Source organism: Terrimonas ginsenosidimutans (genome assembly GCF_022012415.1).
GTDB lineage: Bacteria > Bacteroidota > Bacteroidia > Chitinophagales > Chitinophagaceae > Terrimonas_A > Terrimonas_A ginsenosidimutans.
In genome coordinates, this window is record NZ_JAKLTR010000019.1 from 57,672 (window position 1) to 115,342 (window position 57,671).

General features: G+C 46.5%; 48 protein-coding genes (2 of these 48 cut by a window edge). 24 read left to right on the plus strand and 24 right to left on the minus strand.

The genetic code is table 11. The annotated features are described in order from the left end of the window. From LZZ85_RS23445 to LZZ85_RS23455, 3 genes are all read right to left on the minus strand, one after another. Window positions 1–800, minus strand: partial view of an acyltransferase family protein gene (locus LZZ85_RS23445; protein WP_237875870.1) — the 5' portion only. The gene continues 301 nt to the left of window position 1, outside the view; the window shows 800 of its 1,101 coding nt (coding positions 1–800); the start codon lies at window positions 798–800; the stop codon falls past the left edge of the window. Between the two features lie 219 nt (window positions 801–1,019). Then, window positions 1,020–1,907 carry a 3-hydroxyacyl-CoA dehydrogenase family protein gene (locus LZZ85_RS23450; protein WP_237875871.1) on the minus strand — a complete coding sequence of 296 codons (888 nt, stop codon included), beginning with the start codon at window positions 1,905–1,907 and terminating at the stop codon, window positions 1,020–1,022. Window positions 1,908–2,191: 284 nt separating this feature from the next. After that, window positions 2,192–2,833 carry a carboxypeptidase-like regulatory domain-containing protein gene (locus LZZ85_RS23455; protein ID WP_237875873.1) on the minus strand — a complete coding sequence of 214 codons (642 nt, stop codon included), beginning with the start codon at window positions 2,831–2,833 and terminating at the stop codon, window positions 2,192–2,194. Between the two features lie 99 nt (window positions 2,834–2,932). Here LZZ85_RS23455 and LZZ85_RS23460 point away from each other — a divergent pair, with 99 nt between their 5' ends. The 5 genes from LZZ85_RS23460 (at window position 2,933) to pyrF (ending at window position 8,105) form a co-directional block, all read left to right on the plus strand. Then, complete coding sequence (locus tag LZZ85_RS23460; protein ID WP_237875876.1) at window positions 2,933–4,027, plus strand: Mrp/NBP35 family ATP-binding protein; 1,095 nt, start codon at window positions 2,933–2,935, stop codon at window positions 4,025–4,027. Between the two features lie 258 nt (window positions 4,028–4,285). Next, window positions 4,286–4,912: an FMN-binding negative transcriptional regulator gene (locus tag LZZ85_RS23465; protein WP_237875878.1), complete on the plus strand. Its 627-nt coding sequence runs from the start codon at window positions 4,286–4,288 to the stop codon at window positions 4,910–4,912. Between the two features lie 130 nt (window positions 4,913–5,042). Then, window positions 5,043–5,825: an SDR family oxidoreductase gene (locus LZZ85_RS23470; protein WP_237875880.1), complete on the plus strand. Its 783-nt coding sequence runs from the start codon at window positions 5,043–5,045 to the stop codon at window positions 5,823–5,825. A 23-nt stretch (window positions 5,826–5,848) separates the two neighbouring features. Next, window positions 5,849–7,138 (plus strand): kynureninase, encoded by a 1,290-nt coding sequence (gene kynU, locus LZZ85_RS23475; RefSeq protein WP_237875882.1) that lies wholly within the window; start codon window positions 5,849–5,851, stop codon window positions 7,136–7,138. 157 nt (window positions 7,139–7,295) lie between these two features. Then, the gene (pyrF, locus tag LZZ85_RS23480) at window positions 7,296–8,105 is read left to right on the plus strand and encodes an orotidine-5'-phosphate decarboxylase (protein WP_237875883.1); all 810 of its coding nucleotides are present in this window, start codon (window positions 7,296–7,298) and stop codon (window positions 8,103–8,105) included. Window positions 8,106–8,170: 65 nt separating this feature from the next. Here the strand turns inward: pyrF and LZZ85_RS23485 are convergent, their stop codons facing one another. The 3 genes from LZZ85_RS23485 to LZZ85_RS23495 form a co-directional block, all read right to left on the minus strand. After that, window positions 8,171–8,608 carry a YciI family protein gene (locus tag LZZ85_RS23485; RefSeq protein ID WP_237875885.1) on the minus strand — a complete coding sequence of 146 codons (438 nt, stop codon included), beginning with the start codon at window positions 8,606–8,608 and terminating at the stop codon, window positions 8,171–8,173. 300 nt (window positions 8,609–8,908) lie between these two features. Beyond that, the gene (locus LZZ85_RS23490; RefSeq protein WP_237875887.1) at window positions 8,909–9,415 is read right to left on the minus strand and encodes a hypothetical protein; all 507 of its coding nucleotides are present in this window, start codon (window positions 9,413–9,415) and stop codon (window positions 8,909–8,911) included. A 46-nt stretch (window positions 9,416–9,461) separates the two neighbouring features. After that, window positions 9,462–11,498, minus strand: coding sequence for a hypothetical protein (locus tag LZZ85_RS23495; protein WP_237875889.1), 2,037 nt, complete (start codon window positions 11,496–11,498; stop codon window positions 9,462–9,464). Between the two features lie 425 nt (window positions 11,499–11,923). Between LZZ85_RS23495 and LZZ85_RS23500 the strand changes: the two genes are divergently transcribed. The 6 genes from LZZ85_RS23500 to LZZ85_RS23525 all read left to right on the plus strand — a co-directional run bounded on the left by LZZ85_RS23500 (window position 11,924) and on the right by LZZ85_RS23525 (window position 17,198). After that, window positions 11,924–12,766 carry a hypothetical protein gene (locus LZZ85_RS23500; protein ID WP_237875892.1) on the plus strand — a complete coding sequence of 281 codons (843 nt, stop codon included), beginning with the start codon at window positions 11,924–11,926 and terminating at the stop codon, window positions 12,764–12,766. A gap of 281 nt (window positions 12,767–13,047) precedes the next feature. Further along, complete coding sequence (locus LZZ85_RS23505; RefSeq protein WP_237875894.1) at window positions 13,048–14,022, plus strand: sensor histidine kinase; 975 nt, start codon at window positions 13,048–13,050, stop codon at window positions 14,020–14,022. 1 nt (window position 14,023) lies between these two features. Further along, complete coding sequence (locus tag LZZ85_RS23510; protein ID WP_237875896.1) at window positions 14,024–14,788, plus strand: LytR/AlgR family response regulator transcription factor; 765 nt, start codon at window positions 14,024–14,026, stop codon at window positions 14,786–14,788. Window positions 14,789–14,994: 206 nt separating this feature from the next. Beyond that, window positions 14,995–16,179 carry an acyl-CoA dehydrogenase family protein gene (locus tag LZZ85_RS23515; RefSeq protein ID WP_237875898.1) on the plus strand — a complete coding sequence of 395 codons (1,185 nt, stop codon included), beginning with the start codon at window positions 14,995–14,997 and terminating at the stop codon, window positions 16,177–16,179. Window positions 16,180–16,300: 121 nt separating this feature from the next. Then, on the plus strand, window positions 16,301–16,810 hold the full coding sequence (locus tag LZZ85_RS23520) for a shikimate kinase (protein ID WP_237875900.1): 510 nt from the start codon (window positions 16,301–16,303) through the stop codon (window positions 16,808–16,810). Beyond that, window positions 16,803–17,198, plus strand: a complete 396-nt coding sequence (locus LZZ85_RS23525) for a DUF423 domain-containing protein (RefSeq protein WP_237875902.1) — start codon at window positions 16,803–16,805, stop codon at window positions 17,196–17,198. The genes LZZ85_RS23520 and LZZ85_RS23525 overlap by 8 nt, the downstream gene beginning before the upstream one ends. A gap of 387 nt (window positions 17,199–17,585) precedes the next feature. On the opposite strand, the gene LZZ85_RS23530 is transcribed toward LZZ85_RS23525, so the two are convergent. Continuing rightward, on the minus strand, window positions 17,586–19,505 hold the full coding sequence (locus tag LZZ85_RS23530) for a sensor histidine kinase (protein ID WP_237875904.1): 1,920 nt from the start codon (window positions 19,503–19,505) through the stop codon (window positions 17,586–17,588). Between the two features lie 251 nt (window positions 19,506–19,756). Here LZZ85_RS23530 and LZZ85_RS23535 point away from each other — a divergent pair, with 251 nt between their 5' ends. Both LZZ85_RS23535 and lolA1 read left to right on the plus strand, forming a co-directional pair. Next, window positions 19,757–22,381, plus strand: a complete 2,625-nt coding sequence (locus LZZ85_RS23535) for an FtsK/SpoIIIE family DNA translocase (protein WP_237875906.1) — start codon at window positions 19,757–19,759, stop codon at window positions 22,379–22,381. 200 nt (window positions 22,382–22,581) lie between these two features. Then, the gene (gene lolA1 / locus LZZ85_RS23540) at window positions 22,582–23,229 is read left to right on the plus strand and encodes an outer membrane lipoprotein periplasmic chaperone LolA1 (RefSeq protein WP_237875908.1); all 648 of its coding nucleotides are present in this window, start codon (window positions 22,582–22,584) and stop codon (window positions 23,227–23,229) included. A gap of 78 nt (window positions 23,230–23,307) precedes the next feature. Here the strand turns inward: lolA1 and LZZ85_RS23545 are convergent, their stop codons facing one another. Together LZZ85_RS23545 and kdsA are read right to left on the minus strand one after the other, a co-directional pair. Continuing rightward, window positions 23,308–23,763, minus strand: a complete 456-nt coding sequence (locus LZZ85_RS23545) for a hypothetical protein (protein WP_237875910.1) — start codon at window positions 23,761–23,763, stop codon at window positions 23,308–23,310. Window positions 23,764–23,778: 15 nt separating this feature from the next. After that, window positions 23,779–24,606 (minus strand): 3-deoxy-8-phosphooctulonate synthase, encoded by an 828-nt coding sequence (kdsA, locus tag LZZ85_RS23550; RefSeq protein ID WP_237875912.1) that lies wholly within the window; start codon window positions 24,604–24,606, stop codon window positions 23,779–23,781. Between the two features lie 172 nt (window positions 24,607–24,778). On the opposite strand from kdsA, the gene LZZ85_RS23555 reads away from it, so the two are divergent. Further along, window positions 24,779–25,735, plus strand: coding sequence for an NAD-dependent epimerase/dehydratase family protein (locus LZZ85_RS23555; RefSeq protein WP_237875914.1), 957 nt, complete (start codon window positions 24,779–24,781; stop codon window positions 25,733–25,735). Between the two features lie 1,052 nt (window positions 25,736–26,787). On the opposite strand, the gene LZZ85_RS23560 is transcribed toward LZZ85_RS23555, so the two are convergent. From LZZ85_RS23560 to ggt, 4 genes are read right to left on the minus strand one after another with little or no spacing between them, the layout of a single operon-like run. Further along, window positions 26,788–27,060, minus strand: coding sequence for an acylphosphatase (locus LZZ85_RS23560; RefSeq protein ID WP_237875916.1), 273 nt, complete (start codon window positions 27,058–27,060; stop codon window positions 26,788–26,790). Window positions 27,061–27,062: 2 nt separating this feature from the next. After that, window positions 27,063–27,536, minus strand: coding sequence for a GAF domain-containing protein (locus LZZ85_RS23565; RefSeq protein WP_237875919.1), 474 nt, complete (start codon window positions 27,534–27,536; stop codon window positions 27,063–27,065). A 56-nt stretch (window positions 27,537–27,592) separates the two neighbouring features. Continuing rightward, entirely contained in the window at window positions 27,593–28,144 is a 552-nt protein-coding gene (locus LZZ85_RS23570) for a DUF1572 family protein (RefSeq protein ID WP_237875921.1), read from the minus strand. A 35-nt stretch (window positions 28,145–28,179) separates the two neighbouring features. Further along, the gene (gene ggt, locus LZZ85_RS23575; protein WP_237875923.1) at window positions 28,180–29,895 is read right to left on the minus strand and encodes a gamma-glutamyltransferase; all 1,716 of its coding nucleotides are present in this window, start codon (window positions 29,893–29,895) and stop codon (window positions 28,180–28,182) included. Between the two features lie 175 nt (window positions 29,896–30,070). On the opposite strand from ggt, the gene LZZ85_RS23580 reads away from it, so the two are divergent. From LZZ85_RS23580 to LZZ85_RS23590, 3 genes are all read left to right on the plus strand, one after another. Then, entirely contained in the window at window positions 30,071–32,554 is a 2,484-nt protein-coding gene (locus LZZ85_RS23580) for a PIG-L family deacetylase (RefSeq protein WP_237875925.1), read from the plus strand. Window positions 32,555–32,741: 187 nt separating this feature from the next. After that, window positions 32,742–32,915, plus strand: a complete 174-nt coding sequence (locus LZZ85_RS23585) for a hypothetical protein (protein WP_237875927.1) — start codon at window positions 32,742–32,744, stop codon at window positions 32,913–32,915. A gap of 127 nt (window positions 32,916–33,042) precedes the next feature. Further along, the gene (locus LZZ85_RS23590; protein ID WP_237875929.1) at window positions 33,043–34,764 is read left to right on the plus strand and encodes a sodium:solute symporter family protein; all 1,722 of its coding nucleotides are present in this window, start codon (window positions 33,043–33,045) and stop codon (window positions 34,762–34,764) included. Window positions 34,765–34,855: 91 nt separating this feature from the next. Here the strand turns inward: LZZ85_RS23590 and LZZ85_RS23595 are convergent, their stop codons facing one another. From LZZ85_RS23595 to LZZ85_RS23605, 3 genes are all read right to left on the minus strand, one after another. Next, window positions 34,856–35,689: a DUF2911 domain-containing protein gene (locus LZZ85_RS23595; RefSeq protein WP_237875931.1), complete on the minus strand. Its 834-nt coding sequence runs from the start codon at window positions 35,687–35,689 to the stop codon at window positions 34,856–34,858. A gap of 200 nt (window positions 35,690–35,889) precedes the next feature. Then, the gene (locus tag LZZ85_RS23600; protein WP_237875933.1) at window positions 35,890–37,362 is read right to left on the minus strand and encodes a carboxypeptidase-like regulatory domain-containing protein; all 1,473 of its coding nucleotides are present in this window, start codon (window positions 37,360–37,362) and stop codon (window positions 35,890–35,892) included. 6 nt (window positions 37,363–37,368) lie between these two features. After that, a complete protein-coding gene (locus tag LZZ85_RS23605) occupies window positions 37,369–37,968 on the minus strand; it encodes an RNA polymerase sigma factor (RefSeq protein ID WP_237875935.1) in 600 nt (199 codons plus the stop codon). 244 nt (window positions 37,969–38,212) lie between these two features. Between LZZ85_RS23605 and LZZ85_RS23610 the strand changes: the two genes are divergently transcribed. The 4 genes from LZZ85_RS23610 to LZZ85_RS23625 all read left to right on the plus strand — a co-directional run bounded on the left by LZZ85_RS23610 (window position 38,213) and on the right by LZZ85_RS23625 (window position 43,365). Then, complete coding sequence (locus LZZ85_RS23610; protein ID WP_237875937.1) at window positions 38,213–40,150, plus strand: vWA domain-containing protein; 1,938 nt, start codon at window positions 38,213–38,215, stop codon at window positions 40,148–40,150. A gap of 172 nt (window positions 40,151–40,322) precedes the next feature. Further along, window positions 40,323–41,237, plus strand: coding sequence for a T9SS type A sorting domain-containing protein (locus LZZ85_RS28710; RefSeq protein WP_237875939.1), 915 nt, complete (start codon window positions 40,323–40,325; stop codon window positions 41,235–41,237). A 53-nt stretch (window positions 41,238–41,290) separates the two neighbouring features. Continuing rightward, window positions 41,291–42,373, plus strand: a complete 1,083-nt coding sequence (locus LZZ85_RS23620; protein ID WP_237875941.1) for a T9SS type A sorting domain-containing protein — start codon at window positions 41,291–41,293, stop codon at window positions 42,371–42,373. A gap of 2 nt (window positions 42,374–42,375) precedes the next feature. Continuing rightward, complete coding sequence (locus LZZ85_RS23625) at window positions 42,376–43,365, plus strand: carboxypeptidase-like regulatory domain-containing protein (RefSeq protein ID WP_237875943.1); 990 nt, start codon at window positions 42,376–42,378, stop codon at window positions 43,363–43,365. A gap of 96 nt (window positions 43,366–43,461) precedes the next feature. Here LZZ85_RS23625 and xerD read toward each other — a convergent pair whose 3' ends face one another. The 4 genes from xerD to LZZ85_RS23645 form a co-directional block, all read right to left on the minus strand. Then, window positions 43,462–44,364, minus strand: a complete 903-nt coding sequence (gene xerD / locus LZZ85_RS23630; RefSeq protein WP_237875945.1) for a site-specific tyrosine recombinase XerD — start codon at window positions 44,362–44,364, stop codon at window positions 43,462–43,464. A 135-nt stretch (window positions 44,365–44,499) separates the two neighbouring features. Further along, complete coding sequence (locus tag LZZ85_RS23635) at window positions 44,500–45,156, minus strand: hypothetical protein (protein ID WP_237875947.1); 657 nt, start codon at window positions 45,154–45,156, stop codon at window positions 44,500–44,502. Window positions 45,157–45,384: 228 nt separating this feature from the next. Continuing rightward, window positions 45,385–45,900, minus strand: a complete 516-nt coding sequence (locus LZZ85_RS23640) for a YkgJ family cysteine cluster protein (RefSeq protein ID WP_237875950.1) — start codon at window positions 45,898–45,900, stop codon at window positions 45,385–45,387. Between the two features lie 97 nt (window positions 45,901–45,997). Further along, entirely contained in the window at window positions 45,998–46,354 is a 357-nt protein-coding gene (locus tag LZZ85_RS23645) for a YraN family protein (protein ID WP_237875952.1), read from the minus strand. Window positions 46,355–46,393: 39 nt separating this feature from the next. On the opposite strand from LZZ85_RS23645, the gene manA reads away from it, so the two are divergent. Together manA and LZZ85_RS23655 are read left to right on the plus strand one after the other, a co-directional pair. Further along, entirely contained in the window at window positions 46,394–47,605 is a 1,212-nt protein-coding gene (manA, locus tag LZZ85_RS23650) for a mannose-6-phosphate isomerase, class I (protein ID WP_237875954.1), read from the plus strand. A 235-nt stretch (window positions 47,606–47,840) separates the two neighbouring features. After that, window positions 47,841–48,437 carry a DUF6580 family putative transport protein gene (locus LZZ85_RS23655; RefSeq protein ID WP_237875956.1) on the plus strand — a complete coding sequence of 199 codons (597 nt, stop codon included), beginning with the start codon at window positions 47,841–47,843 and terminating at the stop codon, window positions 48,435–48,437. A 293-nt stretch (window positions 48,438–48,730) separates the two neighbouring features. Here the strand turns inward: LZZ85_RS23655 and rnhA are convergent, their stop codons facing one another. The 3 genes from rnhA to LZZ85_RS23670 form a co-directional block, all read right to left on the minus strand. After that, window positions 48,731–49,201, minus strand: a complete 471-nt coding sequence (gene rnhA, locus LZZ85_RS23660; RefSeq protein WP_237875958.1) for a ribonuclease HI — start codon at window positions 49,199–49,201, stop codon at window positions 48,731–48,733. 207 nt (window positions 49,202–49,408) lie between these two features. Further along, window positions 49,409–51,034 (minus strand): acyl-CoA carboxylase subunit beta, encoded by a 1,626-nt coding sequence (locus tag LZZ85_RS23665; RefSeq protein ID WP_237875960.1) that lies wholly within the window; start codon window positions 51,032–51,034, stop codon window positions 49,409–49,411. Window positions 51,035–51,290: 256 nt separating this feature from the next. After that, complete coding sequence (locus LZZ85_RS23670) at window positions 51,291–54,548, minus strand: TonB-dependent receptor (protein WP_237875962.1); 3,258 nt, start codon at window positions 54,546–54,548, stop codon at window positions 51,291–51,293. Between the two features lie 390 nt (window positions 54,549–54,938). Here LZZ85_RS23670 and LZZ85_RS23675 point away from each other — a divergent pair, with 390 nt between their 5' ends. Next, a complete protein-coding gene (locus LZZ85_RS23675; RefSeq protein ID WP_237875964.1) occupies window positions 54,939–56,150 on the plus strand; it encodes a bifunctional 3,4-dihydroxy-2-butanone-4-phosphate synthase/GTP cyclohydrolase II in 1,212 nt (403 codons plus the stop codon). 84 nt (window positions 56,151–56,234) lie between these two features. Here LZZ85_RS23675 and LZZ85_RS23680 read toward each other — a convergent pair whose 3' ends face one another. Further along, on the minus strand, window positions 56,235–57,671 hold the 3' portion of the coding sequence (locus tag LZZ85_RS23680) for a translocation/assembly module TamB domain-containing protein (protein ID WP_237875966.1). It continues 3,408 nt past the right edge of the window; only the last 1,437 of its 4,845 coding nucleotides appear in the window; its start codon lies off the right edge, out of view; it ends in the stop codon at window positions 56,235–56,237.

Genomic DNA, 57,671 nt, shown 5'->3' on the forward strand with positions numbered 1-57,671 from the left:
AATATCAACAGGAAGAAGCAATTCTTAAAGTGAGCCGCCGCAAGGGTAAGCAACAGGAGTAGAGGTAGCCATATGATTTTTTTATGGCTTTGGAAATCTATGTTGAGGTGAAACAATAATCCGGCATTGACAAACATCAGCGAGTAGAAGGCGGCGTTCCCGTTAATGATGATCGAGTCTGAGAAGTGCCAAAGATTTGTATTGATGATGTAAATGAGGTTGTAAGCAATGGCAAGAAAGATATAGGCTTTCCGTTTGCCGGTAGATCCGGCGAAGAAGATGATCATGCAGGCAATGTATAAGCGTTCCTCGATCACAAGTGTCCATAATGATCCGTTGACGCTAGTTTCAACACTATTAGCCTGGAATACACCGGGCAGGTTGTACTGGATCCCGGTAGGTGGAAAGATATTGCGAAGATGTGTCCAGGTTTGAAGCTGTTTGAAGTAGGTGGCTATGTCGAGAGACGAGAATAATGGTCCAATGATAAATATGCTTACCAAAGTAACAACAATCAGTAGTGGTTGTATCCTTAATAATCTTCGCCAGGCGAAATCTCCCAGGCCAGTGGACCTCATTGCGCTTTGCATAACGAGATAGCCGCTGATACAGAAAAATAGGCTAAGTCTTACAAAAGAGAAATTGAAAGTAGTGGAGCCCCAGGAGCGGAGAGGCTCATTATCCAGTTGGCCGGTTAACCCGTAGGAGTGCAACATCACCACATAGACCGCTGTGAACAGCCGGAGGAAGTCAAAATTGTTCCGGAAGCGCGGATGAGTGTGATAGAGTTCTGTAGACAACTGTTACTTCTTTATTGGCTATAAACATAAAGTAAAAAGGTTAACCGGAGAAATGGGGGCGGCTTTATGTTGGAGGCGTAGGAGTATCGCAAAGTACGCCAGGGGAGTATCGCAAAGTACGCTAAGGAGTCGCGAAGCGCGCTAAGAAGTCTTTGCGTTCTCTGCGACTCCTTTTCGTCCTCTGCGATACTCCTACGCCCCCCCACTGCTACCTATCTGCTAAGAAAATCTTCTACTCACCACCAGGTCTTTACTGCCCGGTGTATATGTATAAAATCCTTCTCCCGATTTTGCGCCAAGTTTACCTGCTGTGACCATGTTTACCAGCAGCGGGCAGGGAGCATATTTGGGATTACCGAAACCTTTATGCAATACCTCAAGAATAGAGAGGCAAACATCTAGGCCGATAAAGTCGGCCAGTTGTAATGGTCCCATCGGATGCGCCATTCCCAATTTCATCACCGTATCGATCTCTTCAACGCCCGCGACACCTTCATATAAGCTGTAAATGGCTTCATTGATCATTGGCATCAGTATCCGGTTAGCGATGAACCCCGGGTAATCATTCACCACGCAGGGGATCTTATTGAGTTTTCTGCTTAATTCGGTTATAGTGTCCGTTACTTCTTTTGTTGTAGCATAGCCATTGATGATCTCCACCAGTTTCATTACAGGGACGGGGTTCATAAAGTGCATGCCGATCACCTGTTCCGGACGTTTCGTCGCTGCAGCTATTTTTGTGATCGAGATGGAGGAAGTATTGGTTGCCAGTATGCAGCCAGCCGGTGCCACTTCATCGATCTGTTTGAAGATGGACAACTTCAGCTCAATATTCTCCGTGGCAGCTTCCACTACCAGTTGAGCATCTTTCAAACCCTCAAAGCTGGTCATAGTCGTAAGATTCGCCAGCGTTTGTGCTTTTGCTTCTTCCGTGATGCCACCCTTCGCCAACTGCCTGTCGAGGTTTTTAGTGATCGTTCCGATCGCTTTGTCCAACTGAGGTTGCGAGACATCGATCAGGTTCACGCGGAACCCATGTTGCGCAAATACATGGGCAATTCCATTTCCCATTGTGCCGGCTCCGATAACTGAGACAGTATTGATCATATAGCAATTTGATTTTCGCAAAAATAATGTCTTTGGGAGGAAAAGCGAGTGGAAGGTTTGATGACCGATGGCCGATGGCCGATGACCGATGACCGATGGCCGATGACCGATGGCCGATGAAAGATGGCCGGTGAACGATGGCCGGTGGCCGGACCTCGGAATGTATTCTTACTAAAAAGTCGAAGCCCTCCGATGTGGGAGGGCTTCTGTATAATTTTTTATGATTCTGGAGAAACTCGGCCATCGGCCATCGTTCATCGGCCATCGAACCTCTCCGAATGACCTTACTTATTCTTAAAATCTCCTCTTTTCCAGCTCTGAATAAAATCCGCCCAGGCGGCAGGATTGAAGATATTCATCGGAGGAACCTGTCCCTGGTAAACGGCGCGGTTGGCAACGTTGCGGAACTGGATGCTGGTAGCTTCGCGGCCATCTCCCGGAACGGTTCTCAGGAGTACGCGACGCTTGGCTTCGCTTGTATTCTGTCGGGCGATCTCAATATCGTCATCCGGCACTTTGGTGCCGACAAAGTCACGCGCAAACTGCTCGGGTGTCGGGCGGGGTTTGATGATCGTCGCGGGAAGATAAACGGTATCGGCTACCATCAGCTGGATCACACTATGCTGATTTCCTTCCAGAGATTTTGGGATCGTGATCAGCTTAGGCTTATAACTCACGTGGGAGAATTCGATCTCATCGCCTTTTAATACGACGATCGAGAATACACCCTGGTCATTGGTCAGTGTACCACGGTTCTGGCCTTTGATCGTTACACTCACTGCCGGGATGCCCACCAGGCTGTCTGCGGTCATGACTACTCCATATAATTGAACCACAGAGTCTCTGGCTGTTTCGAACTGAGCTTTTGCGGTGGCGGGTACTGTAAAAAAGGCAGCAATTGCCAGGTATTGTATAAGTTTCTTCACGGCCTAAAAATAAGGACTAGTTATGTAAATCTGTCAACAAATTAGCTTTACAAGTGTTTACCTTTGCAGCTCGATTCCATTTTAACATAAGCTTTGAAAATGACGCAAGAAAAAGTACTGGAAGCCCTTTCAAATGTTCAGGAACCCGACCTGGGAAAGGATATTGTGACCCTGAATATGGTGAAGGACATACAGATAGAGGGAAATTTCGTTTCCTTCACCGTGGTGTTGACCACTCCTGCCTGTCCGATGAAGGACATGATCAAGAATGCCTGTATCAATGCAGTGAAATTACTGGTCAATAAGGATGCAGCCGTTAATGTTAAGTTTACAGCTAATACGACCTCCAAAAGGAATGACCCCGGCACGGTGTTGCCAAAAGTGAAAAATATTATTGCCGTAGTAAGTGGAAAAGGGGGAGTGGGCAAGTCGACCGTTTCATCCAACCTGGCACTGGCGCTTGCTTCAGGCGGTGCGAAAGTGGGGTTGATGGATGCGGATATTTATGGACCGAGTGTGCCGATCATGTTTGGTGTACGTGGCGATCGTCCGATGATGGTGGAAGTGGAAGGAAAGGGAATGATCGTTCCGCTGGAGAAATTCGGCATAAAACTGATGAGTATCGGTTTGCTGGTGGATGAAAAGAATGCCGTGGTATGGCGTGGCCCGATGGCCAGCAGTGCGATCCGACAGTTTGTGACGGATGTTTACTGGGGCGAGCTTGACTATCTCGTTGTGGATATGCCTCCCGGCACCGGCGATATCCACCTCACGCTGATGCAGACCGTTCCGGTAACCGGTTCAGTGATCGTGACCACGCCGCAGGATGTGGCACTCGCGGATGCGAAAAAAGGTATCGCGATGTTCAGCCAGGCACAGATGAACGTGCCGGTGATCGGATTGGTAGAAAACATGAGCTATTTCACTCCGGCCGAATTGCCGGATCATAAATATTATATATTCGGAAAGGAAGGCGGGAAACGTCTTGCTGATGAATATGATCTCCCGTTCCTGGGACAGATCCCACTCGTGCAAAGCATCCGTGAAGGTGGCGACCAGGGGGTGCCGATCATGGTGAGTGATGACGAGATCACAAAACAGGCTTTTAAAGAATTTGCAGCGCATGTGGTGAGAGGGGTTTCGATGAGAAATGCGAACATGTCGACGGAAAAGCTCGTTGAGGTAGTTGGGTAGGTTTTTCTATCCGATTGGCGTAAGAGTATCGCAAAGGACGCAAAGGAATCGCAAAGGACGCAAAGGAATCGCAAAAGACGCAAAGGAATCGCAAAGGACGTAAGGAACTGCAAAGGACGCAAAGGGGTCTCAGAGCACGCAAAGATATCTTAGCGCCCTTTGCGTTCCCTTTGCGTCCTTTGCGATACTCCTACGCCAGTCAACTACGATTCATATTACGAACCCCATCGTCCGCAGTCCATTTCTTATCTTCGTCTCATGTACAACCTATCCTACTTCAAAGAACAGGACCCCGCTGAAGTGATCGCCTTTGCAAAGGCCCATCCTTTTGTTTTCTTATCCGGCTGTGATGCAGAGAATAAACCCGTAGCCACACAAGTGCCGGTGTTTATTGATGAAAAAGAAGGGAAACTCTTCCTGTCCGGTCACATCATGAAGAAAACAGACCATCATCTCGCTTTTGAACAGAATCCGAACGTACTGGCTGTTTTTACAGGCGCCCATACTTATGTAAGCGCAAGCTGGTATGAAGATAAACGGCAGGGATCCACCTGGAACTACACCAGTGTGCATGCGAAAGGATTGATCCGCTTCCTCGATCACCAGGCTTTGCTGGATGTGCTGCAACGGACAACAGATCATTTTGAGAATAATCCTTACTCCGGGGCGAATTTTAAAGACCTGAGTGAGGAGTACGTAGAGAAAATGGCAAAAGCGATCGTGGCATTTGAGATCGAAGTGACGGCGGTTGATCATGTATTCAAGCTGAGTCAGAACAGGGATGAAAAGAGTTATGATAATATTACAGGGAAATTGAAAGAGCAGGGTGGCGACGCGGAAGTGATCGGGAAAATGATGCAGGCACGAAAAGGAAAAGTATTCTGATAGTCGCAGGGTTTATATCGTCTTGCGTAGATATCGCCAAGCTCTCCAGGTAAACGCAGAGGGCGCTAAGATCATAATATCCTTAGCGCCCTCTGCGTTTCCTTTGGGTCCTTTGCGATACTTTTACAACATGAATATTTCACTCCAAGGAAAAACCGCCGTGATCTGCGGTAGTACACAGGGTATTGGTCTCGCCATTGCCAAAGCATTCGCACAGGCTGGTGCGCAATGTATCTTATTCGCCAGGAATGAAGACGCGCTCAAAGAAGCGGTTGCTTCTCTGGAAGGCGGTGAGAAAGCGCATGAGTACCGCGTAGTGGATTTTTCCAGCAACCAGGCAGTGAAAGAAGCGATTGAAGAAGTTACGCAAAAAAATACCGTCCATATCCTGGTGAATAATACAGGTGGCCCTGCTCCCGGGCCGATCACAGAAGCTTCTGCTGACGCGTTTGCGAATGCATTCAGTCAGCATATCATCAATTACCAGCAACTGGCGCAAGCTGTATTGCCGGGAATGAAAGAATCCGGATATGGCCGCGTGATCAATATTGTTTCCACTTCAGTAAAGATCCCGATCGCGAATCTTGGTGTGTCAAACACGATCCGCGCGGCAACGGCAGGCTGGGCAAAGACACTGGCTAATGAAGTAGCTGCCTGGGGTATAACGGTCAATAATATTTTGCCGGGATTTACCAAAACAAAAAGACTGGAAAGCCTGATCACGAGTAATGCAGCAAAGCAGGGCCTGAGTGAAGAAGAATTGTCCAAAAAAATGCAACAGCAGATTCCGGCGAAACGGTTTGGTGAGCCGGAAGAGATCGCTTCGGTAGCCGCCTTTCTTGCCTCACCCGCTGCGTCATATGTAAATGGTGTTAACCTCCCTGTTGATGGCGGTAATACCGGTGCCTTTTAAAATATCTTCTCAAAATAATAGCTATGCCATTTCAAACAGATCTTGATTTTGCCCGTTCGCTGGATCAGCAGGATGCGCTGAAAGGTTTTCGTGATCAGTTCATCATTCCGGAAAAAGACGGGAAGCAATTGGTTTATTTCCTGGGAAATTCATTGGGATTGCAACCAAAGGCTGCAAAAGAATACATGCAGAAAGTGCTGGATGACTGGGCAAGTCTGGGTGTAGAGTCATTCTTCCATGCGGAAGAACCGTGGATGGATTATCATGATAAATTGACCGGTACACTATCAAAGGTGGTAGGTGCAAAGCCTTCGGAAGTCGTAGTAATGAATCAACTGACGGTGAACCTTCACCTGATGCTGGTGAGTTTCTATCGCCCTACCCAAAAACGTTTCCGGATCATTTGCGAAGCAAAAGCATTTCCGAGTGATCAGTATGCATTTGAAACACATGTAAAGCACCATGGCTTTGATGCACAGGATGCGGTGGTAGAAGTAGCGCCGCGTGAGGGGGAGTTTACTTTGCGGACGGAAGACATTATTGCAACAATAGAGAAATATGCGGATGAAACGGCACTGGTTTTATTCGGTGGTATCAATTATTACACAGGACAGGTATTCGATATGAAAGCCATTGCTGCTGCGGCGAAAAAAGCGGGGGCGAAAGTGGGCTTTGATCTCGCTCATGCCGCTGGTAATATTGAATTGCAACTGCACGACTGGAATGTTGATTTTGCCTGCTGGTGTTGCTATAAGTATCTGAATGGCGGCCCCGGTGCAATTGGTGGTGTGTTCATTCACGAAAAGAATTTTGCTGAAGAGCTGCCACGCTTTGCGGGATGGTGGGGCTATGATAAAGCGACCCGTTTTAAAATGGAGAAAGGCTTTGTGCCGATGTCTGGTGCGGAAGGCTGGCAGTTGAGTACACCGCCGTTCCTGATGTATGCAACCCTTCGTTCTTCACTGGATCTCATAGAAGCTGCGGGGTGGGAGAAGATCCAGGCGAAGCGGAAACAGTTGAATAACTATCTCTGGTTTATGTTGAACCGGATCAATAATGCCGTAGAGCCTGCAGTGATACAGTTCATCACGCCTGAAGCGGAGCGTGAGCATGGTTGCCAGGTATCAATGCTGATGAAAACGCGTGGGCGGGAGATCTATGATCAACTGATCAAACAGGGCTTTATGGTGGATTGGCGGGAACCCGATGTGATCCGTCTGGCGCCGGTGGCATTGTATAATACGTTTGAAGAGGTCTGGAGATTTGCGGATGCGCTGGATAGGGCGATCTCGTTTGATGGGCGCATTGCTTAGTTCGAATGGCGTAGGAGGAGTATCGCAAAGAACGCAGAGGAATCGCAAAGTGCGCAAAGATATCTTAGCGCCCTTTGCGGTCTCTTTGCGTCCTTCGCGATACTATTACGCCATTCATATTTCCAGATCTCTCTGAATCACTTATTTTTGCCGAATTATGAACCGTCAGCAGCTTATAGAACAGATCCGTCTCAAGAAATCATACTTGTGTGTTGGTCTGGATACAGATATTGAGAAGATCCCGCAACATCTTTTATCAGAAAAAGATCCTGTATTTGCTTTCAACAAAGCGATCATTGATGCCACCCGTGATCATTGTGTTTCCTACAAGATCAACACGGCTTTCTATGAAGCGCTGGGCCTGAAAGGCTGGGAGGCAATGGAGAAAACGGTTCATTACATTGGTAAAGATCATTTCACTATCGCCGATGCAAAACGCGGTGATATAGGAAATACTTCCGATCAATATGCAAAAGCATTCTTCTCTGCACTGCCATTCGATTCTGTAACCGTTGCTCCTTACATGGGAGAAGATAGTGTAAAGCCATTTTTACAATATGAAGGCAAATGGGCAATCGTACTTGGGTTAACTTCCAATAAAGGTGCTGCTGATTTTGAATTGCAACAAGCCGGTGGTGAGTTACTTTATGAGAAAGTATTGAAGACCGTAAGCGGTTGGGGCAGTCCCGATAACCTGATGTTTGTAGTGGGTGCCACGCAAGCTGATGAGTTTATCAATATCCGCAAACATACACCTGATCATTTCTACCTTGTTCCCGGAGTTGGTGCGCAGGGTGGAAGCTTGAAAGAGATATCTGAAAAAGCAATGAATCAGGATGTTGGGATACTGGTGAATGCCAGCCGTGCGGTGATCTATGCATCTTCGAAAGAAGATTTTGCGGAGGCGGCGAAGGCGGTGGCGAAAGGGTACCAGGAGGAGATGGCAGGGTATCTGGGAAAGAAATGACTTGTTTAAAAATTTGATCGCTACGGATGCAATATGTCTATATCCGTAGCGATTTTTATTTAGTATTATTTGAAAATGAATTTACCTTTCTCACTCCACCACGGATAATATTCCATTTTTAATCTCCCGGTGATCACTGCAGTATCGGTATTCACGAGTGCCTCAATTTCCGTTGAATCTTTTGCATCCATAATGAAGATGCCACGAAGATCGGCTTCTGCACCGATAGGCCCGGCCATAATGAGTTTCCCTTCTTTTGCGAGACGGTTGATATTGGCCATATGCGCCGACTGGATCTTTGCCGCGCTGGCGCTGTCCTGGGATCGGTTGTTTCCTGATTTCAAAAGCACGAGCCAGTATCGTTTCATTTCACCGCTGTATACCGAGGTATCTGCATTGAGATCATATTTGGGAGAGCCTGTGGCGACGGGTGCATTTTCTGTAGTACTGTTACAGGCAAACAGGGTGGTGATGCTTAAAAGAAAGAGGAAGAACTTTCGCATGTTAGGTAGGTTTGGTTACTACAAGTTAAATGTTTTTTTACTGGTAGTTGTTGTTTTTTTAGTTATTAGATTCATTCATGAGTAGTTACGTCTGATGTTTTTGAAGAGTTCTTCTTTCAAACAATCTTTTAATTTTTTGTCAGCTTGCCAAAGAATGAATAGATAACAGAAACCTTACCTGTTTTATAACAAGATTCAAATGATCATGTGATGAAAAGTCAAGTCTTATCAAAGTAAAAGAGCTGATAAGAGTATTAAAAAATGATGGCTGACGGAAGAAAGAGCAAAAAGTACTCACTTTCAATTGGTGTATTCGGGAAGATTTTTGGGGACGCGAATATTCGAAGATGCGATCGTCAACCCCATGAATAATGTTATTGCGAGCATAATCAGGAATGATAATCTCACCAGGCTAAGTTTTTCCCATAAGGCAGCTTTCCTTGTCAGCACTTCATCGATGTGTTCTGAATAAGCACTTCCAGTGATCGTTACCAACTGCGGGACAAAATAGGCGAAGGTGATGATCAGCACCACCACATAGCCTGCGGAAGTGATCAGCATGCAGGTTCTTCTTTCTGTGCTCCAGAATAATACAATAGATATCAGTAACAGGATCATAGTAACCGGGTGAATGCTTTTCCAGAAAGGAGTGGGGTTGAGCCCGTATTTACCCTGGAACATGCTGAGTGACAAAGGAGGCCCGGCGGACCATTGTGGCACTACGGCAATGTGTTCGTAAATGGCTGCGCCGATCACGACGGAAAAAGAAAGACAGGTCAGAGAATAGATAATGTTCTTTAAGAGCATAAAATTGATTTTAATTATTCAGGTAATGATGTTTTGATTAGGAGAATTATTTTTTAGGAAGAAGCCTTTTGAAGATGCCGTTTGCCTTTGCGTTTTGCTGGTATCCTCCGTTGATGCTGATGCTGCTGGTTGCTTCGATGCTGGCAAGGTTGCCACCCAGCTGAATACCTCCGCCAAGATTGATGGGTGTTTTGGAGATGCCTACCGAAGCGCTGTTCCTGACACCGAAGTCGGCGAATTGGTTGTTTTTGTCGAATGTGAGAAAGGCCTGCGTTTTTACTTTAGCGGTGAGCCCGAAGAATTCGGCCTTTGTGCCGGGGCCAAGCAGCAGGGTTGATCTGCCGGTTTTGAACTCGTGTTCGTAACCACCAACTAAACTTTCGCCGGCCTCGATTGCGTATTTGTCACAATCGATCTTCACAGAAACGGTCCCGATCTTAGCCTGCGCATTCAACCATGATGGACATTGCAATTTCCAGTTCTTGTCAGCCTCGATCAGGCTGTCGACCTCTTCGTTCGTTTTAGGGCTGTAACATTTGGGCAGCATGCTGACGATCTCCCAGGCCGGAAAACTCACCATGGATACTGAAAGAAAGCTGAAGTATCCCGCAACGGCATTATATACCAGCGCCTGGTTGCCGGGACTGGGGTCGAGCTGAACAATATCTACCAGTTGATTGATATAGGCTTTCCATCGTCCTTCGCCTTTCCTGACAAGAGGTTGTATGAATGACGAAAGCTGATAGGCCATATTATCGGCAACCGGTTTGAGTCTTTCCCTGCAGAATTTGATCTCATATGCTTCCTGCGCTTCAACCCGGGTTCCTTCGGGAGGCGGAGGCTGCTTCAATTGATTCAACAGGTTCATATCATCTGTGACCATACTAAGCAGATGATCGCGATCCGATTGGGAAAATGTGGCCAGGTATTCCGGGGTGAACTCTTCCTGAAGCTCATCCAGCATGGCATTCACCAACTCTGTATAGAGACCATGATGCTGGTTTCCCTGTGCGGTTGTGTATCCGACAGAGATCTGTGTCGCGTGCTGCATCCAGCTTAGCTGCTCGGCTTGTATCGAGGCCGCATAAACATTATAGAAATATCGATCCTTCACGATCGCATCAGCAGAGCCGGGTAAAGAAGGGAAAGAAAACTTTCCCATGGTGATCTCTTCGAAGTGATCTTTCTGGGGCCTGCCGCTTCGTTGTTGCCTGCGCTGCATGATCCCGCGGAGGTTTGGCTTCTTTCCCATTCTGTACGCCATCGCCAGGGTGCTGCTTCGCATAGCGATACTCATCTCCTGTTCGAAATAGGCCATAGCGGTGTTGTACTCTTTCTTAAAGTAATGAAGCATACCCATGCTGTGATTGGCTTCGATGTTCAAAGAATCGATCGAAAGACATTGATTGAAGTATTCGGCGGCTTTAAGCATATCACCCAGAGCCATAAATCCCTGCCCGATATTATTCAGCAATGTGCTGCTGTTCGGGATCTTTTGCAGGCAATGCATGAGGAGAGGAATTCCTTTATGTTCCACACCACTAATGTTCAGCATGGCACCAAGGTTATTCAGTAATAACAGCGAATCCGGTGCTTTTGCGGATGCTTCCAGCATCATGGCAACAGCACCTGCCGGGTCATCGGTATAAAAGGAGGCGATCGACTGGTTATTGATCTCTTCAACGGAAAGAGTACTGACTTTTTGTTTGATCTCTTCCAGCTTCGGTGCCGGGATGCCCTGGCGGATCTGTTCGGAAGAAGCTTTCAGGGAACTGACGATCTCTGCTCTTGTTGGCGGTTGGGAAGGGAGAAGCCGGAGACTTTCAATGTCTTTCACAGGAGCTTTGATTTCACCGGGGGAGAGCAGATCGGTTTTCAGCGGAATGTTATGCTGAACAGAAAGAGCCGTCGCTTTGTCCGTGGCATCCTTAAGCATCTTTTTCTTGAATGCTTCGAGTTGGGCAGGCGTCATGTTTTTGAGCTGCTCATAATCCGGGATAGTAGTGGCATTGGTGGTTTGCTGGGCATTTGAACATATAGCGGGCGCAATTGCCAGGCATAGAAAGATCCATTTCTTGAACATAGTAGGAGGTTTAATGATTGCGGGTGCAAATTAGAGCGAGGTTGCAGGGGGCGGAAGTAAGCATGTTATGAAACGGAGGAATGCCTGCGCAAGGCAGTAGTTCGTGAGCATGAAGTCTCTACTGAGAGTTGACGTATTCACTTATTTGCCTGGCATAGCGTTCCCGCAGATTTTCGCAGATATAAGGAACGCAGATGCGCAGAAAGTCCGTTAAAAGAGAATGACCTGCCAATCTGCGCCCTGATCTGCCTATCAGCAGAAGGCTGAGGCAGGGGCATGCAAAGTCATTTGGGCGGTGCAGCAGTGCTTCGGTTGCCTGATCCCTGTTTTTCTCCGTTTGATGACAGGATGTATTTCCGCCGGCTATGTGGCGATCGATATTCGCATCAACAAACAAATCATTAAACCTTTCCAAAAATTGTATCATGAAGCGACAATCAATCAAAACGATCAGTGGAGTTGCCGTTGTTGGGGTCTTGTGTGGCCTTGCCGTCTTATTTTCTTCTTTTTCCCTCCAAAGGAATATGGCGGGAGATTTCCTCAAACAGCTTGGGATTAATAAAGCAGATGCCGATATAAAGATCGGTAATGGGATGCTGGATGGCTATATAGATGGTTATGGCGTAAAGAACTTCAATAATATTATTCGCGGCGATCGGGCAGCGGTTGCTCTGGACCTGCTGAAATATACCAAACAATATGTGACCGGACCATCGTTCATTAAAGAATATAACAATCTGCGTGAGCAAAAGAAGCCGCACATGGAGGCCATCAAAACGCCGGAGTCCATGCAGCAGGAAACGGTAGATATTTTGAAAAAGAACATAGCAGATCTCGAAACAAAATTGAAAAAAGCAGATGCTGCAACGAAACCGGTATTGGAGAAAACACTGGAATCGATGCGCAAGCAACAACTGCAGGCACAGGATCCGGAGAACAGGACTATTGCGAATTACCGGAAAGGTTACCCCGCCATGGTAAAAAGCCGGGATGAGCTTCATGCAAAGAGTATGGCGGACTGGGAAGCTAAATATCCGTCTGATCATCTGCATTTTATCAAAATGCGGCTGCAGCAATTCCTTAATGAAACCGGCGATATAGATTTTGACGCACAACTTTTTATAAAGAACGGTAAGAAATATTTCGAGAACAGGGAGTATGAACGGAAGAGCGACCGATGGAAAATGGCCTTCCGTGCCGGGAGGGAAGTGGTGGAACCTGCAAGGGCTTTTGCACAGGAGTGGATCAAGGCGATACAGAAAAAGTAGTACCTGATAAAGAGCCCGGTGTTCGTGCGAGGCTCCGTACCTGTTTACCCGGCGTTTATTCTTCCCGTAGAAAACATGCAGGTAAGGTGGTAGGAAGTTCAAAATATTGCTGAAGGAACTATTGTTCCCGAGAGACCAAACATCGTTTCTTTAATCTAACAAACAGGCTGTGATGGGAGAGTATTCTAAAAGCAGTATTTTCAATCATATTTGATCAAATGCGCCCGAAACCTCCCACCAGGACCGATATTTTATTGATGGTAGTTCTGATACCTCCAACAATGCTTGTGATAAATTATTCCATGCTGGGAGGCGTTTATTTTGCCAGCCTGGTCAACTTTGCCACGGCATCGCTGCTCACGCTTGTATTCATGTTTGGCATTTGGGTCGTCCAGGGAATGATCGGCAATAAAATGCTGCAACTGTATCCATCTCACCGGCAGGCTTTGAAACGTGTTGTAGTCTTTACAAGTATTAACCTGACACTCGTGGCGATGCTGATCACTTTTTTGTGCTGGCTTTATGGTAACTTCCATTTACTGGGATTTGAATTCACCTTTACAAGCTGGCTGCGTTGCCTGATTGCCTCGGCCATTATTACCATTGTCAACCAGGCCATCTATGAAACGGAATCATCTTTCAGACGTATCAGGGTTTCGCAGCTTGAAGCGGAACAGTTGAAAAAAGAGCAGTTGCAAACGCAGTTCGATTCGTTAAAAGAACAGGTAAATCCGCATTTCCTGTTCAATAGCCTGAATTCTTTATCCTCACTGATCGCAACAGATCCTGAAAAAGCGGAAGAGTTTGTCGAGGAGATGAGTCGGGTATATCGTTACCTGTTGCGCAGCAATGAAGAGCAGCTGACGACCTTACAAAGAGAGATCGAGTTTGTTTCATCATACAATCTTTTACTGAAGACACGATTCGGGGAAGGGTTCAGGCCCGAGGTTTCTGTCGCGGAGCCATTTCGGGATTGCCTGTTGCCGCCCATGACACTTCAGTTGCTGATTGAAAATGCCGTCAAACATAATATAGTTGACCCGGATATGCCGTTAACCGTCAGGGTGTTTACAGAAGAAGGAAAGCTGATCGTTAGCAATAATCTGCAGAAAAAGAATAAGACGGTAATTTCAAATAAGGTCGGCCTGAGCAATATCATTGCGAAATACCGTCTGTTGAATTACCCGGATATAGAGGTCAGCGAAACCGCTGATGAATTCAGGGTCGTTTTACCATTAATAAAAAATAAGGATTGATATGGAAGTACTCATTATAGAGGACGAACAATTAGGTGCGGAGAAGCTGATGCGGTTGCTGAAAGCAATTGACAATTCCATTGAGATCGTCGGGAATACCCGCAGCATCAAATCATCCGTGGAATGGCTGATGGAAAACAAGCATCCCGATATCATCCTTATGGATATAGAACTGACGGATGGCCAGAGTTTCGAGATCTTCAACCATGTTACGATCAAAAGTATGGTCATTTTCACAACTTCTTATGATGAGTATGCGCTTCAGGCATTCAAAGTGAATAGCGTAGACTACCTGCTGAAGCCGATCAAAAAAGAAGAGCTAAAGAATGCGCTGGATAAATACCAGGCATGGCAGCAAAAGTTCTCGGCTCCATCGCTTGATATCACGCATCTGATCAATGAACTCAAGCAGCAGCAGGTTAAAACCTTCCGTTCCCGATTCCTGGTCAAACAGGGACAGAAGCTGTTGAGTGTCGAAACCTCGGATATTGCATACCTATACGCCGAGGGCAGGCTAAGTTATTTTATCTGCCGTGATAAGCAAAAGTTTGTGCTGGACTATACCATTGAAGAGTTGGAACAGATGCTTGATCCGCAACAATTTTACCGGGCAAACAGGGCCTTCCTGATCCATATTAAAGCAGTAGCGCAGATCCATAATTTTTTTAATGGCAAGCTCAAGCTCGATCTGCAGCCAGCCACCGACAAAGAAGTCCTGATCAGCCGGGAAAAGGCAACTGAATTTAAAGAATGGATGGGAAAGTAAATCCGATTGGAATAAGTCATCCGGTTTCGGGCCTACGTGTCATTAGCCCTGTTATTTCAATCAGGTTCATGCCTGCTGTTGTGTAAGTACTTCCGCTGAAAAGTGCGGAGATCGGCTACCGGTCATCTGCCTGGATATCAGAGGTTCTGCCATTGCCATAGCGCCGTCCATTTCCCCTACCTTTGCTCAAATTAAAACCCGATTGCATGGCAGCCCGTACAGACCTGTTCAACAGCCCGGATTATTTTAATGTAGATGAATTACTGACAGAAGAGCAAAAGCTCATCCGTGAATCCGTTCGTAGTTATGTAAAAAAAGAAATATCGCCGATCATAGAGGATTATGCGCAGAAGGCGGAATTCCCTGAACAGATCGTAAAACAACTGGGAGATCTTGGTTGCTTTGGTCCGACAGTTCCGGTGGAATATGGCGGAGGCGGACTGGATTATATCTCTTACGGTTTGATGATGCAGGAACTGGAAAGGGGAGATAGCGGCGTTCGTTCAACCGCTTCGGTACAGGGTTCCCTGGTGATGTACCCGATCTATGCTTATGGCAATGAGGAACAGCGCAATAAATATCTGCCTAAACTGGCAAGCGGTGAATGGCTGGGATGTTTTGGCCTGACTGAACCCAATCACGGGAGTGATCCCAGCAGCATGCTGACCAATATCCGCGATGCTGGTGATCATGTGATCCTGAATGGTGCGAAGATGTGGATCAGCAATGCACCCTTTTCACAGGTGGCGGTTGTTTGGGCAAAAGATGAGCAAGGCATTGTGAGAGGAGTGATCGTTGAACGCGGAATGGAAGGTTTCTCAACACCGACTACGCATGGTAAATGGAGCCTTCGCGCATCGGCAACAGGTGAACTGGTTTTTGATAATGTAAAAGTGCCAAAGGCAAATATACTGCCGAATGTACAGGGCCTGAAAGGTCCGCTTGGTTGTCTCACCAAAGCACGATACGGCATCGCCTGGGGTGCTATCGGCGCAGCAATGGATTGCTATGATACAGCACTTCGCTACTCCAAAGAACGCGAACAGTTTGGCCGCCCGATCGGCGGATTCCAACTCCAGCAAAAGAAGCTTGCGGAAATGGTAACCGAAATAACGAAAGCGCAATTGCTCAACTGGCGACTGGGTGTGCTGATGAGTGAAGGCAGGGCAACGCCGCAACAGGTAAGTATGGCCAAACGCAATGCCTGCGAAGTAGCTACCAATATTTGCCGTGACGCGCGCCAGATGCTTGGCGGAATGGGCATTACCGGCGAATACCCGGTTATGCGCCACATGATGAACCTTGAAAGCGTGATCACTTATGAGGGTACTCATGATATTCATTTGCTGATCACGGGGATGGATGTGACAGGGATGAACGCGTTCAAGTGATTCGTTGTCGGGGCAGAATGACTTGCTTTCGCTTTCGGTAATGAATAGCAGTGCGGTTTTCTTTTGATCGGTCAACGGTGAACGGACAACGGCTAACGACCAAACTACTAAGGTTATAAGTATGAAGATATTCCTCATCGGCTTTATGGGCTCGGGTAAAACCCATCGCGGAAGGCAATTGAGCCAGAAGCTGAATTTGCCGTTCTTTGATCTGGATGAGCAGATCGTGAATTCCGAAGGGAAATCGATCAATGAGATCTTTGCCGAAGAAGGGGAAGAAATATTCCGGTTAAAGGAGAAAGAGGTACTGAATATCATTACGGAAAGTCATGCCTCGTTTATAATGGCTTGTGGTGGTGGTGCGCCCTGTTATTTCAATAATATAGAGTATATGAATCAGTCGGGCGTGACGGTATGGCTGAATACGCCCTTGCAGGTTCTGTTCAAACGGCTGCAAAAGGAGAGAGAGCATCGTCCGTTATTGCGCGATCTTAGTGATGCGCAGTTGAATAATTTCATCGTCCGGAAATTCTCTGACCGTAAGATCTATTACGAACAGGCGAAGGTCTTTATCGAAGATGATGAGGATACTTCGCTGGATCAGATCATCGAAAAAATATTTCATGCATAAATCATTCTTATTGTCCGGGAGTTTGCTCGGAGGTATTGCTGTGATCCTTGGCGCATTTGGGGCGCATAAGTTGAAAGAGATGGTTCCTCCTGAAACGGTGACCACTTTTCAAACGGGGGTCCAATACCAGATGTATCATGCGCTGGCACTGGTGCTCGCGGCAATTGTTTTCGAGAAAACAAGCTCGCAGAACCTGATGGAGTGGGCGGGATTTTGCTTTCTTGCAGGAATACTCTTGTTTTCCGGTTCGCTTTATCTGTTGACAGTGATCAAAGCTACAGAACAAGTGGGACTGTCGAAGATCGGGATCATTACGCCGATCGGGGGATTGTTTTTCATTGCGGGGTGGGTGCTGTTCTTCTTGTCGGCAATGAAGATTGTGAAGTAAATGATCACATCCTTTCTTCAGACATGACGCAGGTTCCGGCAGATGACGTGGATCTTACTTTAATAGGAAAGAAGTGTCATCCTGCTAACGTACCGTTCTATATTTTGTCAGCGCGGATTGCGCAGATCATTTCCGATGGCGGAGATGATCTGCACGATCCGCGCCTTTTTATACAGGCCCTTTGCAGAGGATCTGTGATAATTTCTAAAGAAAAACTAACAGGATCTGCGTATTCAGCGGGAACCTGAACTAATCGAATGTTGAAAGTCTGGTAATGGTATTATTGCTGCAGAGGTTTGTTCAGCTCCCCGGGCACCTCCAGCCGGTAATCAATGGCATGTTCCGCTTACTCACTTTCATGATGGTTGATTTCTCTCTCTCGTTCCTTTAGTGAGCCTCCAAAGGAAGCTTTAATGTTGTTACGGTGCCTTCTTCATTTTTGATCTCATAAGTGCCGCCGATACTTTCCATTCTTTTAGCGATGTTCTTTAGGCCGTTTCCAAACTGGCGTACTTTGTCTGTAATGATCCCTACTCCGTTATCGCGTATAACGATGATAAGTGCAGTGTTTATAGTGATGTCGATCCGCAGTTCAGTTGCTTTTGAATGTTTCAGTGCATTGTTCAAGGTTTCTTTCACGCAAAGGAACACGTTGCGGCGTTTTTCGCCGGTAAGTTCCATTGGCTCAATCTCATCAGGTGTCTGGATCCTGCAATCGATCGGAGTGTATTCAAAGTATTCGATCGCATAGGCGCGGATATAGGATACGAGATTGTCAACGGTGTCGTTGCCGCTATTCATACTCCAGATGATCGCATTCATCTTGTTCAGTACTTCGTCTGCTGAATGTGAGATCTTTTCGATCTCTACCGGAGTATTTTCCTTCATCTTGTTACGCGCGATCTCACTCATCAGCCTGATGGCTGTCATGCCGGAACCCAGCTCATCATGCATGTCTGCGGAGATCCGTTCCCGTTCCTGTTGTTGTGCTTTATAGACAGCAATTTCCTTTTCGTATTCATTCATCTGGTTCTCCGCTTTCAATCGTTCCCGCTCACGCGCTGATGCGATCAGCTGGCGCCTGTTCTTATAGTTAAGACCTGCAAGGAAGAAGACGAGTTCCAGGAGTAATCCCATTTCATAATGTACTACTGCGGACCGGAAGATATACGGGTAGGATCTGGGGATCAGTTCAAAGCTGATGATGAGTTGGGACATTAACGCGAATACAAACAGGAAGAGGTTACCCCAGAACAGGAACCGGAGCAGTTTATTCTTCCATCTCTTTAAACTGTAGACACAGAAGATCAGTACCATTACCAGCAACAATACTTTGGTGATATTCTCCACATGTTTTTCGATGGCGTAATAGTCAGTAAAAAAATGAGCGATACTGAAAACCGTGATCGAAAATACCAGTAGCAGGATCCCGAAATTGTACAGCTTATGCAGGAAAGGATGATTGCGCTTTGTGGCAAGATAACGCTGGATGAACAGCATATAGAACAGGTGCCCGATACACAGCATTACATAATCCAGGTATCCTTCCTGGAAAAAACTCATCTTACTGCTGTGGTAGCTATAGACGGCTTTGATGAGCAGCATCAGTCCGACAAAAAAAGCATAGCCGGAGTAATAAAGGAATTCGAGGTTTCCTCCCTGCACAAAGTTGGCGAGGGAGAACAGGATCATCATCAGCAGCAGGCCACAGAAAAGATAGGTGAAGGTTTTGGCTTCGTTGTTTGTGCTGTATGTGTCATTGATAAACGACCCAAGATAGGCGGGGCTGACGAGTTTTGGCCTGATAGTGTTCAGGTAGGTGCGCACGGGGATCAGCTCGGCAACAAATACGGCAGAATCGTGCGGGGGCAATGTAAGGTATCGGTAGCTGATCTCATTCTTGATATCAGGGGTGATCGACTGGATCGGCTGAAGTGATCCGTTATTCTCGCGGAACATTGTAATATCCCAGTAGTAGTAACCTCCGTAAAACCAGACGGACACTGCAGTATCGGCCCGGTTGGTCGCTTTGAAGCGCAGGATGATCTTCCTGGTTACATTTTCGTCTTCGACATATTTCCGATGGATAGACCTGCTGTGTTTAAAGGATAGTGAGCTATATTTTCCGGGCAGCGATTCCTTTGGACCAATATATGCGTAGTCAACATTCCTTTCGAGAGTTTGGGAAAGGCTGATCCGGCTGATATCCACCCATTTTATTGAAGTGCTGTCCGTGTTGTCCTGCGCTGACAATCGTCCGGAAAATAGAAGAAAAAAGAGGATACCTGCCAGGTAAAAATTACGCATTCGCCGGTGTTATTAAGATTTAAGCTCAAATGTAGGCTATGGAGTGGTGTTTTGGAAATGGAGAGGGTACTACTTTGAGGTAGTTTTTGGGGCATAGTTCCAGAGGTTCCATAGGTTCCAGAGGTTTGGAAGGTTGATCGGATCCCTTCTATGCTACGGCTTCAAACCTCTGAAACCTCCCAAACTTCTCACACCCCTCCCACAATAATTTGCCTTCATCCAAAATTCCAAACTGTGTTATCTTTGCCGCTATGGCTACTAAGTCGAAAAAGACATCTGCCAAGGCATCTAAAAATGGCAAGAAAAAGATTGATGGAAAAGGCTGGAAGCAGGAAAAAGACGAGCGGATAGACTGGCAGAAGCTGGCCCGTGACGAGCGTACCTGGAAGATCGTTGGCGCTGTGTCGCTGCTGGCGTCCATTTTTCTGTTTATCGCGTTCACTTCCTATTTTTTTACATGGCGGGAAGACCAGTCCGTGGTGTTCAGCCGTGGCATAGGTATTCTGTTTGATGGTGATAGAAGTGTTTCCAACCTGCTGGGCAGGCTGGGCGCTTATATCTCCCATTTTTTTGTCCATAAATGTTTTGGGATCGCATCCCTGCTTTTGTGCACCTTCTTTTTTGTAGTGGGGGTGAATCTTTTGTTCAGCCGCAAGGTATTCTCGATCTGGAGGAACCTGAAATATGTGACCCTCGGATTGCTCGTGCTTTCTGTATCGCTTGCCTATGTCTTCGGCAGCGGGAATGACCAGTTCCCTTTTGGAGGTGGCGTTGGCAGCATGATCAGTAATTCATTGAAAGGAGCGTTGGGCACAGTTGGTACCGGTGCATTGCTGGTGCTTTTAGCGGCAGGCTATTTTATCTGGCAGTTCAATCCGGCATTCAACCTGCCTGAACGTAAAAAGGCGGCGCCTCCTGTATTGGAACAGTCAACAGAAGAGGAGGAGGAGGAAGAGGAAGAACAGGAGGAAGAAGACGATGCGAAATTGTTTATCCCTGTAACTAAAGGCAACAAATTGAAGCCGGGGGATCAGGTGTTGAATATAGAAGAACCGGAAGAGGAAGGATCAATGCATGACCTCCAGATGGTCGAAAGAGAAGAGGAGCAGGAAGACGAAGAAGAGATTGGGGATGAAGCCTTGACGATGGAGAAAGAGATCGTGAATGACCTGTTCCACCGTCACGATCAATTAGAGGTAAACGATATTCCGTTCCATACTTTACCAGTTACACCCGATCCGGACCCCGAGCCTGAACCTTTGCCACCTGTAACACCAAGAACTTTCACCAGCGGGCTCGAGCTGGAGATCAAAACAGTTCCGGATGCGGAGCCTGCTGAGGACGGGGTAGATAAAGTGATTGAAAATCTGCCGCCATATGAACCAACGCTTGATCTGCGCGATTACAAATATCCTGGCCTGGAGTTACTGGAAACGCATGGCAGCGAAAAGATCATCCAGGATCCTGCGGAACTGGAAACGAATAAGAACCAGATCATCGCGACGTTGCGAAACTATTCTATCGAGATCCAGAAGATCAGTGCCACTGTCGGCCCGACGGTCACATTATACGAGATCGTTCCGGCAGCCGGTGTACGGATCTCCCGGATCAAGAACCTGGAAGATGATATTGCATTAAGTCTTGCGGCGTTGGGGATCAGGATCATCGCTCCGATCCCTGGTAAGGGAACGATCGGTATTGAGGTGCCGAATGTGAAGAAGACGGTGGTGAGTATGAAGACATTGCTGGCGTCTGAGAAATTTCAGCATAATACGTTCAGTCTGCCGATCGCGATCGGTAAAAAGATCGATAACGATAATTATATCGTTGACCTTGCGAGCATGCCGCACTTGCTGATGGCGGGTGCTACCGGGCAGGGTAAATCAGTTGGACTGAACGCGATCCTTGTTTCGCTGTTGTACAAAAAACATCCATCCCAGATGAAATTTGTACTCATCGATCCGAAAAAAGTGGAGCTGAGTGTGTACCGGCATATCGAGAAACACTTCCTGGCAAAACTTCCGGGTGAAGAAGAAGCGATCATTACTGATACAAAAAAAGTGGTGCATACACTGAATGCGCTCTGTATCGAAATGGACAACCGCTATGACCTGTTGAAGGAAGCTGGCGCACGTAATATCAAGGAGTATAACGAGAAGTTTGTAAAGCGTAAACTGAACCCGCAGAAGGGGCATCAGTACCTGCCGTTCATCGTACTGGTAATAGATGAGTTTGCCGATCTGATCATGACAGCGGGTAAAGAAGTGGAAATGCCCATCGCCAGGTTGGCACAGCTTGCCCGTGCGATAGGTATTCACCTGATCATTGCAACACAACGTCCTTCGGTAAATATCATCACGGGTACGATCAAGGCGAACTTCCCGGCGCGTATCGCGTTCAAGGTTTCATCCAAGATTGACTCCCGTACGATCCTCGATACCGGTGGCGCGGAGCAGCTGATCGGTAAAGGAGACATGCTGATCTCGCATAATGGTGAAGTAACGCGCTTGCAGTGTGCATTCGTGGATACGCCTGAAGTGGAGGAAGTGGTTGACTGTATCAGCGGGCAACGGGGTTATCCGCAGGCATTCCTTTTGCCGGAATACGTAGATGAAAAAGAACTCGAAGGAAAGGATTTTGATTCAGCAGACCGTGATTCCCTGTTTGGAGATGCAGCGCGTTTGATCGTGCAGAACCAGGTTGGTTCCACTTCATTGCTGCAACGCCGCATGAAACTGGGCTATAACAGGGCCGGAAGACTGATGGACCAGCTGGAAGCGGCAGGGATCGTTGGGCCTAACCAGGGAAGTAAATCCCGGGATGTACTGATCAAAACAGAAATGGAGTTGCAGGAGCGGCTGGACATGCTGGGGTAAATAGATCAAAGTAAAAATTAAAAATAGAAGGTTACTAACATGCAGTCGTCTCAACTTGAGACTCATATTTTTACTTTTTACTTTTGAATTTTGACTTTCCCTCTTGCAACCCGGTACGGTACTTGTCTGTCTAAGATCGTAAATGCCTATTTTTGCGCACTTTTTATACAAAACACCAAATACTTTAAAATTAAATTAACATGATGAGGAGTTTATACCTGGCGATCGGTCTATTGGGAAGTATGGCTGTAACGGCTCAGAAAAGCGATCCGGAGGCGAAGAAAGTGCTGGACGCGGTAAGCGCGAAATTCAAAACATATACATCAGTTCAGGCTGGTTTTTCCTATAAAGTGGAAGATTCAAAAGGTAAAGTGCAATCGAACAAGACCGGCAGTATTACCATGAAGGGTAATAAATACAAGGTCAATTTTGGCACGACAGAGATCTTCTGCGATGGTAAAACTGTTTGGAGCTATGATAAATCTTCCAATGAAGTAACGATTGATAATCTTGATGCTTCATCAGGTAAGCTGACCCCTCAAAAATTATTTACTAATTTCTACGATAAAGATTTTTTGTATCTGCTGAATGGAGAGAAGAAACTAGGAGCGAAAACGGTCCAGGAGATCGAGATGACACCAACCGACAAAAGCAAGGCATTTCATAAAGTATACCTGCAGGTTGACAAAGCGGCAAAAACGATCTACAGTACAAAAGTTCTGGAGAACAGCGGTAACAGATTTACATACACTGTCACAACCATGAAAACAAATGCAGCTGTTGCAGATGCGTTATTTACGTTCGATAAGAAGAAATACCCTGGCGTGGAAGAGGTTGATCTTCGCTAACGGTAGAAAAGTGAAAATTAATAAGTAAAAAAGGTTTCCTTCGAACGTCGTACAGGCTTTGAAGGAAACCTTTTTTACTTATTGATTTTCACTTTTGACTTCAACGATAAGTCTTTGTCTTCCGAGCGCACTTGCAACAAGAAAGAATACGCAACTGCCGATCATACCCATCCAGAAAAGATAGAATCCCATGTGGAAACGTTCTTTCAGCAACCGGTGGGAATAGGTATGAAGGAAGTCATTGTACGTGAACCAAAGTCCGGTCACTGCAAGTACGAGGATCCCAACCGCTGTGTATACAGTCGTTTTTTTAGGACGTTTGCGGTGAAGGAAATACAGTATACCGATGACCAGTAGCTGTGCTATGAACAGGAACAGAAATGTTTTCCAGCCGGAGCGAAGCCATTTATATTCTTTGTAGAAAACAGCGATCCCGATCTTTCCGATCAGCGAGATCTTCGAGATCAGGTAACTGGAAAGAAGGCATAATAAAGTCTGGGCTATTACAAGAATAGACAATTCCCTTTTTAACATGGTGGCAGCGGTGGCTTAAAATTTACTCACGACTTTTCTTAATTCTACGAGTTGTTGCAATAAACCTTCGAGAAGGTCCAGTCGCAGCATATTGGCGCCATCGCTTAATGCTTTGGATGGCTCCGGATGTGTTTCTATAAACAACCCGTTAGCGCCGGTTGCGATCGCGGCTTTTGCGATCGTGCCGATGAGTTGCGGGTTACCGCCAGTGATGCCGCTGGTCTGGTTGGGTTGCTGCAATGAATGCGTTACGTCCATTACCACCGGTGCTTTGTGTTCCTGCATCCATGGGATATTGCGGTAATCCACGACAAGATCCTGGTAGCCGAACGTGGTGCCTCTTTCTGTGAGGATCACTTTCTCGTTACCCGTTTGACGGATCTTTTCCGCAGCAAATTTCATGGAAGGACCGCTGAGAAATTGTCCTTTTTTTACGTTGACGATTTTGCCGGTTTCACCTGCGGCATGCAACAGGTCAGACTGGCGGCAAAGAAAAGCAGGGATCTGCAGGATATCTATGTACTTGGCGGCGATCGCTGCTTCTTCATGCGCATGAATATCCGATGTAGTAGGGAGTTTATATTTCTCGCCGGTCTTTTTTACCAGAGCCAGCGCTTCTTCATCACCTATGCCGGTAAAAGAATTCGCACTGGTTCGGTTTGCCTTACGATAGGAAGATTTGAAAACATAAGGAATGCCAAGGTTGCGGCACCAGCCGGAAACTTTATCCGCCACTTCCATTAGCAGCTCCTCGTTTTCTACAACACAGGGGCCAGCGATCAGGAAGAAATTGTTCTCGTCATAAGATTGACCTGCGAAGAGGTCTTTTAAGAATTTTTCCATATTGCAAAGGTAAGGATAGACCGCTGACGAAGGTCCACAGACCGGAGACGTTTGTTCAGGATCGGTCATCGGCCATCGAATGAACTTTCGGGAAAATCCTTGAACTAAACGGCATTGAATTTCAATTTGGAACTTCTCTCGCCGCATTTCATCTTTGCTGCAAAATCCCTCCATGCAAAAAGAAAAGATACTTGTCATAGGTGCCAGCGGTCAGATCGGCGTTGAGTTGACGCTGGCACTTCGAAAAATTTATGGTAACAGTAATGTGATCGCGTCTGACCTGCGGGAGCAGAATCCCTTGTTGGAAGGGACTGGTCCGTATGTAAGCATGGATGTTATGAATAAGGAAATGTTGCATGTGCAGGTGATCCGTCAGAATATAACGCAGATCTACCTGTTGGCGGCAATTCTTTCTGCAACGGGTGAAAAGAATCCGAACCTGGCCTGGCATCTGAATATGCAAGGACTGCTGAACGTGCTGGATATTGCGCGCGAAGAGAATATTCATAAGGTTTACTGGCCATCCTCTATTGCGGTATTTGGGCCAACATCGCCCAAACAAGATTGCCCCCAGCAAACGATCATCGAACCTACGACAGTCTACGGGATCAGTAAGTATGCGGGTGAGTTTTGGTGTAATTACTATTTCCAGCGTTTTGGTGTGGATGTGCGGAGCCTGCGTTATCCGGGATTGATCTCCTATAAATCCGCTCCGGGTGGCGGTACAACAGATTATTCTGTGGAGATCTATCATGAAGCACTGGAAGAGAAAAAGTATACCTGCTTTCTGAAAGAAGATACCTATCTGCCGATGATGTATATGCCGGATGCGATCCGTGCGACAATCGAGCTGATGGAAGCACCAGCAGAGAAGATCTCGGTTCGTACTTCATACAATCTTTCGTCAATGAGTTTTTCTCCTAAAGAAATTGCTGCGGAGATTAAAAAACATATTCCTGAATTCGGGATACAATATGCCCCGGATTACAGGCAGGCGATAGCGGACAGCTGGCCGCAAAGTATTGATGACTCAGTGGCGAGAAGGGATTGGGGGTGGAAAGAAGAATTTGACCTGGGAGCGATGACGGGGGATATGCTGGAGAACCTGAAAGAATCGGAAACGAAATAGCTGAAAAGTTTAATAGTTTAAGGTTTAGAAGTCAGGGGGCATTCCGGATCAAGCGTAAAAGTTGTGGGATGGTCTGCAAAATGGCTTGGATTGAAATATTCCGGATGAGCATCGCTCGCATAAACTCTGGCGGCCTTGCCACCGTAGCGAAGCAGAGGAGGGAACCTGGGCCAGTCGCTCAAAAGATTTATCGCCCTCAGCGTGTCAGCTTGTCACCATTTTTCACTGCTTAAAATCCCGTCAAACTTTGGACGGCCAAAGGACGACCAAGAGACGAACTAACGACGACTAACAACCATTTTAAAAACACGCGAAGTTTGACCTTGAATGATTATCATCAGTGAACACATCAGCTGGCTTCTCCTGCCAGAATGTCGTATCTAAGGAGCATATATCGCTTCAAGGCGTGCTCCCGTTTTTTGTGCCCGATCAGACAGCTATCGCTTAAAAACCTGTAAGAGGACAAGTGATAATAACCCGTTTGCAGAATACCGCCAAGCCTGATTACGAAGGACCGAAGCAAAAACTTTAAACTTTAAACTTTTAAACCATTAAACATTTAAACAACCATCCCCCAACTTTTACGCTTGATCCGGTGTTCCTCCACGGTTAAACCGTAGACTATTAAACTTTCGAACTTTATGGCTGATTTTTTTGGCATATTACGATTATGCTATTAACTTAGCCATCCGTAAAACAAAAAAGGCCCTTCCGTAGAAACGGACTGACCTCTAACGATTGCTTGCCATATGAAAATTCTTCGAAGTAGTTGTTGATCAAGCCTTTCGGCTGATGTGTAGTTTCACTTTTCTCTTGCCATTCACTTTTCCGTCCCACTTACCGTTTTCACTTTTGACCTCTAACAGCTTGCCTATTTATTCGATTGCTTGCCGTGTGAATTACTATGACACAAATGTAGTATTGACACTTATGCTGGTCAAGACAACTTAAACACGTTTTGACTATCTCAAACGGATGATTGATTTAGGGAAACCCTTACTGGTATTGGGTTTTGTCGATTCTGATGCACTACGTCCAACCGAAAAATTAATTCACCGGACGATCTCAAAATTTTTAAAAGACTGGAATTCGAGATCAGAAACAGTCACATTGCTGACGATGGCGCGGGGTGGGCCTTGTTTACACCACGTAATGAAAGACGCCAGTTGCTCCGGCTCGCCCGTGGCAATTGCCTGAACAGATCCGTCGGGGAGGTTTTTTACCTGCCCGCGCAATCCGGCTGCCAGGGCCTTCTCCCTGGCAGACTTCCTGTAAAATACTCCCTGTACCTTACCAGTGATCAATATGGATACTGTTTTGGGCATCATCAGAATTGGATCAGCTCAATGATCTGCTCAAGATACTGCTGGTCAGTTTCATCGTACTCGTCCAGTTCAGCGCTGTCTACGTCCAGTACGCCAACCACTTCTCCTTTCCGGATGATGGGAACGACGATCTCTGAACGGGAGAGGCTGCTGCAGGCAATATGCCCCGGGAATTTCTCGACGTCAGGTACGATCAGGGTTTTCGCCTGCGCCCAGCTGCTGCCGCAAACACCCCGCCCTTTGCGGATGCGCGTGCAGGCAACCGGTCCCTGGAACGGACCAAGTACCAGCTCGTCATTTTTTACAAGATAAAAACCAACCCAGAACCAACCGAACTGCTCTTTCAAAGCAGCTGCTACATTAGCCAGGTTTGCGACAAGATCGGGTTCTCCTTCCAGTAATCCTTTGATCTGTGGGATGAGGGACTGGTATTGTTCTTCTTTTGTTCCTGTGTGGATGTTTAAGTCTTCTGCCATCCTGCAAAGCTACGCTAAGTGGAGAAAAGAGGATAAAGAGGTAAAGATGGATTTGGTTAAAATTTTTTAGACGGGTCTTTAAGGCCGGAGGATTGGTTGTATTGTTCGGACTGTCCGGGAGGAATGGAGAGGCTTTGCCATTGACCATCTTTGATCAGGCGACCGAGGTAAGTGATTTGACCTATATGATAGGGGTAGTGAGCGAGTTGGCGGTTGATTGCGTCGATGGCGAGTAATGGTTCGTTGCGGATATAGATAGTTCTTAGCAGGTCATCTTCTATTAATGAGGAGAGCGTGTCGAGGAGGCATTGCCAGCCATTCTCCCAGGCAGAAAGGAGTTGTTCCTTTGTTGTGCCTGGATTTTCGCGGAATTCATTATCGCGGTTGCGCCAGGATTTTTCGCCGTCTTCCGTAAGGAAGTTCGTGAAGCGGGAAAGCATATTGCCGGATAGATGCTGTATGATCACGGCTATGCTGTTTGATCCGCTGCCGGGTTTGAAGTGAAAGTCTTTTTCGTCAAGCTGGACAAAGGTTTTATCACCCAGTTCTTTATATTGTTTGAATCTTCTGATAGTCGCCTGGATGTATTCATTGCCGGGTGAACCCATGATATTCTGATTTAAGGTTACGAAGAATGAGTTTGCTAAAGACCTTCTGCGGAGTCATCACCTCTTCTGTCTGCAACAGCTTCTATTTTCCCGTTGGATAATACCCTGATCACTTCCATACGGCCGATGCTGGTAGATGGTTTGAGTTTGTATCCCATTTTCTCCAGCGCATCCTGCGTACGCGGTTGGAAACCCAGTTCGGTGTATACCTCATCCGGTAACCACTGGTGATGGAATTTAGGTTTATCGACAGCGTCCGTTGTACTCATATTGAATTCGATGATGTTCACGAGTGTTTGAAATACAGACGTGGGGATGGTTGTACCGCCGGGAGTCCCCAGTACGAGAAATGGCTGGTTGTTCTTCAATACTACTGTCGGTGTCATAGAGCTCAGCATGCGTTTGCCGGCTGCGATCGCGTTTGCTTCTCCTCCGATAGCGCCATACATATTCGGAACGCCGGGTTTTACACTGAAGTCGTCCATCTCATCATTCAGCAGAAAACCTGCACCACCAACAACAGTGCGGCTTCCATAAGAATTATTGAGTGTGGTAGTAACAGCCACGGCATTCCCTTCTTTATCCAGCACGCTGAGGTGCGTGGTTTCGGGGCTTTCATAACCTGGCAGTGCGCCGGGAGAAGTGATGGTGCTGGATCCCGCTTTCTCAGAAGTATAGTCCTTCATTCTTTCTTCCAGGTATTTGTCTGTGGTCAGTTCTTTCACCGGTACTTTATAGAAATCGGCGTCACCCATGAATTTTGCGCGATCCGCATAAGCTCTTCTCTCTGCTTCCACCATCAGTTGAACGGATTGCGGCGATTGAAATCCCATCGCCCCTATATTTCTTTTTTCAATCATCTTCATCATCTGGTTTACGAGCAATCCGCCGCTGCTTGGCATAGGCATGCCGATGATCTGGTATTCTTTGTAATGGAAAATATGCGGCTGCCTTTTGATGGCCTTGTAGTTTTTAAGGTCTTCTTCGGTGATGATGCCGCCACCCCGCTTCATTTCTGCCGTAATGAGCTTTGCTGTTTCTCCTTCATAAAAACCTGCAGCGCCTTTGTCACGGATCCGTTTCAATGTATTGGCCAAGTCTTTCTGGATCAGGATATCGCCGTCCTGCCATGGTGTATCTTTAATAAATACCGGTTGAACAGTATTATATTTTCTGAGATCGTTCTGCAAACGGTTCAGTCCGGCCGCTTCGCGGGTGCTGATCCGGAAACCTTTTTCAGCAAGGATGATCGCTGGTTCGATCAGTTTACGGAAGGATAGTTTGCCATAAGCGGCAGATTCGAATAGTCCGGCTACCGTCCCGGGAACGCCACTGGCAAGATGTCCATTCTGGCTTTTATCTGTGCGTGGATTACCCGCAGAGTCTATATACATATCCCGGTGCGCAGCGCCGGGTGCTGCTTCGCGATAATCGATCGTAATGTTTTGTCCGTCGGACAATCTTGCAACCATGAATCCTCCGCCACCAAGGTTTCCTGCCTGCGGATATACTACTGCCAGTGCCAGCTGAACGGCAATAGCAGCATCCACTGCGTTTCCTCCCTGTTTCATGATCTCAACTCCCACTTTGCTTGCCAGTGGATGAGCGGAAGCTACTGCTCCATTTTCAGATTCCGTTCTTTTATTAGCGCCATAATTAAACGGATCAAATGGCAATTTTGCGGTACGGTTAGCCGATTGGCAGGCGATCAGGAAAAATAAAACAAAAGCGGAGATCAGTTGTTTGTTCATGGTTTGAAAGGATTGGACGCAAGGTATGGAAATATCTCGTTGACCGTTGTCCGATCACCGGCAACCCGGGATCTGTACTGGAAAAACAATAGGTACGGATACCAGCGTCGCCAACCCTTCGCTGACCGAAGACGTTGAACGGACAATGAAACCCCAGTTCCATTATATTTGACACATGAAAAAAGCACAATCACTCATTGCTATTTTTTTCCTTCTGTTTGCATCTGTGGTAAAAGCGCAGTCTTATCCGACATGGACTTCTGCGGAGATGTACCAGGCTCTGCGGAAGCTGAACGTTCTTGGTTCAGTATTATATGTAGCCGCGCATCCGGATGATGAAAATACAAGGCTGATCACGTATCTGTCGAAAGACAGGCTATACAGGACCGGTTATTTATCGATGACAAGAGGTGACGGCGGACAAAACCTGATCGGCAATGAACAGGGGATCGAGCTGGGACTGATCCGCACGCAGGAGTTGCTCGCTGCGAGGCGTGTGGACGGTGGCGAACAGTTTTTTACGAGAGCTTATGACTTCGGGTTTTCGAAGAACCCGGAGGAAACATTTACAAAATGGGATAAGGAGAAAATACTGAGTGATGTGGTATGGGTGATCCGCAATTTTCAACCGGATATCGTGATCACACGCTTTCCTACAACGGGAGAAGGAGGGCATGGTCATCATACCGCGTCGGCCATCCTGGCAAATGAAGCATTTAAAGCAGCGGCAGACCCGTCGCGTTTTCCTGAGCAATTGAAATGGGTGAAACCCTGGCAGGCAAGATGTGTACTGTTCAATAGCTTCAATTTTGGCGGAAATAACACGATCACCGATGATCAGCTGAAGGTGGATGTTGGTGGTTACAATCCCTTGCTCGGGAAAAGCTATGGTGAGATCGCAGCGGAGAGCCGCAGCCAGCATAAGAGCCAGGGCTTCGGCGTGCCGGCGTCGCGCGGTGAGTCTTACGAGAGTTTTAAAACAACGGCAGGTACTTCGCCATCAAAGGATATTATGGATGGGATCGACCTTAGCTGGAAGAGAATAGAAGGCGGGGATAAGGTCGCTGTATCCATTGATGCGATCACACAATCATTCGATCTGCTTCACCCGGAGAGATCTGTTCCCGGGTTGGTAAAACTTTATCAGCAGATCAGCGGATTGAAGGATGGTTACTGGAAAGCGCAGAAGCTGAAAGAAGTAAAGGAACTGATCGCACAATGCAGTGGACTGTTCCTGGAAGCAACAACGACAGAGCAATTTTCCGTACAAACAGATTCGCTGCGGATCAATATGGCGTTTAATAATCGCCAGGGTGTGCAGGCTGTATTGCAGACAGTTAATATAACGGATGCTTTTGACAGCACCCTTAAGGTCACATTACCCAAAAACAGGAATATTGCTTTCAGCCGCAAACTGTATGTTCCCGTTTCCAATAATATCACACAGCCATACTGGCTGGCCAATAAAATGGAAGAAGGCTATTTTAATGTGAATGACCAGCAGTTGATAGGGCAGCCAGATGTACAGCCTTCCTATAAAATGATCGCGCTGATCTCGATCGAAGGGCAGGATTTCCGGTTTGAACGCCCCGTGAAATATAAGTTCACTGACCCTGTTAAGGGAGAGTTGTACGAACCCGTTGTGATCGTCCCAAAAGTTCTTGTATCAGTAGATCCACCTACTGTGATCCGCACGGCAAAAGAAACGCCTGAGTTTGCTGTAACACTGAAAGCAAATAAAAGGATGGCGGCGGCCCCAGATGCGAGGATAGAGCTGGAAGCAAAACTAAAACCAGCTGTCTTGCGCACCGGTCTGCCATTACTGGAGAAAGATTACGTGGTGGGATATGAAGCGAAGGTGCAGGATACTATCAGCAGTGATTACAGGGGAGTGTCCGTGGTAACTGGCGGGGAAGTGTATAACCAGGGTTTGCGTAGTATCCACTATGATCATATCCCGTTTATAGCGTATTACAAGGCAGCCGTGTTGCAGACAAGTTTTGTTGATCTGAAGATCGTTAACAAACGGATCGGATATATTGTCGGCGCCGGTGATAAAGTGCCGGCAAGTCTGGAGCAGATGGGATATGAAGTAGTAATGCTGGGAGATAAAGAACTTTCCCGGATCAATCTTCAGCAATTTGATGCGATCATTTCCGGCGTAAGGGCGTACAATACAAATGAGTGGCTGAATGCCTATTATGATAAGCTCATGAAATATGTGCAGGAAGGCGGCAACCTGATCGTGCAATATAATACCAGCAGCAATGTGGGACCGGTAAAAGCCAAGATCGGACCTTACCCGTTCAATATTTCCCGTACAAGAGTAACCGATGAAAAAGCCGAAGTGACGTTCGTAAAGCCTGATCATCCTGTACTGAACTATCCGAATAAGATCACGCAGCAGGATTTTGCCGGATGGATCCAGGAACGCAGTATCTATCACGGATCAGACTGGGACAAAAATTTTGAAACAATTTTAACAATGCATGATCCCGGGGAAAAGGCGGATGCCGGAAGTTTGCTGATCGCTAAGTATGGCAAGGGGTATTTCACGTATACCGGGATCGTGTTTTTCAGAGAATTGCCTGCTGGCGTGCCGGGAGCGTACCGGTTACTGGCGAATATTATCGGATTGAACAGGAAAAAAGCGTTCTGATGGATCGATGTTCGATGGCAGATGGTCGAAGGATCGTAGCCCGGGTTCATGTCTCCTGCATTAGCTGTATATTGTATAAGTGCATGAACTCGCCGCAAGAGGGAGCCTGTTTTCCGACACCGAACATCGAACATCGCTTGGGCGATTGCCTCAACTAGCCGACATTTGCCCGCAACCGCAATTCACTATGCCAAACAAGAAACCAGATATAAGAAGAGGGGAGATGGCTTTTATGGTAGCCATTGCGTTGGGATTGATCCTGGGATTTCTGATCAAACGGATCAGGATCGGAATGATCATTGGAATAGGGCTGGGTATATTGATCGTTTTTACCGGAATGCTCCGGTCAACCAGAAGATAATTATGCCAGAACAACCAAACGAAGAAAAGTCGCCATTTTTTAAGAGCTGGAATCACTGGTACGTGTTGGTACTGGTTGTTCTGGTGGCATTGATTATTTTGTTCTCATTGTTCACTAAAAGATTTTCATGAGCCAGCTCGATTGGATAGTACTGGTCATAACGTTGCTTGCTATTGTTCTGTATGGTTTATCAAAAAGCCGGACTTCCCGTAACTTGGAAGGCTATTTTTTGAATGATCGTAGTCTGCCCTGGGGACTTGTATTGCTCAGCATTATGGGTACGCAGGCTAGTGCGGTGACGTTCATTTCGGCGCCCGGACAAGCCTATACAGAAGGAATGGGATTTGTGCAGTACTATTTCGGCATACCGTTGGCAACAATTGTGATCTGTATCTTCTTCGTTCCCATTTTCCACAAGCTGAAGGTTTATACGGCCTACGAATATCTGGAGGGCCGGTTCGACAGTAAGACAAGAACCCTTACCGCTTTTCTTTTTTTGTTGCAACGTGGTCTTTCCACAGGGATCAGTGTCTTTGCACCTTCCCTTATCTTATCATCGCTACTCGACTGGAATATTTACTGGACAAACCTGTTCATGGGAGGTTTGCTCATCATCTATACCATCACCGGTGGTGCGAAGGCGGTAGCCTATACCCAGCAACTTCAACTTGCGATCATTTTTATAGGAATGTTCCTGGCGGCTTACCTGGTGGTGAGGATGCTTCCGCAGGATGTGGGTTTTACTGATGCGCTTGCTGTGAGTGGAAGGTTAGGTAAACTGAACGTGATCTCTTCCGGTGTCTCGGATGGAAAGATCGATTGGAGCGGCCGTTACAATTTACTAAGTGGATTGATCGGCGGGTTCTTCCTGATACTTTCCTATTACGGCACGGATCAAAGCCAGGTTGGGAGATACATGACTGCCAAAACAGAGAAAGACAGCAAGATGGGATTGATCATGAATGCGTTTGTAAAGATCCCCATGCAATTCCTGATCCTGCTTGTAGGGGCCCTTGTGTTTACTTTCTATCAATTCAATAAAGCGCCTGTTTTCTTTAACCAGAAACAGGTTGATAAAATATTGCAATCCCCTCTTCGTGATTCATTCAATATTGCCAATAACCGGTATACAGAGCTTGGTGCAGAAAAGGAAAAAGCTGTTGTTAGTTTCACGGACGCCCTTGCTTCAGAAGATACAATGCGTATCAATGATGCAACCGTTCATCTGCAGGCGTTGGATAAACAATCTGACAGTGTACGCGCAAAAGTAAAGACATGGATCGCTTCAAAAGAAGTGGGTGGTGATTCAAATGATACGAACTATATCTTTCTTCGTTTCGTAATGGATTATCTTCCCGCGGGGCTTGTCGGTTTGCTGATCGCGATCATCTTTCTTGCTTCCTGGGGAAGTATTGCTGCGGCAGTGAATTCGCTTGCTTCCTGCACCATGATCGATTTTCACAAACGTTTTTCCAAAAAAGAACAGACCTGTGAACAGGAGTATAAACTTTCCAAGTGGTATACCCTGGGCTGGGGAGTCTTCTGTATCATCGTCGCAATGTTCACGTACAATATTGGGAACAGCCTGATAGAAGCCGTCAACATACTCGGTTCGCTTTTCTATGGTGTGATCCTCGGCGTTTTCCTGGTTGCCTTCTTCTTCAAGAATATCCGGAGCGGAAATGCCGTCTTCTGGGGTGCCCTGCTGGCCGAGATGCTGGTGCTTATTGTATTCACCCTCACCAAACTGGACAACCCTGTCATCAAAATGGGATTTCTCTGGCTCAATCCTATCGGGGCATTGGGTGTTATCTTCTTCACCTTTCTCTTGAACAAGCTAAAAGTTTAAAGGAGTAGAAGGAGACGAAAAAAGGGTGTCTGATGGTGGAAGTTATTTCCATTCACCGAACACCCCTCTTTTCCTTTTTCTACTCTCAGTGCTATTTTCTCAGCTCTGCGAGAAGCTTATCGTTCATTCTGACATAGTCTTCGTTCTTCGCTTTAGAAGCGAGTTCTTTTGAGCGTTGAGCGGCAGAGATCGCTTCCTGTTTTTTACCAAGTTTAGCGAGGCAGTTTGCCCACTGATGTTGCAGCCAGTATGCGTCCGGTTGTTGTTCCACTGCTTTGTTGTACCATGCAAGTGCCTGGTTAAGGTCTTTGCCATTGTCCATGTAATACTGAGCAGCCTGTCCATAAGGCGGTTTATCTGTTTTCATTGCTGCATCGATCGAAGCCATGATGCGTGAATCAACGTCTGTGGTGATTGGAAGTGTAACGGCTGAGTTACCCCATGACAGTTGCAGTTCGCAGCTTGAGGGAGATACATTGTTGAAAGCAATAGTGAATGTTTCAACAGATGATTTTGTTTTGGTAACAGGTACATTTACGCGAACTACATCACTTTCCTGTTTGTAGGCAGCTGGGCTGGTAACGTTGGTTTGTTTGCTGATGATAAGCGTCCATTCCTTTTTGTTTGGAATGCTCAGCAGGCCATATTTTCCCGCCGGGACCCTGGTGCCGCCGATCATTACCTCATCACCAAAGGTGAGCGTGGTAGCGTTGTTCGCTCCTGTACGCCATACTTCTCCGGCAGGCGCGATATCTGAGTACATTTTTCTTTTCTTGATTCCGGGGCGTGAGTAAGACAGCTCGATGGAAGAAATGCCAAAATCCTGCTTTACTGTTTGAGTCGGGCTTGGTGCTGGCGTTTTGAGCTGCGCATTACTGCTGATCAATATAAATGCTGCAACCGCTGAAAAAAATAACCTTTTCATTGAATGTGTTTTGGTTAGAGTATGAGCAAAGATAGGGATGTTCAGAGAGACCACGGACCATAGACGGCGGTACAACCGGTTGGTCAGGAATATTCATTTCATGAAGGAAGCGATCTGTTGATCATATTCATCAGACCAAAGATCCATTATACATGTGCAGGTAATAGCGACCGTTTGCGGTTTGTTGTCCGTCCTCTTTCTCAAAACGGGATCGTAATCGTCGTTCTTTTTCCCTTCTTCGCCTTCCTTTTCCATTTAGGGCCATCCTTTAGAAGCCGGATCGCTTCTTTGTCGCAGACTTCGCAAAGAGATTTTTCTACTTTGATGTTGATCGGTTCGCCGATGCTGTTGACTTCAAAGGAGAGTTCGACTTCGCCTGATTCCTGTGGTTTTGTTTTATAGCTGTCAGGAAGCTTGAGGTTATTTGCCAGGTATGAGTCGTATTTGGTCCAGCCGTCAGCAGGTTCCGGTTCTTCGAGGATCATATTGCCTTGCCTGAACCGTGCGTTTACTTTTTTATTACTCAGTACAATGGGAGGGATACTGTTATCGTCTTTAAGCGAGACTTTATTGATGGCAAGGCCATTTTGCAATTGGGTCTGATTACTCTCAAAGCCCAGTGATCTGACCTGCACATTCATTACGGAATCAGGGGAGGTGAGCACAAAATTTCCCTGGGCATCCGCATAGGTACCTATATCATCAATCAAGTTCGTAATGTTCGCAAAGGGTAGTGGGTTATTCTGTTCGTCCGTGATCTTTCCCCGGAAAATATTCGTCGCAGGCTGCATACTAAGCTGGCGACGGAGTTTTGGATTTTGCTGATTATTGTTTGCTTCGTAACTGGCCGTGTTGCGGTTTTGGGAAGTGTATCCGTTATTGGCTGGTAGGTTTTTGTCAGGATTGGTATAACCATGCAAGCGGATATCTTTCGCTTTATTTTCTTTGGCGATTTCCATACCCGGCAGACGCTTCATCAAGGAATCGGCTCTGTTGGAATCATCAGGTATAGCGATGGATTTTGATTCAGAAGGGGCTACTGTATTTGCACGGAGTTTCGCTTTTGCCTCATCGTTTCCGGCTATGGTGGCGGTTTCCGCTTTTGCAGATGCTTCTGCTTCCCGTTTAACCTGTGCAGACTTTTCTGCAAGCTGTTTTGCCGCCAGCGCATTCTGCTTTGACCCGGCCGGTGCCTCCGTTTGGGTTGCCAGTGGAACGGCGGGTGTTGATTGCCCGGAGACTGCTGTATCAGGTGCCGGAACAGTGGCTGCCTGGGGTGTATCTGTTTCCGCGACTTTCAGGTCCTGTGCGATCGTGTTTTCCTTGTTGGACGTTTTGATGCCGAGATTATAAACCAGCAATCCGGCACCTCCGATAGCCACGATCATTGCGGCAACACGCAGCCAGTTAAATGGCTTTGCCGGTGCCGCCATGGAGATCACCTTGCTTTTATTTTCCAGTAGGTCTCTCAGGCGATCTTTCAATTCGTTAAGATCTGCGGGAACTTTTACTTCCTCCACGGCATAACCTTCCAGAGCATCGGACAGGAAAGGATCTTCCAGCGAAGCTCTTTCCAGGGCATGCATCTGGCCGGGCGTAAGTTTGCCTTCGTGATACTTGCGTATATCCTCGGCCGTGAATGTAATATGGTTGTTCTCTTCCTGCAAGATCAATATCCTTTAGATAGATTTTTGAATGGGTTTAACAGATGTTTCTGTTTTCTCCATGCATAGTTTCAGGTTTCGTCTTCCATTCTGGATCAGGCTGCGGACCTGGTTCCACTCTTTGCCGGTGCTTTCAGCAATTTCGTGATACGATTTTTGCTCAAGATAGAAAAGCCGGATCGCGAGATGCTGTTCTTCCGCCAGCGTACCGATGCAGTGTTCCAGTTTCTGAAAATTCTCTTCTCTTTCCAGTACGCCATTCAGATGCACATTCTCTTCGCTTTGCACAAGTTCAGTCTTAAATTCCACGGTTTTCAGGTTGCGCGGCGTGCGTAGCTGCATAAGGCAGTGATTTTTAGCTACCTGATGAAGCCAGGCTTTGAAATTTTCCACTTCATGTTTACGCAATTTCGATACCAGCTCTTCGAAGATCTGCATTACGGCATCTTTCGACTGTTCCGTGTCTTTGAAATATTTCAGGCAAACGCCATATACAAGATCCATATACCGCTGGTATAATTCGCCAAGCACGCCAAGGTCGCCGCTATTTTTATAGCGGTTCACCAGCTCTTTATCGCTCAATGAATTATCTGGTATGTTCCGGATGAAAGACACGCGGATAAAATTAGGGAATAAGTGTGGAAAAGCGATGGCCGATGACCGATGACCGTTGGCCGAGTGCCGCCGTCGGATCGAAGCTATTGCTATTAACCGGTATAGGTTATTTCGACTTATGGGCCATCGTCCATCGTCCCTCGTCCCTCGGCCATCGGTCATCGTCCCTCAGGCTTTAACACTTTTTTTTAAACAATCCTGTGTAATCCATCCGGGACGGACATCCTGTTTGAAAACATGTCATATGCAAAGGATAATCTTTATGTTGATACCCGTGATGATCTGCTTGCTGGCATTCCGCCCTATGGACGCAATTACAGTGAAAGGAAAGATCATGGATGAAAATGGTTCACCGCTTCCGGGCGTGACCATCTCTGTTAAGTCGCAGCAAACCGCAACTACTTCAGGAAATGATGGAAGCTTCCAGATCAATGTGCCTGATGAAAATGCAACGCTTGTATTTACCTATGTTGGTTATGAAACGCAGGAAGTAAAACTAAAAGGTAAGAAGGAGATCACTATTAACCTCAAAGCTTCGGTGCAAGCGTTGCAGGAAGTCATGATAGCGGCAAATGAAAAAAGGCAGTATAAGAGCGAAGCGCTCATGGGGCGACTTCCTGGCATCAGCGTAACGCAAAATGCCAAAAGCCGTTATAACACGTCTTCTCCGGGCGGCAGTTATGAAATGCGTAACAGAGAACCCCGGCCGGTTGATTTTAATACAGAAGATTATGATGGGGTCAATGAAGTACGTTTTCTTTCCGCAAAAGAAAATCCTCTTTCTACTTTTTCAATAGATGTAGATGCCGCTTCTTACAGCAATATCCGCCGGTTCCTGAACCAGGGACAGTTGCCGCCCGCTGGCGCGGTAAGAATCGAGGAGATGATCAACTATTTCAAATATGATTATCCGCAACCTGCCGGGGAGCATCCTTTCTCCATCAACACAGAAGTATCTGCCGCCCCATGGAACAAAGAGCATAAACTGGTGCTGATCGGCTTGCAGGGAAAGAAGATCCCGACAGATAATTTGCCTGCTTCGAATCTTGTGTTCCTGATCGATGTATCGGGTTCGATGGGGACACCCAATAAATTGCCGCTCGTAAAAGCATCGATGAAAATGCTGGTAGACCAACTGCGTGAAAAAGACAAGGTATCTATTGTGGTGTACGCAGGAGCCGCAGGACTAGTACTTAAGCCCACTTCCGGTGAAGAAAAAACAAAGATCAAAGATGCGATCGATAATCTGGAAGCAGGTGGTTCAACGGCTGGTGGTGCCGGCATTAAACTGGCTTACAAGACCGCGAACGAAGCTTTTGTAAAAGGGGGCAACAACCGTGTGATCCTTTGTTCCGATGGCGATTTCAACGTCGGTGAAAGCAGTGACGATGCAATGGAAAGACTGATCGAAAAAGAACGGGCCAGTGGTGTATATCTTACGATACTTGGGTATGGCATGGGGAATTATAAAGATAATAAAATGCAGAAGCTGGCTGATAAAGGCAATGGTAACCACGCTTACATCGATGGGATCAGTGAAGCAAAGAAAGTACTCGTCAATGAATTTGGCGGCACCTTATTCACGATCGCGAAAGATGTGAAGCTGCAGGTAGAATTCAATCCAGCAGTGGTGCAGGGCTATCGCCTGATCGGATATGAAAACAGGATGCTGGCAAAAGAAGATTTTAATGATGATAAGAAAGATGCGGGTGAACTAGGTAGTGGTCATACGGTGACAGCTTTATACGAGATCATCCCTGTCGGGCTAAAGAGTGAATTTATGGCATCTGTTGATCCGCTGAAATATCAGAAAGAGCCCTTTAAAGCAGACAACAAAGCAGGAGGACATGATCTCTTCACGGTGAAGTTCCGTTACAAAGCTCCGGACGGCGATAAAAGCAAGTTGCTGGAAGCTGTGGTAAAAAATGAAACAAAGGGTCTGGATAATGCATCTGAAAATTTTCGTTTTGCTACGGCAGTGGCTGAAATGGGGCTTTTACTGCGTGATTCGAAATTCAAAGGAGCTTCCAGTTACGACCATGTGATCAAACTTGCCAAAGCTGCCAGGGGAGAAGATGAAGAAGGTTACAGGGCGGAGTTTATCCGGTTGGTTGCCAGCGCCAAGATGCTGGCAAAAGGCAAGTCAAAAAGCGAAGGCGAAGGTCAGACGGGAAAAAGATAAAAAAATTTTATGTAACAGTAGCGTGTTTTGAATCGTATAAGAAACACAATCATCTAACAGCCGGTTAGTGATACGGGGCTGGTGTTTGCCGGCCCCTCTTTATTATACCAAACCAATTGCCTGTATGAGATACTTTTACTTATCAGCCTGCTTATTGTTTTTAAATGAGTGTGTGATAGCTCAAAATAATACGCCCGGGCTGCCTGCGAAAAAAGATCTTATCACGGATTCAGTAGTCATCACGGGTAACTGCTGGAGGTTCGTTCAGAAAGACTCACTTCCTTTGTTTATTATTGATGGAAGACCGTCTTCGTACGAAGAGATGATCGCTCTCGATATTAATACCATACAAACCGTGGATATTTTAAAAATGAAGAAGGTTGAATTCTTTTGTAATAACCCTACGACAAACGGTGTGGTCCTGGTCGTTACGAAACCCATTAAAGGACACCTTTTTCAGATCACTGATGCGGAGGATAATACTGGTGTAAATGCGGCTACCGTTACATTTACCGATCATAAAAATAATAGCATACGTGTTGTCGCAGACAGTGCCGGGAAGCTTCAGACAAGTGCACTGAAAAACGGTGTCGAATACAAAGTACGTGTGACTTCGGTCGGTTATAAAGACTTTACTACTGCCTATAAAAACTCCGACGAAAAAAAGACAGAACAATATCGTCTTTCACGCGAGGTAAAAGAAAATCAGGAAGTGATCGTAAAAAGCTATGGTTACCGTCGTATTTGGTGCCGGGGAGGATGTGGCGGAACGTTGGTAAAATATGCGCCATTGAAAAAAGCACTGAAGTCTGCAGGCAACAAAATGATTTCAAAAGTGTATCCCAATCCTGTAGTGAAAGGGAAGGAGTTTAAGGTCGAATTTCAGTCAGATGCCGTGCAGTCTTTACAGGTAAGGATCTTCAACTTAAATGGAACTCAATTGAGCAGCAGGTCTTATCATTCAATGGAAGGAGTGAATCGTATGGAGATACCTGTGCCTTCTCATTGGGCTTCCGGTTTGTATGCTGTCCAGGTGATTGATGATAATGGAGAATTGGTCATTCAAACGAAGGTTGTTGTTCAGTAAGCAACGCTGACCTTACTTATAAAACTTCTTTTGTTTCAACATAAACTTCTGCTATGAGAACGTCCTATATAATATTGATCTTATCGCTGTTGCATGCAACAGCTTCAGGACAGTGCGGCATCGCATATTCTCCCAAAAGTGACAGGGAGGGTAGAGAAGCTCTTGCAAAGAACTGTAAACCGATCGGGAACCGTCTATGGATCACTGCACGGGACGAAAATATAAATTCAGTCGGAGATCTCCCGAAGCCCCGGGGTGATATTTCAGGAAAAGCGACGATCCGGATCAGATGTGTACCGACGGTTCAGGAATCCGCTCCTCTCATGGTTATAGACGGTGAAATCTCTTTTCTTGATCTTAAAAGCGTGGATGTTAATTCAATTGGATCGATTGAGATTTTAAAAGGAGAAAAAGCCACTGCTTTATATGGGAGCCGTGGTGTTAATGGTGTGATCTGTATAACAACCATACCCAAAAAAGCACATACGTTTCAAATACTCGACAACGAAGACGATTCCGGGCTGAACGCTGCTACCGTGACATTTGTTGGTGACAAGCACGATAGCATCAGGTTGATGGCAGATGATAAGGGACGTTTGCAAGTTGGTACATTGAAGCCTGGCGTGGAGTATAACATGCATGTCAGTGCTGCAGGGTATCAAGACTTTGCCGTTTGCTATAAACTGTCGAAAGATACCATGAGCACTTATCGTCTGCTGCGTGACGTTAAGGAAAACGAAGAGATAATCGTCTCGTCTAAAACAATCTGCAGATTAAGAAGGCTGACTCAACAAATTTCTTCTGTGTGTAACGGAGATTTAATACGGAAAGAAGATCCTATTGCAACGATAACAACGAATTCGATGTCGGCAGACAGGTCTACAATATTTCCCAACCCGGTACGTAGAGGAATGAGGTTTAAGGTTGAGTTACATGCGGACGACGCCCTCCCAAAGCAGGTACAGGTCTTTAATCTTAGCGGGGCCTTATTGAGCAAGCAGATCTATGTTCCGGTAAAAGGAATCAACCTGATCGATGTACCTATGGCCTCTCAATGGGCTGCTGGTTTGTATACCGTATTGGTGACCGATCAGAAAGGAAAACTTTATTTGCAAAGCAAACTTCTTATTCAATAGTTATGGCAAAGAAATTTCAACTCAATGTACCAGATCCCTGTCAGGAGGATTGGAAAGAAATGAAGACAACAGGCTGCGGACGTTTCTGCGATTCCTGTCAGAAGACCGTTGTAGATTTTACAATGATGGACGATCAGCAGCTTGCGTTATTCTTTAAGAAAAATACGGAAAATGTTTGTGGAAGGCTCAGGGTGGATCAGCTATCGAAAGATCTTTTCGTACCCGCAAAAAAGATTCCCTGGTTCCGGTATGTGTTGAAAGCCATCATTCCTGCTGTTCTCTTTTCGAATAAAGGTTATACGCAAGGGGAAGTCCGGAAAACTATTCCCGAGACAACTCAAGCACCGGTAGACCAGGCAAAAAATCGGGTGATCGTAGGCGATACGATCAAGATAATACAAAGGACTATCAAAGGTCGGGTATCAGATGGGGAAGGGAATGCGGTTGTGGGTGCAACCGTGATGTTGCGTGGAACCAGTATAGGCACAGTCACAAAGGAAGACGGTTCTTTTCAGCTCAGAGTGGGTGAAAAGGATCGTTTAGCTCAGTTAGATGTTTCTTGTGTCGGATATGAGGCCAGGCTGTTTTCCTGTCCGGTTAATGACGTAGAAGTGAATGCAATGATCACCCTCGAACTTCAGGAAGCTGTGACCATGGGCATGGTAGCCGTACAAGTTGCACCACCTAAAAAAACAGTTCCGCCTGAATACATCGTCACCGATACAACTGTATTGAAGGTATTTCCAAATCCGGTTCTATCAGGCACATCGATTAACATTAAATTGGACGACACCTTCAACGAAGAGTACTATGAATTCCGGCTGGTCTCATTAAATGGGAGAACAATCTTTAAAAATAAGATCTGGATCGATAAGGACGCACGTGTGCTGAACATTGGCCTGCCTGCGGTAGCAGCCGGCCGGTATTTTGCCGTCCTGCACAATAAAAAACTGAAAAAAGAATATGCGCAGCAGGTTCTTGTAGTAAGATGATAAGGTCTTTATCTGGCAAGGCCTTTTTCCGGCTTGCATTGTAAAAGTCGTCTTAGAAAGATTTTCCTCGGTGCATGTACTATCGCTGGGCACACATTATTTCCTGAAAGCCGGATGAAAGTTCTCCAGGGTCTTTTTCAGGAATTCCCTGTCCAGATGGGTATAGATCTCTGTGGTCGTAATGCTTTCATGTCCCAGCATTTCCTGTACTGCCCTCAGATCAGCACCACCTTCTACAAGATGTGTAGCGAATGAATGCCGGAAAGTATGGGGGGATACGGTCTTATTGATCCCTGCTTTTTTTACCAGGCCCTTTATGATCAGGAAGATCATCACGCGCGACAATTTGGTGCCTCGGTTATTCAGAAAAACAATGTCTTCGTTCCCGGGTTTTGGTTGCGTGTGTACCCGGATATGTTTGAGATAGATGGTAAGATAATTGATCGCACTGCTTCCGATGGGAACCAGTCTTTCCTTGTCGCCTTTTCCCAATACACGGATAAAACCAACATCAAGATACAGTTGAGAGATCTTCAGGTTTACCACCTCACTTACCCGCAGGCCGCAACTGTACATTGTTTCAAGGATCGATTTATTACGCCCACCTTCTGGTTTGCTCAGATCGATCTGTGCAATGATCTCTTCTATTTCTTCATAACTAAGCACATCAGGAAGAGCCCGTTTCAGTTTGGGCGCTTCCAGCAGTACAGTAGGATCGGTCCGGCTGATATTTTCCAGCAGACAATATTTATAAAATGCTTTGATGCCGGAGATGATACGTGCCTGGGATGAGGATGTCATTCCCAGCTCATTGATCCATTTCAGAAATTTTTGCAGTTGTTTCAGGTCTACTTCCGCAGGATTGATCATCGTTGCTGTTTCCTGCAAAAACTGTGTGAGTTTATCTATATCCCGAAGATAGGCTTCAATAGAATTATCCGCCAGCGATTTTTCGAGCTGCAGGTATGCTTTGAAACCTTTTTTGTAGGGATCCCACATGAGAGAGGAGGGTTTGGAGCAAAGGTAGAGAAGGTTGAAAGTTTAAGGGTTTAAGAGTTTAAAGTTTAAGGGTTAAGTGATGCATCTCACTCAACTCTTAAACTTTCAAACTTTTAAACTTCATTTCTTTTCCGCTTACTTCAGCTCTATCGTCTTGCTGAGCGGTTTCCATTCGTCACCAATTTTTATTTTCGCCCAGATGCTGGTAGAGGTAACGTTGATCGAGTCGATATGCTCATGGATCGCGTCGTAATCGATCTCAAGTCTTTGTCCAAATGTCATCATGGCCTGTTTGCCTGTTGCCATGTCTTCCACGAACAGGTTGCCGCGGTCAGAGTAGGCGATCAATCCTTTTTCTACAGCGAATTTAGGATCAAATGAGTTGAGTGCACTGCTTTTGCGGTCAAGCGGGTCACGTTTGTTGAAAGGGAATTTCAACAGGTAGCCACGGCCGTTGGCGCAATCATTGAACGTTACCCACGCATAGCTGGTGTCTTTGATGTAACAGCTGACAGCTGCGGGATTGAGTTTTACCTGAACGCCAACGAGGTCTTTGATGCCCATTTTCCTGTTAGAACCAAAACCTGAATAGCTCCAGGTGATGGAATCTGCATTACAGTCAGTTCCGCTGATATATACATAAGGTTTCAGCTCATGCGCTTCATCAACGAACTTTAAACTGTCTTTAAAACAAATAGTGTCGCAAAAAACTTTTGGGCCACTTGCTGATTTGCAGGAAGTGAAAGTCCAGGCAATGACGGAGGCAGATAGGAGAAGTAATAAGATCTTCATATAAGCAAAGTTTACGAATGAAACGCAAATGCTCGCGAAAGGCCGCGAATAAACGCGAATATAATACTAGACCAGAGGAGTTGCTAGTAATCCCGGGAAATATTAATGGCTTTTTAATCGAACGCGAATGAACTCGAAGAACCGCGAATTTTCGCGGATATAGTCTTTCGGTATCGTCATATTCTCGAATTGCAGCGCTTTTCAGGTCTTATAGTTCATTATTCGTGCTCATTCGCGGCCATTGGTGTTAATTCGCGTCTGCATCTTTTGAACCATCTTATAGGTTGCCGGGCAAAACTCTACATTTTGTTTGTGTACGTGTACGTAATCTTTTAATTTTTTCTGAAGGTGGGGAAAACCGGCGCAGTCGGCCGGGCGGACGGCATAGATGCTGCACTTATTGTCTTTCAGATTTAGGAACTGGCAGGGTTCGGTTTTGTTGATCCAGTCCCGGTCGCCACCCTTTTCCCGGCGCAGCCATTGGTTGGAAAACTCTTCGGTTGTCTGACCAAAGTGTTTGGATATTCGCTTGATGTCGGCCACATTGAACGTGGGCGTCATCGTCTTGCAGCAATTCGCGCAGGTAAGGCAATCCACTTCCGCCCATACTTCTTTCTCTAATACGGCAGTGGTTTTCTCAATACCACGGGGAGGTTGCTTTTCTAGCTTGCTCAGAAAGCGGCGTAACGTTCCCTTATTTTTTGCGGCAGCTTTTTTAAAGGCGCGAAGATTGATTGCATCCATACGCTAATTTACGCGAATGCCCTCGAATAAACGCGGATAGTGAATGCTTCTGTTTTGAAAGTGTGTCCTGTTAAGAATGACTTGGTGGTCATTCGTGTTACAGGTAGATATCCTGGAGCAGGAAGAACTCTGGCGGCTTGTATTTATGTATGGTAATGGCGACGATATCATATTGCAGCCACTGGTATTGCGGGTTGCGTGACAGGTACTGGTCAGCAGCGCGCTGCAGGTGTTTGAACTTTTTACGGTTCACACTGTCTTCGGGATAGGCGCCGGGAAAATATTTACGTGATTTGACTTCGATAATATGAAGGGTGCTTCCTTTACGGGCGATGATATCTATTTCATAGTAAGAATATCTCCAGTTGACCTGCAGGATATCATATCCCTGCTCCTTTAGCCAGGCAGCCGCCATTTTTTCTCCCTCTTCTCCGATTTTATTATGTAATGCCATAGTGTATCTTTACTTTTTTAGCAAGGTAAAAGCATCTATATGGCGAACATTGGGAAATTAACAGGAACTGTAAAGCATTATGACTGGGGCGGAGCCGTTTTTATACCGGCTTTGCTTGATGTTTCAAACACGGAAAACAAACCTTTTGCGGAGTATTGGCTGGGTGTGCACCCCCAGGCTGATTGCAAAATTGTATTTCCTGATGGGAATAATACATTGTTCCGCGATTATATCAACGCAAATGCAGAAGGATTGCTGGGCACGAATGTGTACAAACAATTTGGGAGTGTACCATTTCTTTTGAAAGCACTCGATGTGAATGATATGCTTTCAATCCAGGTACACCCTTCAAAGGCTGCCGCGGAAAAGGATTTCGCCGCAGAGAATGCAGCCGGGGTGCCGCTTGATTCCCCTCAACGTAATTATAAAGACACCAATCATAAACCGGAGCTGATGGTGGCAATGGGGGATTTCTGGCTGCTGCACGGATTCCGTCCGCCTGCATCCATGAAAGAGATTATTGCCGGCGTTCCTGAACTGGAATTCCTGCTACCGGTATTTGCCGACAATAACTACACGGCGGTTTATCAACTCGTAATGGAAATGCCGGCGGAAGAAGTGAACAGGCGCCTTGAACCATTGCTCGCGCGTATTCTGCCACTATATGAGTCTGGTAAGATCAGTAAATCAAATCCTGATTACTGGGCGGCAAAAGGACACCTTACCTTCTCGAAGCCGGGTAAAACTGACCGTGGGATTTTCTCTGTCTATCTTTTCAACCTGGTTGAGGTGAAGCAGGGACAGGCTGTATTCCAGGATGCAGGGGTGCCACATGCCTATCTGTTTGGTCAGAACATTGAGATCATGGCGAGTTCTGACAACGTACTGCGTGGTGGACTGACCAATAAACATATTGATGTGAAAGAATTGCTGAAGCACACAAAGTGTGAACCAACTTATCCCGATATTTTGAAAGGAGAGAAGACGGGCCCCTACACTGTGTACAAAACGCCGGCACCCGAGTTTGAACTCGGCTCCTTCAACCTGAAAAAAGGTGAATCAGCATCCTTCAATCTTGTAACAACAGAAGTATTCCTACTTGTAAAAGGTGCGGTGACCGTTGCCAGCGGCGGAAGCACGGTAGAGGTCCATATCGGGGAGCCTTCAGCAGTGCTTTTTCCGGGGAACGATATTGTTCTTACTGCTATTGAGGACAGCCTTGTATTCAAGGCAACCGTTCCCGGAGCTTAAAACGCCTCCCCCGAAGCCGGTTGTAAAAGAAAGGCATACCGCACTACTACGATAGTGCGCTATTTGCCGGCTTCCCGGTAAAATAAAACGGAAAGTTGGAATGGGTAAGTGGCGTTTACAGTCGGAAAAGTAAACAGAGCTGCGGTATACCAGGGTTTTAAAAGGAATGGTTTCCGGTTTCCTGTTAAATATTTACCTTTGCCTGTCTCTTTCATAAGAGAAAAAATCTTACTATATGAAGTTGAATAAATCAACCATCTGGGCTTTTGTAATTCTGTTAATAGTTGCTGCATTATATCGCAGTTGGGAAGGCCGCCCTTTCGGGTTTGCTCCTCAGATGGCGATGGCGCTGTTTGGTGGTGCGGTGATCAGTGATAAACGTTTTGCAGTCCTTCTGCCTGTTCTCTCACTGTTCCTGTCAGACATGCTTTACCAGGTATTGTATATGAATGGTCTTAGCCCTATCCAGGGATTTTATGAGGGACAATGGGTGATCTACCTGCTTTTTGTCGGCATCACATTCTTTGGTATGCTGATGAAAAAGATCGATCTGAAGAACATTCTTGGTTTTACGATCAGTGGTTCGATCATCTTTTTCCTGGTTTCCAACTTTGCCGTTTGGGCAGGTGGCGGAGGCCTGAAAAGACCAAGAACGCTTGAAGGCCTGGGGCAGTGTTATGGAGATGCGCTCGCATTTTTCCGTGACTATGGTGTGATCAAAGGATTTGTTGGCAATCAGCTCATCGGCGACCTGTTCTTTAGCCTGGTATTGTTTGGCGCGTTTGCTTTAGCAAGAAACTTCTTCATCCGCCCGGCTGTGAAGACAGCCTGATAGTGGAGCGAAAAATATCAGAAGGTTCCTGTGAGTAAGATCACGGGAACCTTTTTGTTTTGAAAGAGGTTCCGTAGGGGCCCATAGGTTTCAGAAGTTTCGGAGGTTTGGAACGTGTCCTACGCACTGTGTAAGTAACGCAACGATACGCGACGAGCGCGTTACTAATAAGCTCACGGAATAAAAAAGAGGTTTAACAAGAGGGAAGAATACTTCCTGATTTATTAAACCTTTTATGCTTATAGCTAAATAAAACCTCTGAAACCTTCCAAACCTTCCCCCAACCCGCTTCGCTACCCATTTCTCTCAGCTTCATAACCTGTATCGGGAATAAGTCCGCCTCCATCTGCGGCCGCTGTAGCGAGTTCATCGCAACGGTTATTATGGGGGTTATTGGCATGGCCTTTCACCCATACAAACTTTAGGGTATGTTTTTTGGCAAGTTTGGAAAATAGGGTCCAAAGATCTTTGTTCTTCTTACCACCTTTGAAATCAGTCGCCAGCCAGTTTTTCAACCATCCCTGTTCCACCGCTTTCACCACGTACTGGCTGTCTGAATAAACAGTAACGTTCATACCATCGTTTTTAAGTGCCTGAAGCCCGGCGATGACCGCCATCAGTTCCATGCGATTATTAGTGGTGAAACGATAGCCCTGGGAAAGTTCTTTGCGATGAGGACCCGCCATAAGTATTGTCCCGTATCCGCCCGGGCCGGGGTTACCTCTTGATGATCCGTCTGTATATATCGTGATAGTCTGGGACATTGATGCGAAATGATCTTTTATTGAGTTGTTTTATTCAGGGGCAAATCTCGCGAATCAGCAGTTGAACACAATGAGGAAAACACGAAATAATTCGGGAAAAAACCTGGTGGAAAGTAAAAACTAAAAAGCGAAAAGTAAAAAATAGCTCACGGTGAAAGGACTTGTTCTTATCACCGTGAGCTATTTTTTACTTTTAACTTTTCTATCCTAGACCTGGAATACACCTGTTCTCAGATCTCGCATATAGGGATTGTGATTTGCAGCATTGATGCCTTCGGAGATCAGTAATCTTGTATCTGCGGGATCGATGATATCATCTACCCAAAGACGCGCAGCGGCATAATAAGGGGAGGCTTGTTTTTCGTAACGGCCTTTGATCTCATTCAGCAGTTCCTGTTCCTGAGCCGGGGTAACTTCTTTGCCCTGGGATTTCATTCCGGCTACCTGGATCTGGGCCATCGTTTTTGCCGCCTGGTCGCCACCCATTACGGCAATTTTCGCTGTAGGCCATGCATAAATGAAACGGGGATCATAGGCTTTTCCGCACATCGCATAGTTGCCAGCACCGTATGAGTTGCCGGTGATGATCGTGAATTTTGGTACAACTGAGTTGGCTACAGCATTTACGAGTTTCGCGCCATCTTTAATGATGCCGGCGTGTTCGCTGCGGCTGCCTACCATAAATCCTGTTACATCCTGCAGGAATACGAGCGGGATCTTTTTTTGGTTGCAGTTCAGAATGAATCGTGCCGCTTTATCGGCGCTGTCATTATAGATCACGCCACCCATCTGCATTTCGCCTTTTTTACTTTTAACGATCTTGCGTTGATTGGCGACGATGCCTACTGCCCATCCATCTATACGGGCATATCCGCAGACGATGGTCTTTCCATAATCTTCCTTATACTCATCAAACACGGAATTATCCACAATGCGTTCAATGAGATCAACTACGTCATATGGTTTGCCATCAGTCGGAAAAAGGCCATACAGATCCTGCGGATCTTTTTTAGGCGCGGCAGGTGCGATCCGGTCAAAGCCTGCTTTTTCTTTCTCACCCAGCATAGACATGATCTTCTTTACCTGGTTGAGGCATTCCTGTTCAGTTTTGAATTTATAATCGGCGATCCCTGAGATCTCTGTATGCGTAACAGCGCCGCCGAGTGTTTCTGCGTCAATATCTTCGCCGATGGCAGCTTTTACGAGATATGGTCCGGCGAGAAAGATCGATCCGTTATTTTCCACCATCAGGGTTTCATCGCTCATAATAGGAAGATATGCGCCGCCGGCAACGCATGCGCCCATCACAGCAGCGATCTGTGTGATACCCATGCCGCTCATCTGTGCGTTGTTACGGAAGATTCGTCCGAAATGCTCTTTGTCAGGGAAGATCTCATCCTGTAAAGGGAGATAAACGCCTGCGCTGTCTACGAGATAGATCACGGGAAGATGATTTTCCATCGCGATCTCCTGCAGCCTCAGATTTTTCTTTCCGGTAATGGGAAACCATGCACCGGCTTTTACGGTCTGGTCATTTGCGAGAATAACGCACTGGCGTCCGCTGACATAACCTATACCTGCAACTGTGCCGCCCGCGGGGCAGCCGCCTTCTTCTTTATACATCTCATAACCGGCAAAAGCGCCGATCTCTATAAATGGAGAATCCTTATCTACGAGGTATTCGATCCGCTCCCGTGGGGTCAGCTTGTTCTTTTCTTTCTGTTTGGCCTGTGCCTTTTTACCCCCGCCTTCAAAGATCTTTGCAAGCTTTTGGCGGCGGTCACTGAGAAGGAGTTTCAGGTTGTCTTCGTTACGGTTGAATTCGATATTCATATTACAGATCGTTGTGCGACAAAGATAGGGCGGTAGAGGAGAAGTGGAGGATTTAAGCACCAGGGATCTGATCAAGGGAGGAATCTGACTCAAACCTTTCAATGGCGGACCCATAGCAAGGGTAGGCCGATGGCCAAAGCACAGGAGCCTCGCTGTTTGATAAGGTCGGCTATCTGCCTGCGATAGTGGCCACTTAGTATATAAAAAAGGAAAAGCCTGCTTGGTAGCAGGCCTTTCCTTTTTTATATCTCATCTATTAGAAGTTCAGACGGAAGCCAAGCTGGCTCGTCCAACGTGCGCTGTTGAATACGCCATCAGAGATGTTATACGGACGTCCATTCACAGGAGGCGTAAAACGATACTGAGGAGTAAGATTGGTTGTCGCGTTCACGTAGCTGGCCATGTCAAGTATGATCGACTGGTCATTGCTGATGAAGTATTGTTTACCCCAATCTCTGTTCAGCATGTTTGTGAGGTTGAACACATCATACGTAACCTGGAGCTGATACGTTCTGCCGGCGATCTTAACGTTGAAATCCTGCTGGATCTTCAGGTCGATCACATTGGTGAAAGGCAGGCGCGCACCGTTACGGTCAGCATACTGGCCACGGCGTTTGCTCAGGTATTTGTCGTTTTCGATGAATTCATTGAACAAAGCTCTTTGCTGATCAGGAGTGTATGTAACACCACCGACTGTGTTGTTCAGGAAGATCATCTGGGACAACTGAGCTTCTGTAGGAACAAAGATCAGGTCATTTGTTTCGTTATTGTCAAGGTCACGAACCATACCGCGGTTCAGCACATAGCTGTAAGCGTTACCTGACTGACCATTGTACACGAGAGAAACTGTTGTAGCCATCTTACCTTTCAGGTAGTTGAACTTCTTAGCTGCATAAGCGAAGATGCGGTGACCCGGATCATAGTCGCTCGTAGAAAGCGTCAGGAAGTTACGGCCATTAACGCTCTCGATGAATCTCCACTGAGAGTTGTTCTGAGAGCTGGTACCTTCATTCAGCACCTGTGAAGCACCATAAGAATAGTTGGCATTAAATGACCAGCCATTGCTCCAGGCTTTGTCGATCGTACCGGTAAGGCTATAGTAGTAACCTTTTCTGCCCTTGTTGTTCGTCAAAAGGTAGATACCTGTATAAGGAGTAGTACCGTTAGCACGCAAAGGAATTGGAGCTGCAAGGCTACCGCTGAGGTCATAAACGTTACGTACGTCAGCACCTACAGATTGTTTTGTAGGTGGCAGGTTGCCTACGTTCTTATAATCGATCTCATTGATGTTCTTGGTGAAAATACCTTCGATCGTGAATTTCCATCCTTTTCCGAGGGTTTTATCCACTGCAAGAGAAGTTTTGAAAACGCGGTTGATCTTGAAATTTTTTGAAACAAGATCGATCTGACCAGAAGGAGAAGCTACGTTGATACCGAAGTCAGAAGCAGTGTACTGGTTGAAAGGATCAGAGCGGAATGTCACGTTGCTGCGCGCAATACCACCTACGCTGATACCATTGTTGTTGTACACACCACCAGGCCATACGAGCGGGTTGCGGCCGGTAAACCAACCACCACCACCACGGATGGTGATCCCTTCGTCACGAAGTTTGTATACAAAACCGAAACGCGGGCTGATCGCTGTCTGAGGAGCTGCGATCTGACCTGAACGTGCACCATCAAGATCATAGTACTGGCCGATCTTAGCCAATGCAGTATCGTTGAAGAATGGGTCTGTTCTTGGAGTGGTCAGGAAGCGGAAATGGTCAGCGCGGATACCGAGCGTCAGGGTCAGGTCATCATTAACCTTGAACTCATCCATTGCAAACACCGCAAGGCGGAGTGCGTTGAATTTTGCAGCTGCGTTGATAGATTCATCACCTGATTTACCTGGATCGAGCAGGGAATAAGACCTGTTATATGTTTGAGCAGGTGCATTCGTCAGGAAGGCGTTCAGGTTTGAATAAACATAAGAACCATAGTTCTGACGGATGAATATGTTGGTAGAACTGCTGAACTCGTTATCTGTACCAAAAGAGAGCGTATGTTTCCCTTTGTACATTTTGTACACGTCAAATAACGCATAGTTGTTTTGCTTCAACAGGTTACCTGTAGAGAATTCTTCTGTACCAAAAACGATCTGGCCAGCACCATCAGTGATGGATACACGTGGGAACGGATTGCCGAGTGCACCACGGTCATCTTTCTGATTCGTGAAGGTCAACAGAAGTTTGTTGTTGGAATTGTTCTTGAAACGGGAATTCAACTCGATCGAACCAGAGTTGGTCAGCGCCGGCATCACATAACCGTTATTATAGAAGTTGATGGTTGATGCACTAGAGCGGGTTGTATTGTTACGCAGACCGTCAGTATTGCGGTAGCTAACGCTCAGTTTGTTGGTATTGTTGATATTCCAGTCGATTTTCGTCGTGATCCTGTTTGCTTCAACCCTTTCAGGGTTGTCAACATAACCCCCCGGATCATATCCGTAAGTATTTCTGAGGTAGTCCGCCAATCCCTGGATCTGAGCCTGGCTTGAGGCACCGTTGTATGTGCTTGTGTTGAAAGGCTGAGGTCTTGTATCACGCTGGATCTCACCACTCAGGAAGAAGAACAGTTTATTTTTGATGATCGGGCCGCCAACGCGGATACCATATGTCTCGTTCTTGAAATCAGCCAGTTTGGTCGCTGCACTTTTGTCAACACCCGGAGTTTTACCGGAAAGATTCTGGTTTCTGAAGAAATAGTAAGCAGAACCAGTAAAGGTGTTTGTACCGCTGCGGGTCGTAGCATTGATACCGCCACCCGTGAAGTTCCCTAGGGACACATCATATGGAGAGAGTACGACCTGGAACTGGTCGATCGCATCCATGGAGATCGGTGCGATACCTGCCTGGCCACCATTGGTACCAGAGCCCGCGAGACCGAAAACGTCATTATTTACAGCACCATCAATATAGAAAGAGTTGTAGCGGTTGTTCTGACCACCAAGGGAGATACCACCATCAACGGAGTTCACCTTCGCCTGTGGTACATAACGGAGATAGTCGGACAGGTTACGGCCTACCGTGGGGAGGTTAGCCATCTTGTCGCGACCAACAGTCGTTTCTGCACCGCCTTTAGCGCCTTCAGCCGCTCTGCGCGTACCAGCAACTACAACTTCCTTAAGTTCAGCTGCTTTTTCGCCCATTACAAACTCCTGTGTGCTTGTCTCACCCAGCGAAAGGATGATGTTTTCATGTGTGGTTGTTTCCATTCCGACAAATGAAACCTGCACCTTGTAAGGACCCCCGGGGGCGAGGTTTGCAAGGTCAAAACGGCCGCCGGAACGCGTAATACCGGTGTAAGTCACACCAGTAGCAGTGTTCGTCACCGTGATAGAGGCGCCGACAAGCGGTTCGCCGGTACCCGACTTGACCGAAACGGAAATTGTACTTGTGGTTGTCTGCGAGAATAGCGTAGGGGAGATGAACGCCAATGCAATAACCAAGAGGAATTTAATTCTCTTAAGCATGATTAGTTAAATTTTTCGTGATTGTGGTGCAAAGAAAGGGAATATTCCCTTTCTACCCGTTGGCAAAATATTAACAAATTGTCACGTAACCTGTTGAACGGAGGACAGGCTGGTAGGGCATTTCGCTGCATAAGCTTTTACGGGTATAGCACGATTGTAACCTTTTCTGACACGATATAACGGTCTGTTCCAAGTGCCGGTGAAGACAATAAATGCCCTGAAAGGCACGAAACTATAAGTTAAGTTTCAAAAGCCCCGACCTACCCATCAAACGCAGGCTACCGGCGGCCACTGGAAATGAGGGCGATATTAAAAGAAAGGGTTATCTATGCAAGTTAAATCAACTTTCACCGCCTTTCGTTGTTTATTACCTTTGCAAAAATTCTGATTATGTTTGATTCGATAGAGGAGGCTATAAAAGATATACGTGACGGTAAGATGATCATAGTTGTTGATGATGAAGATCGTGAGAATGAAGGCGATTTTATTGCAGCAGCCGGAGCAATTACCCCTGAAATAGTGAACTTCATGAGCAAGAACGGCCGCGGACTCATCTGTGTTCCCCTGCCGGAAGACCGCTGCGATGAACTCGGCCTGGAGCTGATGGTATCTAATAATACCGCACTTCATGAAACGGCATTCACTGTTTCGGTCGACCTGCTGGGGCATGGCTGCACTACCGGCATTTCCGCACACGATCGTGCTAAAACAATTCTTGCGTTGAATGATCCGGCGGTTGATCCCAAAGACCTGGGCCGGCCCGGTCATATTTTCCCGCTCCGGGCAAAAAAAGGTGGTGTACTCAGACGCGCTGGGCATACAGAAGCAGCGGTTGACCTTGCCCGCCTGGCTGGATTCCCGGCTCCCTATGGCGGCGTGCTGGTAGAGATCATGAACGATGACGGTTCCATGGCCCGCCTGCCCGAACTCCTTGAAGTAGCGCAGAAATTCGGATTCCGGATCATTTCTATTAAAGATCTGATCGAATACCGAGTAAAACGTGATTCGCTCATCGAAGAGATCGTTCGCGTAAACATGCCGACCAAATACGGCGATTTCAAACTGGTGGCGTTCCGCGAAAAGAATTCCAGCAATGAACACCTGGCCCTCATCAAAGGAGAATGGGAAAAGGACGAACCTGTTCTTACCCGCGTTCACTCCTCCTGCTTTACCGGGGATATCCTCGGATCGCTTCGTTGCGATTGTGGTGAACAGCTTCACAAAGCCATGGAAATGGTACAAAATGAAGGAAAAGGTGTCATACTGTACATGAACCAGGAAGGCCGCGGCATCGGCCTGCTCAACAAACTGAAGGCTTACCGTCTGCAGGAAGAAGGGATGGACACGGTGGAAGCAAACCTTCACCTGGGCTTCCAGATGGATCAGCGCGATTATGGCGTAGGAGCTCAGATACTTCGCTCACTCGGGATCTCCAAACTCAAACTCATGAGCAATAATCCCCGCAAAAGAGTTGGCCTGATCGGATACGGACTGGAAGTTGTTGAAGCAATTCCTATCCGCATTGAACCCAACCCGCATAATGAAAAGTATTTACAGACGAAAAGAGATAAGCTGGGACATGAGTTGAATCAGCTGGGGTAGTAAAGTAAAAAGTCAAAATTAAAAAGTAAAAAATAGCTCGGGAGGTAAGGATGGATTCCTTCTATCCGAGCTATTTTTTACTTTTTAATTTTGACTTTTTACTTTATTCGTCGAGTCGGGCAATATCGCCGGCGCCTGCGGCAAACTATCCTTTTCATTCTTCTTCCTCTTTTTCCCCTTAGCCCCGAAGAAATCTCCCAGCGTATCAAATTCCTTCCTGTAAGCGATGTTCGCACCGGAACGTTTTGTTCTGGCAGCACCTGTACTGCTCGTAGTGAGATAGTCAAGGTTCTGACGATAGAAGAAGCTGGCCCTGATCGTTCCACTTTGGTTGATCAGCCATTCCGCAGTTACATCCGGAAGGAACTGCACGTTTTGCTGGATAGTGGCCTGTAATGGAACATCCAGGTTACTGCCCAGTGTTACGATAAAGCGATCGTTGAAGAGTGAGATCGGTACGTTCACATTGAAAGTACTCTGGTTGATGTTAAAATTGTTGCTGCTTTGCTGATCCAGCAGGTTACGGTTGTAAACAGATCCACTGAAGTTTATGCTCACATTATCCGTCTTCAGGATCTTCGATAACTCACTGTTCAGTTTTTTGTTGATCTCGTTAAAGAATAATCCTGACAAACTCGAGATGGTGCTGTATGTAAGCTCATTGATCGCGGAGCCGAGACCATTTGGATTTACAGTATTTTCCGGCGGCGCAAAACTGTTGAATACGATCAGGTAGGTTACCTGTCTGTTGATCTCATTCTCATTCTTCTCCATTTGCTGGATATTGGACTGAACTGAGAAATCCTGGCTGACCCTGCTATTTGCCGGGAATTCAAGATGGAATTTGAAATCGGGCTTGAACAGATCTCCGGAGAGATTTGCCACCACATGCACATCTTCACGTACTCTTGAATAGGCCGGATCAAAACTCAGCGCACTTGCAAGTGGTGCAAAGCTTACCTGCGTGGCGGTGTACATCGCCTCGAACCTGATCTTTGCATCATACGGGTCCCCGCTCCAGGAGATGTTATTCACGGATCCCGGTTTGATCACGAACGGTTTTCTGAAGAATGACTGGAAGGTGAAAAGATAGCTGCCTTCCTGTATATCGAAGCTGCCGCGCATGCTCAGCTTTTCAGTAGTGCCTGAATGTATGTTGAGTGTGCCGTTTCCACGTCCTTCGATCTTATCACCTGTGAGATCGTCCAGTATCACTTTCACTGTTACGGCAGGGTTGGCTGTAACGTCTACATCGTAAGTGACATTGGCGGCACCGGCGGACAGGCTGCTGTCACTCATCTCGCGACCGTATTTTCTTTCCACCAGAAAATCGGCAATACCTGATTCGCGCAATTTGGACGATGGAATAGTCACTACGCTGCTGTCCGTCGTGGATGCGATCGCATCTATCTTCATGAAGATGTCTGACTGCGGTCCGGAAAGCGAGAAGGATCCTGTTCCTTTTACGCGTCCATAGAACTGCTGGTTATCGTTTACGTTTGTATTTAGTACCAGCACCGG

What these genes read in the sequence shown, in the direction of transcription:
- LZZ85_RS23490 (WP_237875887.1), bottom strand. Translation starts at nt 9,415, where the DNA reads ATGCTCTTAAAGAACATTATCTATTCTCTGACCTGTCTTTCTTTTTCC.
- LZZ85_RS23560 (WP_237875916.1), bottom strand. Translation starts at nt 27,060, where the DNA reads ATGCCCAAAACAGTATCCATATTGATCACTGGTAAGGTACAGGGAGTA.
- LZZ85_RS23670 (WP_237875962.1), bottom strand. Translation starts at nt 54,548, where the DNA reads ATGCTTAAGAGAATTAAATTCCTCTTGGTTATTGCATTGGCGTTCATC.
- LZZ85_RS23460 (WP_237875876.1), top strand. Translation starts at nt 2,933, where the DNA reads ATGACGCAAGAAAAAGTACTGGAAGCCCTTTCAAATGTTCAGGAACCC.
- LZZ85_RS23655 (WP_237875956.1), top strand. Translation starts at nt 47,841, where the DNA reads ATGAAGTTGAATAAATCAACCATCTGGGCTTTTGTAATTCTGTTAATA.
- LZZ85_RS23580 (WP_237875925.1), top strand. Translation starts at nt 30,071, where the DNA reads ATGAAAAAAGCACAATCACTCATTGCTATTTTTTTCCTTCTGTTTGCA.
- LZZ85_RS23500 (WP_237875892.1), top strand. Translation starts at nt 11,924, where the DNA reads ATGAAGCGACAATCAATCAAAACGATCAGTGGAGTTGCCGTTGTTGGG.
- xerD (WP_237875945.1), bottom strand. Translation starts at nt 44,364, where the DNA reads ATGTGGGATCCCTACAAAAAAGGTTTCAAAGCATACCTGCAGCTCGAA.
- LZZ85_RS23585 (WP_237875927.1), top strand. Translation starts at nt 32,742, where the DNA reads ATGCCAAACAAGAAACCAGATATAAGAAGAGGGGAGATGGCTTTTATG.
- LZZ85_RS23620 (WP_237875941.1), top strand. Translation starts at nt 41,291, where the DNA reads ATGAGAACGTCCTATATAATATTGATCTTATCGCTGTTGCATGCAACA.
- LZZ85_RS23610 (WP_237875937.1), top strand. Translation starts at nt 38,213, where the DNA reads ATGCAAAGGATAATCTTTATGTTGATACCCGTGATGATCTGCTTGCTG.
- LZZ85_RS23530 (WP_237875904.1), bottom strand. Translation starts at nt 19,505, where the DNA reads ATGCGTAATTTTTACCTGGCAGGTATCCTCTTTTTTCTTCTATTTTCC.
- LZZ85_RS23625 (WP_237875943.1), top strand. Translation starts at nt 42,376, where the DNA reads ATGGCAAAGAAATTTCAACTCAATGTACCAGATCCCTGTCAGGAGGAT.
- LZZ85_RS23470 (WP_237875880.1), top strand. Translation starts at nt 5,043, where the DNA reads ATGAATATTTCACTCCAAGGAAAAACCGCCGTGATCTGCGGTAGTACA.
- lolA1 (WP_237875908.1), top strand. Translation starts at nt 22,582, where the DNA reads ATGATGAGGAGTTTATACCTGGCGATCGGTCTATTGGGAAGTATGGCT.
- LZZ85_RS23495 (WP_237875889.1), bottom strand. Translation starts at nt 11,498, where the DNA reads ATGTTCAAGAAATGGATCTTTCTATGCCTGGCAATTGCGCCCGCTATA.
- LZZ85_RS23450 (WP_237875871.1), bottom strand. Translation starts at nt 1,907, where the DNA reads ATGATCAATACTGTCTCAGTTATCGGAGCCGGCACAATGGGAAATGGA.
- LZZ85_RS23515 (WP_237875898.1), top strand. Translation starts at nt 14,995, where the DNA reads ATGGCAGCCCGTACAGACCTGTTCAACAGCCCGGATTATTTTAATGTA.
- LZZ85_RS23565 (WP_237875919.1), bottom strand. Translation starts at nt 27,536, where the DNA reads ATGGCAGAAGACTTAAACATCCACACAGGAACAAAAGAAGAACAATAC.
- LZZ85_RS23510 (WP_237875896.1), top strand. Translation starts at nt 14,024, where the DNA reads ATGGAAGTACTCATTATAGAGGACGAACAATTAGGTGCGGAGAAGCTG.
- ggt (WP_237875923.1), bottom strand. Translation starts at nt 29,895, where the DNA reads ATGAACAAACAACTGATCTCCGCTTTTGTTTTATTTTTCCTGATCGCC.
- manA (WP_237875954.1), top strand. Translation starts at nt 46,394, where the DNA reads ATGGCGAACATTGGGAAATTAACAGGAACTGTAAAGCATTATGACTGG.
- LZZ85_RS23645 (WP_237875952.1), bottom strand. Translation starts at nt 46,354, where the DNA reads ATGGCATTACATAATAAAATCGGAGAAGAGGGAGAAAAAATGGCGGCT.
- LZZ85_RS23520 (WP_237875900.1), top strand. Translation starts at nt 16,301, where the DNA reads ATGAAGATATTCCTCATCGGCTTTATGGGCTCGGGTAAAACCCATCGC.
- rnhA (WP_237875958.1), bottom strand. Translation starts at nt 49,201, where the DNA reads ATGTCCCAGACTATCACGATATATACAGACGGATCATCAAGAGGTAAC.
- LZZ85_RS23640 (WP_237875950.1), bottom strand. Translation starts at nt 45,900, where the DNA reads ATGGATGCAATCAATCTTCGCGCCTTTAAAAAAGCTGCCGCAAAAAAT.
- kynU (WP_237875882.1), top strand. Translation starts at nt 5,849, where the DNA reads ATGCCATTTCAAACAGATCTTGATTTTGCCCGTTCGCTGGATCAGCAG.
- LZZ85_RS23595 (WP_237875931.1), bottom strand. Translation starts at nt 35,689, where the DNA reads ATGAAAAGGTTATTTTTTTCAGCGGTTGCAGCATTTATATTGATCAGC.
- LZZ85_RS23590 (WP_237875929.1), top strand. Translation starts at nt 33,043, where the DNA reads ATGAGCCAGCTCGATTGGATAGTACTGGTCATAACGTTGCTTGCTATT.
- kdsA (WP_237875912.1), bottom strand. Translation starts at nt 24,606, where the DNA reads ATGGAAAAATTCTTAAAAGACCTCTTCGCAGGTCAATCTTATGACGAG.
- LZZ85_RS23505 (WP_237875894.1), top strand. Translation starts at nt 13,048, where the DNA reads ATGCTTGTGATAAATTATTCCATGCTGGGAGGCGTTTATTTTGCCAGC.
- LZZ85_RS23535 (WP_237875906.1), top strand. Translation starts at nt 19,757, where the DNA reads ATGGCTACTAAGTCGAAAAAGACATCTGCCAAGGCATCTAAAAATGGC.
- LZZ85_RS23570 (WP_237875921.1), bottom strand. Translation starts at nt 28,144, where the DNA reads ATGGGTTCACCCGGCAATGAATACATCCAGGCGACTATCAGAAGATTC.
- LZZ85_RS23675 (WP_237875964.1), top strand. Translation starts at nt 54,939, where the DNA reads ATGTTTGATTCGATAGAGGAGGCTATAAAAGATATACGTGACGGTAAG.
- LZZ85_RS23485 (WP_237875885.1), bottom strand. Translation starts at nt 8,608, where the DNA reads ATGCGAAAGTTCTTCCTCTTTCTTTTAAGCATCACCACCCTGTTTGCC.
- LZZ85_RS23465 (WP_237875878.1), top strand. Translation starts at nt 4,286, where the DNA reads ATGTACAACCTATCCTACTTCAAAGAACAGGACCCCGCTGAAGTGATC.
- LZZ85_RS23555 (WP_237875914.1), top strand. Translation starts at nt 24,779, where the DNA reads ATGCAAAAAGAAAAGATACTTGTCATAGGTGCCAGCGGTCAGATCGGC.
- pyrF (WP_237875883.1), top strand. Translation starts at nt 7,296, where the DNA reads ATGAACCGTCAGCAGCTTATAGAACAGATCCGTCTCAAGAAATCATAC.
- LZZ85_RS23545 (WP_237875910.1), bottom strand. Translation starts at nt 23,763, where the DNA reads ATGTTAAAAAGGGAATTGTCTATTCTTGTAATAGCCCAGACTTTATTA.
- LZZ85_RS23665 (WP_237875960.1), bottom strand. Translation starts at nt 51,034, where the DNA reads ATGAATATCGAATTCAACCGTAACGAAGACAACCTGAAACTCCTTCTC.
- LZZ85_RS23525 (WP_237875902.1), top strand. Translation starts at nt 16,803, where the DNA reads ATGCATAAATCATTCTTATTGTCCGGGAGTTTGCTCGGAGGTATTGCT.
- LZZ85_RS23635 (WP_237875947.1), bottom strand. Translation starts at nt 45,156, where the DNA reads ATGAAGATCTTATTACTTCTCCTATCTGCCTCCGTCATTGCCTGGACT.